The 45,493-nt window shown below is 39.9% G+C and carries 39 protein-coding genes; 27 read left to right on the top strand and 12 right to left on the bottom strand.

Annotated features, from left to right (window positions below; genetic code table 11):
- Positions 1–28: 28 nt before the first annotated feature.
- Both VQ048_RS10255 and VQ048_RS10250 read right to left on the bottom strand, forming a co-directional pair.
- Entirely contained in the window at positions 29–2,866 is a 2,838-nt protein-coding gene (locus VQ048_RS10255; protein WP_327611596.1) for an AAA family ATPase, read from the bottom strand.
- Positions 2,867–2,873: 7 nt separating this feature from the next.
- Positions 2,874–6,485: an AAA domain-containing protein gene (locus tag VQ048_RS10250; RefSeq protein WP_327611595.1), complete on the bottom strand. Its 3,612-nt coding sequence runs from the start codon at positions 6,483–6,485 to the stop codon at positions 2,874–2,876.
- 617 nt (positions 6,486–7,102) lie between these two features.
- Between VQ048_RS10250 and VQ048_RS10245 the strand changes: the two genes are divergently transcribed.
- Positions 7,103–7,489, top strand: a complete 387-nt coding sequence (locus tag VQ048_RS10245) for a hypothetical protein (protein ID WP_154137488.1) — start codon at positions 7,103–7,105, stop codon at positions 7,487–7,489.
- 261 nt (positions 7,490–7,750) lie between these two features.
- Here VQ048_RS10245 and VQ048_RS10240 read toward each other — a convergent pair whose 3' ends face one another.
- Complete coding sequence (locus VQ048_RS10240) at positions 7,751–7,978, bottom strand: helix-turn-helix domain-containing protein (protein ID WP_014938363.1); 228 nt, start codon at positions 7,976–7,978, stop codon at positions 7,751–7,753.
- Positions 7,979–8,111: 133 nt separating this feature from the next.
- Between VQ048_RS10240 and VQ048_RS10235 the strand changes: the two genes are divergently transcribed.
- From VQ048_RS10235 to VQ048_RS10215, 5 genes are all read left to right on the top strand, one after another.
- Positions 8,112–8,801, top strand: a complete 690-nt coding sequence (locus VQ048_RS10235; RefSeq protein WP_327611594.1) for a DUF805 domain-containing protein — start codon at positions 8,112–8,114, stop codon at positions 8,799–8,801.
- 91 nt (positions 8,802–8,892) lie between these two features.
- Positions 8,893–9,345, top strand: a complete 453-nt coding sequence (locus VQ048_RS10230) for a hypothetical protein (protein ID WP_327611593.1) — start codon at positions 8,893–8,895, stop codon at positions 9,343–9,345.
- A gap of 110 nt (positions 9,346–9,455) precedes the next feature.
- Positions 9,456–9,749 (top strand): YecR family lipoprotein, encoded by a 294-nt coding sequence (yecR, locus tag VQ048_RS10225; protein WP_052910422.1) that lies wholly within the window; start codon positions 9,456–9,458, stop codon positions 9,747–9,749.
- A gap of 40 nt (positions 9,750–9,789) precedes the next feature.
- Positions 9,790–10,077 (top strand): DUF6804 family protein, encoded by a 288-nt coding sequence (locus tag VQ048_RS10220; RefSeq protein WP_229578586.1) that lies wholly within the window; start codon positions 9,790–9,792, stop codon positions 10,075–10,077.
- Between the two features lie 69 nt (positions 10,078–10,146).
- Complete coding sequence (locus VQ048_RS10215) at positions 10,147–10,578, top strand: hypothetical protein (RefSeq protein WP_327611592.1); 432 nt, start codon at positions 10,147–10,149, stop codon at positions 10,576–10,578.
- Positions 10,579–11,011: 433 nt separating this feature from the next.
- On the opposite strand, the gene VQ048_RS10210 is transcribed toward VQ048_RS10215, so the two are convergent.
- Entirely contained in the window at positions 11,012–11,380 is a 369-nt protein-coding gene (locus tag VQ048_RS10210) for a hypothetical protein (protein ID WP_327611591.1), read from the bottom strand.
- Positions 11,381–11,527: 147 nt separating this feature from the next.
- On the opposite strand from VQ048_RS10210, the gene VQ048_RS10205 reads away from it, so the two are divergent.
- Positions 11,528–11,857: a DMT family transporter gene (locus VQ048_RS10205; protein ID WP_327611590.1), complete on the top strand. Its 330-nt coding sequence runs from the start codon at positions 11,528–11,530 to the stop codon at positions 11,855–11,857.
- A gap of 372 nt (positions 11,858–12,229) precedes the next feature.
- On the top strand, positions 12,230–14,365 hold the full coding sequence (scpA, locus tag VQ048_RS10200; protein WP_327611589.1) for a methylmalonyl-CoA mutase: 2,136 nt from the start codon (positions 12,230–12,232) through the stop codon (positions 14,363–14,365).
- A gap of 29 nt (positions 14,366–14,394) precedes the next feature.
- Here scpA and VQ048_RS10195 read toward each other — a convergent pair whose 3' ends face one another.
- The gene (locus VQ048_RS10195) at positions 14,395–15,777 is read right to left on the bottom strand and encodes an aspartate kinase (RefSeq protein ID WP_327611588.1); all 1,383 of its coding nucleotides are present in this window, start codon (positions 15,775–15,777) and stop codon (positions 14,395–14,397) included.
- A 121-nt stretch (positions 15,778–15,898) separates the two neighbouring features.
- On the opposite strand from VQ048_RS10195, the gene VQ048_RS10190 reads away from it, so the two are divergent.
- Genes VQ048_RS10190 through VQ048_RS10180 form a run of 3 tightly spaced genes read left to right on the top strand, consistent with a single transcriptional unit; the run spans position 15,899 to position 19,273 of the window.
- A complete protein-coding gene (locus tag VQ048_RS10190) occupies positions 15,899–17,758 on the top strand; it encodes a M1 family metallopeptidase (protein ID WP_327611587.1) in 1,860 nt (619 codons plus the stop codon).
- Between the two features lie 4 nt (positions 17,759–17,762).
- Complete coding sequence (locus tag VQ048_RS10185) at positions 17,763–18,521, top strand: type III pantothenate kinase (RefSeq protein WP_327611586.1); 759 nt, start codon at positions 17,763–17,765, stop codon at positions 18,519–18,521.
- Entirely contained in the window at positions 18,521–19,273 is a 753-nt protein-coding gene (locus tag VQ048_RS10180) for a Rossmann-fold NAD(P)-binding domain-containing protein (RefSeq protein ID WP_327611585.1), read from the top strand. The genes VQ048_RS10185 and VQ048_RS10180 overlap by 1 nt, the downstream gene beginning before the upstream one ends.
- Here the strand turns inward: VQ048_RS10180 and VQ048_RS10175 are convergent.
- Together VQ048_RS10175 and VQ048_RS10170 are read right to left on the bottom strand one after the other, a co-directional pair.
- Positions 19,270–19,701, bottom strand: a complete 432-nt coding sequence (locus tag VQ048_RS10175; RefSeq protein ID WP_327611584.1) for a nucleoside deaminase — start codon at positions 19,699–19,701, stop codon at positions 19,270–19,272. The two genes, VQ048_RS10180 and VQ048_RS10175, sit on opposite strands and share 4 nt — an antisense overlap.
- A gap of 9 nt (positions 19,702–19,710) precedes the next feature.
- Positions 19,711–20,955 (bottom strand): DUF445 domain-containing protein, encoded by a 1,245-nt coding sequence (locus VQ048_RS10170; protein ID WP_327611583.1) that lies wholly within the window; start codon positions 20,953–20,955, stop codon positions 19,711–19,713.
- Positions 20,956–21,128: 173 nt separating this feature from the next.
- Here VQ048_RS10170 and VQ048_RS10165 point away from each other — a divergent pair, with 173 nt between their 5' ends.
- The 3 genes from VQ048_RS10165 (at position 21,129) to VQ048_RS10155 (ending at position 23,870) form a co-directional block, all read left to right on the top strand.
- Positions 21,129–22,442: a serine hydrolase domain-containing protein gene (locus VQ048_RS10165; RefSeq protein ID WP_327611582.1), complete on the top strand. Its 1,314-nt coding sequence runs from the start codon at positions 21,129–21,131 to the stop codon at positions 22,440–22,442.
- 136 nt (positions 22,443–22,578) lie between these two features.
- Complete coding sequence (gene msrB, locus VQ048_RS10160) at positions 22,579–23,025, top strand: peptide-methionine (R)-S-oxide reductase MsrB (protein WP_327611581.1); 447 nt, start codon at positions 22,579–22,581, stop codon at positions 23,023–23,025.
- Between the two features lie 107 nt (positions 23,026–23,132).
- Positions 23,133–23,870 (top strand): murein L,D-transpeptidase catalytic domain family protein, encoded by a 738-nt coding sequence (locus VQ048_RS10155; protein WP_327611580.1) that lies wholly within the window; start codon positions 23,133–23,135, stop codon positions 23,868–23,870.
- A gap of 40 nt (positions 23,871–23,910) precedes the next feature.
- Here VQ048_RS10155 and VQ048_RS10150 read toward each other — a convergent pair whose 3' ends face one another.
- From VQ048_RS10150 to VQ048_RS10130, 5 genes are all read right to left on the bottom strand, one after another.
- Complete coding sequence (locus VQ048_RS10150; RefSeq protein ID WP_327611579.1) at positions 23,911–25,275, bottom strand: tetratricopeptide repeat protein; 1,365 nt, start codon at positions 25,273–25,275, stop codon at positions 23,911–23,913.
- 85 nt (positions 25,276–25,360) lie between these two features.
- Positions 25,361–26,743: a phosphoglucosamine mutase gene (gene glmM / locus VQ048_RS10145; protein WP_327611578.1), complete on the bottom strand. Its 1,383-nt coding sequence runs from the start codon at positions 26,741–26,743 to the stop codon at positions 25,361–25,363.
- A 315-nt stretch (positions 26,744–27,058) separates the two neighbouring features.
- On the bottom strand, positions 27,059–29,098 hold the full coding sequence (gene feoB, locus VQ048_RS10140) for a ferrous iron transport protein B (protein ID WP_327611577.1): 2,040 nt from the start codon (positions 29,096–29,098) through the stop codon (positions 27,059–27,061).
- A 31-nt stretch (positions 29,099–29,129) separates the two neighbouring features.
- Positions 29,130–29,360, bottom strand: coding sequence for a FeoA family protein (locus VQ048_RS10135; protein WP_327611597.1), 231 nt, complete (start codon positions 29,358–29,360; stop codon positions 29,130–29,132).
- Between the two features lie 169 nt (positions 29,361–29,529).
- The gene (locus VQ048_RS10130; protein ID WP_327611576.1) at positions 29,530–30,411 is read right to left on the bottom strand and encodes a GLPGLI family protein; all 882 of its coding nucleotides are present in this window, start codon (positions 30,409–30,411) and stop codon (positions 29,530–29,532) included.
- A gap of 129 nt (positions 30,412–30,540) precedes the next feature.
- On the opposite strand from VQ048_RS10130, the gene VQ048_RS10125 reads away from it, so the two are divergent.
- The 13 genes from VQ048_RS10125 to VQ048_RS10065 all read left to right on the top strand — a co-directional run bounded on the left by VQ048_RS10125 (position 30,541) and on the right by VQ048_RS10065 (position 44,941).
- The gene (locus VQ048_RS10125) at positions 30,541–31,626 is read left to right on the top strand and encodes an arginase family protein (protein WP_327611575.1); all 1,086 of its coding nucleotides are present in this window, start codon (positions 30,541–30,543) and stop codon (positions 31,624–31,626) included.
- Positions 31,627–31,632: 6 nt separating this feature from the next.
- Positions 31,633–32,622 carry a glycosyltransferase family 2 protein gene (locus VQ048_RS10120; RefSeq protein WP_327611574.1) on the top strand — a complete coding sequence of 330 codons (990 nt, stop codon included), beginning with the start codon at positions 31,633–31,635 and terminating at the stop codon, positions 32,620–32,622.
- Positions 32,623–32,724: 102 nt separating this feature from the next.
- Complete coding sequence (locus tag VQ048_RS10115) at positions 32,725–33,837, top strand: glycosyltransferase family 4 protein (protein WP_327611573.1); 1,113 nt, start codon at positions 32,725–32,727, stop codon at positions 33,835–33,837.
- Positions 33,838–33,904: 67 nt separating this feature from the next.
- Complete coding sequence (locus VQ048_RS10110; RefSeq protein WP_327611572.1) at positions 33,905–34,744, top strand: polysaccharide biosynthesis/export family protein; 840 nt, start codon at positions 33,905–33,907, stop codon at positions 34,742–34,744.
- Positions 34,745–34,749: 5 nt separating this feature from the next.
- Positions 34,750–37,236, top strand: a complete 2,487-nt coding sequence (locus tag VQ048_RS10105; RefSeq protein ID WP_327611571.1) for an exopolysaccharide transport family protein — start codon at positions 34,750–34,752, stop codon at positions 37,234–37,236.
- Positions 37,237–37,418: 182 nt separating this feature from the next.
- Positions 37,419–38,312: a DUF6089 family protein gene (locus tag VQ048_RS10100; RefSeq protein WP_327611570.1), complete on the top strand. Its 894-nt coding sequence runs from the start codon at positions 37,419–37,421 to the stop codon at positions 38,310–38,312.
- 4 nt (positions 38,313–38,316) lie between these two features.
- Positions 38,317–39,060, top strand: a complete 744-nt coding sequence (gene uppS, locus VQ048_RS10095) for an undecaprenyl pyrophosphate synthase (protein WP_327611569.1) — start codon at positions 38,317–38,319, stop codon at positions 39,058–39,060.
- 33 nt (positions 39,061–39,093) lie between these two features.
- Positions 39,094–41,640, top strand: coding sequence for a BamA/OMP85 family outer membrane protein (locus tag VQ048_RS10090; RefSeq protein WP_327611568.1), 2,547 nt, complete (start codon positions 39,094–39,096; stop codon positions 41,638–41,640).
- Positions 41,641–41,651: 11 nt separating this feature from the next.
- A complete protein-coding gene (locus VQ048_RS10085) occupies positions 41,652–42,182 on the top strand; it encodes an OmpH/Skp family outer membrane protein (protein ID WP_327611567.1) in 531 nt (176 codons plus the stop codon).
- 69 nt (positions 42,183–42,251) lie between these two features.
- Positions 42,252–42,752, top strand: coding sequence for an OmpH/Skp family outer membrane protein (locus VQ048_RS10080; RefSeq protein WP_327611566.1), 501 nt, complete (start codon positions 42,252–42,254; stop codon positions 42,750–42,752).
- A 64-nt stretch (positions 42,753–42,816) separates the two neighbouring features.
- Positions 42,817–43,296 (top strand): acyl-CoA thioesterase, encoded by a 480-nt coding sequence (locus tag VQ048_RS10075; RefSeq protein WP_327611565.1) that lies wholly within the window; start codon positions 42,817–42,819, stop codon positions 43,294–43,296.
- Positions 43,297–43,328: 32 nt separating this feature from the next.
- A complete protein-coding gene (rfbD, locus tag VQ048_RS10070; protein WP_327611564.1) occupies positions 43,329–44,201 on the top strand; it encodes a dTDP-4-dehydrorhamnose reductase in 873 nt (290 codons plus the stop codon).
- Between the two features lie 62 nt (positions 44,202–44,263).
- Positions 44,264–44,941 carry a hypothetical protein gene (locus VQ048_RS10065; RefSeq protein WP_327611563.1) on the top strand — a complete coding sequence of 226 codons (678 nt, stop codon included), beginning with the start codon at positions 44,264–44,266 and terminating at the stop codon, positions 44,939–44,941.
- Positions 44,942–45,493: the final 552 nt, after the last annotated feature.

Raw genomic sequence — 45,493 nt, 5'->3', positions numbered from 1 at the left:
CAATCCGAAAAAGAAGACAGTTGTATTTTCAACAGAAATTATTAAGTTTATAACCTGAAATACTCCTTAAACATTTATTATAAAATGTCCAATTTAGTTTGAAGACGTACATATTCAATACAACAGATTCAATAAATTTTGTTTGATTATCATCAAGATATTCATAGACATTACTAATTAGTTTTCTCAAGTAAAGTTGAAAATGATCATCATTTCCTGCAAATACATTTTTTGTGCTTAGTATTTCTATTAATTCAATTGCTCTATCTTTATGTACTTTAGGATTATTATTTAGTCCTTTTACTAGTAATTTAAGAATAGATACATTATCAGTATCCTTATAATCATCATAAAACTTAGTAATATACTTAGTGTTACTACCTTCTATAAATTCATATAAATAATGCTTAAGATCTTTTTCTCCATGTGATATGGAAGACCTTGTAGAATCTGATAACCTTGAACTTTTATATAGAGGAGAAGGTATATTTTCATAGTTGAAATAGGGAACTTTGGTTTTTTCTGAAATTTGATAATAGAGATTAAAGAGAAATTCAAAAGTTTCTTTTGGAGAAATTTTATTAAAGTCTTTAATTGTACTATTTAAAGAATGTTCAAATGTATAATCAAGTTTATAGTCTTTATATAAATATAGAATAGGTTGAGCTATTTTTTCATAACCATACTCTTTATTTGCTGGGAAGATTTTTTTTAGAGTTTCATAAAACCAAAGATTGTCCATTTTTTCTTTAGATTCTTTTTTGAAAGGTATATATTTTTCAAAGTACAATAATAGATTGGGATTAGTCCAATTATCAATACATGTGATTAAGCTAGCAATAAAATTGGTCTTATTTTCAAAATCTAATTTATCTAAATACTCAAGAATTAAAAGAGGACACTCATTCATATTATTTCTGAATAACTGCCAATTGTAATTGAATCTTTTTTCTTTTATAAGATTAAAGCTCTCTTCATCTTGATCTATATTCTGAATAAAAAAATATTCTTTAGGAATATCTGTTGAAATAAAAAATTGAACCCATGCTTCTGAAAATATGGAGCTAACAAATACATCTTCATAATCTTCATTCTTCAAAATGGTATTAGCTACTATTTCCTTTTCTACTATACTAGGATTTTTTATTAGACCTAATTCACCTATAATTAAAGATTTTACATGAAATCTATAGTTGTTAGAGTTTATGATATTTTTGATAGTGATATGATAGCTAGTTATATCATATTCTCTTAAATATTCCAAAACCATTTTTATAACAGACCTCACATATAAACTTTGCTCATTTTCTAAAATGTAATTCTCTAGATTTTCTTTATTTTCTACAAACTGTTTAGCAAAGCAATATTCATAAAAGGTTTGATGGAAGAACTGTATTTCTTTATTATACTCAACTAGTAAGTTATGAGAACTTAGATATTGTACTTCTAAGTAATAATCATCTTCATATATATTTCCTACAGAAATTCTCTGTTCATTATACATTCTTTGTGATAATGTATAAATAAGGTTTTTAAGATTTAAATCTCTTTTAGGAGAGATGTATGTCTTCCAAAGTTGGTCATATAATTCCTTTAATGTTGAAATAGTATCAATATCTTTTTTAGTGCCTTTTTCAAATATTCTACAGTAGATATCCAAATGGTTAGGAGTTCTTAATAATTCTAAAACCTTAGTAGAAGCACAGTTTATTTTAAACTCTGAAAGAGTTTTCTTAACATCCTCAATGGATAGTAGATTTACTGTAATTGTTTTATAAATATCAGAATTATAAATGCTTAACTCTGCATCATATTTTAAATCATAAGACCTAGATGATAGAATTATCCTTATGTTCTTGTTGTCTTGTAATGAAGAAATTAACCTGATATAAGTTTCTATAAACTCTCTACTAGATGATAAACTAAGAGACATAGCATCTATTTGGTCTATTAGTACAACTATTTTATCTTCCTTTTCTTGTAGGCTTTTAATTACTTTGTCAAAAGTTATCTGGTTATCAAATAGCTTACTTTCTAGTTCAGAAATAGATTTACAATAGAATTTATCTGCCTTAATACCTAATACTGTATAGTTTTCCTTATCTAATTTTTCATATAGATCTTTTAAAATTGCAGACTTTCCAACTCCTTTTTCTCCTTTTAAAACCAAAACATTTTTTTTATTGACAGGTAAATCAGTTTTTATCCAATTATATACTACTTCTGTTTCAGCTCTTTGTATGTGAGTGTTTGTCTTATTTTCAATATAATTTCTAACCTGTTTTAATAGTGCATAGGAAGAGTTTTTTAATATGGTTTTTATATCTAAATCAGGAACAGAATTTCTTTTAACAATTTCTTGGTGTATTTCATTTATCTTTATACTGTCTTCAAACTCAAAAGCATTATTATATAAGTTATACTGTTTTAGTAAATCTACTAGTTCATTTCCATCTTTTAGTTTTATAAACTGATCAGATAGATTGTATTTAACTTCTACTTTACTTTTCCAAGAACTCCACCACTTATTTTGTTGTAAATCAAGGGTATTTACAATGCATAAAGTCCAACTCTTTGCTTCATATTCTTCAGATTCAATTACAGTTTTGAAAGAATTTCTTATTTGTGACTTTTGTGATTCATCTATTCCATCAACAAAAAACTTGCATTGTATTACATCTATTGGTTCTATACCTATTTCTCCAATAAACACATCAATTCCTCCATCTCCTTGACTCACTTTTACTGTCCTAACTGTTTTATTAGGATATATTCTTTTGAAAAGACTCTCACAAATATTTTCAAACTTTATTCTAGCACTTTCAACATCAAATTTTTTAACTAATATGAGCCAGTCTTTATTCATAAGTCTATTACAAATTAAACATTTCTTTTATTCTATCTACTTTAGAAGGCACATTAGCACCTTGTAGAACCAATGATATCTCCTTTCTTGCAAACTCACTCTCTACATTTCTAGAGGCAGAAAGCCAATTAAAAGAGCCTTCTATAAGTAATTTGTCATCTACACAAATAGTCTTATTGTGGATTCCTTTGTATGTAATCAATTTTGCTCCAGATTCTTCTAATAATTTTCTGCCCTTTAGTGAATGTGGTTTTAGCTTTCCATCTTTCATGTCCAGATTTTCATCTGTGAGTATAGTTACTTTAATATCTTTATTAATAGCCTCTTTAATAAGTTCTGAAACACCATCATCATTAATAGCATTTATAGAAATAAAAGGAGAACTAATAATAATCTCAGATGTTGCAATTTTAAAGCATTTCTTTAAGGCATTTCTATGTTCATCTAATGTAGTTAAATGATGTACTCTATCTTTATCATCAGTGAATAAAGTGTTTTTTGAAAAAATAAAAGTATCATCTAAATCATTATCTGAATAGGTATATAAAAGCTCTGCTAAATTGGATGAAGGAGTATTTTGACCTTGTTTAAAAATAACCATATTACCAAATACTAAAAAAGAATGTTTAGCTCTAGTAACTGCAACATTTAGCATATTACTTTTTCCGCCATAATTCATAAACAAAGACTTTTTAGGATCTGAATTGGTTGGAGAAAACAAGATAATTGGTCTTTCTGCTCCTTGCAAAGCATGCACAGTACCTACAGTCATAGATTCTGAGAGTTCCTGAGAAAAGTTGATTTTGACTAGACTTTTTAAGTAGTCTTTTTGTGCTGAATAGGGTGTAACTATAGCTACAATATCCTGTAAAGGTTTATCATATGCTTTTTCTAAGGTTTCTTTTTGATCTTTTAGCCACTGAATAATGGTATTAGCTTCTGCAATATTTCTACTGCTTGAATGGTATTTTTCACAAAATCCATTAATATGTAAATAGCCTACACTAGGAAGATTATGAGCTTTTGTATGATTTTTTCCTCCTTTGAGAATTAAACTATTTTGATATACATACTTATTAGAATAGTGTATAATTGGGTCTAAACATCTTCTGTGTTCTCTAAGTAATACACCATCTTTAACCTCTCCATTATTAGATTGATATGTGAAATGGGATTTATATAATGATAATTTCATTACACTACCACTAGAAGCTAAATAGCCATAATCTTTGAGAAATTTAAAATATTCTTCTTTATCTATTATATCATATTTTTCAGCATTTTTATAATCTACAGATTCTGAAACACCCCAAATAGGCTCAATTTGGTGAATATCTCCCACAGTAAGTAGCTTTTTTGTAAACACAAAGGAAGGAACTGCTACTTCAGGAGAAACTTGCCCTGCCTCATCTACAATCATAAAATCAAAAAGGTTGCTGTAAAATACATTTCCTTCTGAATGGGAATAGTATGAACAATACTTTGGTAAAGTGTGAAAAGTAGAGATAAAAAGAGGGGTTATTTTGGCTAATCTCTCAAGCCTTATTCTATATTGTTTTGCACTTCTTTCATACTTGCTAGTTTCTTTATCAAACTGTTCTTTTATAAACTCTGCTTCTCTGTAATGGACACAAAGCCAAAATAATTTATGTCTTAAAGAAATATCTAATTTTACAGCTATATCTTCAATTACATTTAGGTTTTGATACTCTTCTTTAGTTTTTTCTATTAAATTATTCCATTTGTATTGATATTCAATATTCCATAATTGTAGTTTATGAGCATATTTTTGATGTCTTATTCTACACTCTTCTATTATTTTTTCTAATTGCGAAAGTTTATCTTTTAGTTGTTTAAGCTGTTTTTGTGTATTTAAAATCAACTCATCTGTAGTAGATTGAATTTCAAAATAATGATGAAATTTTGTTGATGTAGCATATAAATCCAAATGCTCTTGAAGCACTAATTTAAAAGCATTTTCTTTAATCTTTTTGAAACTAGAAAAAGGAAAATATTTTATATAAAATGGGAAGCTCTTATACTTTTCTTCTAGAAGCACTTTATACCTTTCTAGGGAACTAATAAGTTGTTTTGCTCTTCCAATATTCTGCTTTGTGTTTTCAATTGATTGTATTACATCATTTTCATTTTCAAAATGATATGATTTTAGAAAACTTGGAATGGTATATTTCAAAAGTGCTACATCTACATAATTGTCTATATCTTTTTTACAATTATCTATAAGGTACTTTAAATAGGATTTTACTTTATCAATAGTGGTTTCTTGCGAGAAATCATAGTTGAGTTTTTGTTCTTTTACATATTCCAAGAATTTACTAATAATGTAGTTCTCATATTTTACAATATCTAAATTTTTATCAAGCTGATAAACAAAACCATCACTAAAAAATGGACTCGTAGTACATTGATAGTTTTTTAATTCTTCTGCACTTTTTGACGTTCCTGTAAGGTACAATCCAAATGAAGATACATCAGGTAACCATCTTTCCTGTAGTATGTCATTAGTTTTGTTATCTAACTTCATACTATCCAAAATATTAGTAATAGCTTGATTATTGGTGGAACAACCCACAATTAATGGAGGCACTGCATCATTCAGTACCGCATTAACTAGACTATTCGCAATAAAACTTTGTAGTATTGTTGTTTTACCAGTACCTGGAGGACCATTAATTGCAAAAATATCAGAGTGATTTTTGTATTGTGATTTAGCAAATGCTTCTCTTTGTGATTTAGACAATGGAAATTCTTCCCCCATATGCCCATAATGATTAGGAATAAGAATATCTTCAATTTCTTTACTGCCATTTATTTTTTGAGGAACATCAGTATCTAGTAACTTTTCTAGCACATTGTAACTTGCGTTAGAATCCTTATTCTTAAAGATAAGGTCATTATAAAGGGAAAGAATATGTTTTGTGGTATTAATATCTTCATACTTACATATCCTTAATTTTACAATGTGCTGCTGATAGTCAGTGTATTTTTTATCTGTTACTTTTGTAAAATATATCTCACAATCTTTCCAATACTGCTTCCATGTATTCTTGTTAAATTCAAAATTTGATAATTCAGAATCTAGTTTACTCATTTCAGCTATAGTGGGACTATCTTTAGGATTGGGACTTAAATATTCTCTTAGAAATGTTGGTGTCTCATCCTGTTTTGGAGGGAATAGTTTGCCATCTTGTCTTAAATATGCTGGAATCCAATAGGGATAATGAATTTCATTATTACCCTCAAATTCTGTATGCTCTTTTGAATTTTGAATAAAAATGGGGGCTATTTCTATTTTATTAAATTTAACAGAATTTACTTCATTACCTCCTTTGCCTAGATTGATAACTTCAAAACCTTCTTCTTCCTCATCATATAAAGTTTCTAATTGGTCTAGATCAGTTACATATTCTTCAAATTTAAAGGAATACATATTTTTTTCATCCCATATTAATTTAGTTTCTTCTTGAGATAGTTCTTCAATACTGAAATTATCTCTAACAATAGGGTCTCCTAAATATGAATACTTATTACCTCTAGATGCATCTATCAAAGATGCTCTATAATATTTTAACCAATTTTTCAACTCTCTTTTAGTCATATAACTATATTACTCTTATCATTATTTAAATCTTTCTACTAAATATATTTTAGTAGTATTTGCAGTGTCTTATTTGACTATTTTTCAATAGTTCTTTGAATTTAACTATGTCTGTCAAATGTAAAAAAATATATTCTAAAAAAAATCAATAAAAAAAACACACACTTGTAAATGTCCCCACAAAACACCCCCTCCCTTATTTAAGAAATCTAAATACCCCCACCCTTAAAATGTTAATAGAACTTTTATTCTCAGGGGGATAAAATAAGGGAACAAACTAGGTCTAATCATACTTCAATGCTATATCTATAGTAGCTACATAGAATGCATAGGGTATTATAGATGTTTAGCTACTTCTCTAAAAGATTAGTATCTAGCTTTAATTATTAGTTTACAAAACATCAAAACTAATATTCTATTCCTAGAATATCTACCTATCTAATATTTTTTATCTCTCACCTCTCCAAACCCCTCTCACTTATTCTTGCACATCACTCAATGTGTAGAGTAAGTTGTGGTAATGCTTTTTTGTATTTCTCTAGGTGATAGCAGTAGAAATAAATTATTCTTACTTACAACTTATAAAATCAAAAAGTTTAACTCAAAAATCAAAAACAATGGTAAGAATTATCAATTACAAACAAAGAGTAGCAGAAGATGGAAGAGAATTTTTTGCACTAGAAATTTCAGGTGGTATAGAAATGGTACAATCCCAAACTACAGGGCAGTATTATGCCACTGCAAAAAAAGCCTACATCACTTCAACCTTTGATGAAGAAACTTGTAAAGCTTTAATAGGGACTGAAATGGCAGGTTCTGTAGAAAGACAATCTTGTGAGCCTTATGAGTATACTAATAGAGAAACAGGAGAGGTAACAATACTAGAGCATAGATATGTATATGTTCCAGAAAAGTCTCCTAATCCTGCTATAGAAAAGAACTTTGAAACAAATTCAAATTCTTTTTCTAGAAATGGTAAATATGAACTAGAACAAGCATTTTAGATTTTACAATAGTAATGAGTTTTAACTTTACATACTTCTAAGTAAGTACCTATAAGTTAGAACTCATTATTTATTTTCTATTAAACCACCAATCTATTCCCTATTATGGTAGTAATTTTAGAGATTTTAGTAAAAAAATAAAATCTTAATGTGTGTGTATGTGTAGTATGTACTTAAAAAAAGGGGATTTTGAGCTAAAAATAATATTCCTAGATATAATATTATAGCCAAATTGTAGCAGTAACAGTAGTATATCAGATATTAGTTTTCTATATCTACCAAATCACTTATTTTAATTTCTAGGGCTTCTGCAATTCTATATAATGTGTAGATGGTTGGATTGGTTCTTCCTGATTCTATTCTAGAAATATTGGTAGGGTCTATTTCTCCTTGCATTTTACCTACTAGTTCCACTTGAGATAACCCTTTAGATTCTCTCATCTCCTTAACTTTTTTTCCTATTTTTTTAAGAATTTCAGTTTTTTCCAACTTGACTTATTTGACAAGTCAAAACTACTCCTTACATTTGCTTAACTAAATGCCATATATGACAATATTTAATTTCTACTCTACATGAAATGAGGGAAATTAGAACTAAATCAACTAATAAAATTTAATAACTATGTTTAAAAATCCTTTTTCTTTTAGTGGTAGAATTAGAAGAACTGAGTATGGAATTAGTTTTATAATCTACATCATATTGCTTTCAATTATTTCTTCCTATCAAGAATTTCTAATTCAAGATATAGCTGATAGTGAAGAAAATACTTATTTATTAACTCTTACCTTTCTATTATATATACCATTACTCTGGTTTATTATAGCACAAAATACCAAAAGATGTCATGACAGAGGGAATAGTGGTTTTTATCAATTTATTCCATTTTATACCCTATGGCTAATATTTGGTGAAGGGGAACCAAATGCTAATGAATATGGGGAGAATCCAAAAGATAAAATACAATTAACACCTAATAAACCTTTAAATGGAAAAAAAATGAATGGAAATTACTCAAAGTTTATTCAAAAGATAAAACAGATGAAATTTATCAATAAGATTAATTCTCTTAATTTATCATCAGATGAAATCATAGTACTTTCAGCAGTCACTGGAACATTTGTAGCAACACTATTGGGTTGTATTTTGGGAGAGACCATATATTATTATGGGGATGGTGATAGGGCATCTGCTAATAGTTATTCCTATAGTGAATTTCATTTTAACTATGTCTGTGCAATTGCTAGTTTCATTATTGTGGGAGGATTGGTATATCTCTACTTAAATAGAGAAAATAAAAAAAATAATAATTAAACAAGTTCTATCCCTTTTAGAATAGAGATTTTAAAAAGGTTATCCATTAAAATTCTTCTCAAACAAATAATACAGCTAAAAAGATAACATTATGGCAAAAAAAGTATATGTAAATTTTAATGACCCTAGGATGGGTGATCTAATGGAAGAGTATTTAATACGAAATCCTCATCTTCTTGATAAAAAAACTAAAAGAAATGCATATGAGAGCTTACAGAAGAAGTCCAAAACACAACCTTTAACACAAGAAGAGCTACAGTTTATAAAAATTTTTGAAGAGGAAATTGAAGCTGATAGAATAGAAGCAGAAAATAAAAAAGCAGAAGCACAGCATAAACAAAAAATTGAACTTCAAAATCCCAAAAATGAAGTACTACCAAAACCAAATGTGCAACAGAACACAAGTGTTTTTTCTATACAGAGCAAAAGTTATGAAAAAATTGGAGAAGCTGTGAAAAATAGTTTGATAATATCAACTATATTATTGTTACTATTTATGTTATGGAAATTATTAAAATATAAAAAGCAAAATAAAAATAAGTAGTAACCCTGTTACTCTTATACTATAAAACCCATTTATTTAACTCTTAATATTTTTACTACAGAGACTCTTGAAAGTAAAACTAAAAATAATAAATCAAACAATAGACTACTATGAAAAACATCATTAAAACATTAGTTATTCCAACACTTATATTTACCAGCTGTACTGTTAAAAAAGATTTATATATCATAGATGGTAGTAAATCAGATGGTACATTGACTTTGGCTACAGAGTATGATGCTGCTTTTAGAGTAAAGATTGATATGCAAAAGGCAAAACAAAATGCATCAGAAAAATGTAAAGCTTGGGGATATAAAGAAGCTGATTTTTTTGACACGGGAGTTACTCAAGCTATAGGGGCAGGTAGAAGAAGAATTATTTATAAAGTTCAGTGCTTAGATTAAATAAAATTATATTGAACTTAAGGTAATGTATGTTGCACAAATGAATGTACTAAAAATATTCCTTGTTATAATACTTCTTTTATGTCTATTTGATATGCCCTATGGGTATTATCAATTAGTAAGATTTATTGCCCTAATATGTTTTTCTATGTTAGCTTATCAATATAGAAACAACCATACCTTGCTTGTTATTTTTATTAGTTTGGCTTTACTATTTCAACCATTTATAAAAATTGCATTAGGAAGAACTCTATGGAACATCATAGATGTTGTGGTGGCTATTTTTTTATTGATACTCTTAAAAGTGGAGCATAAAGATGAAAAATAAATTCTACAAAGGCAATATAGAAAATAATATAACCACTCAAATTAGAGTGGTTTTTTTATATCAAAATCTATGGAAAATTTTAATTTACCTTTTGTATTAAGACAAGACTATGAAACTTGGGAATTTGAACTAGAAGTTTTAGATATAGAAAGAGTACCTAACTATGATAGCTATCTGTATATAGGAGAAGCAAAGGAGTTTCTCAATCAAAAGCCTAATAGAACTGAATTAATATTCTACTGGGATAGACTAGAGGCTGTCATCTTGACTTTCTTTCATATTGGAATAGATGCTATTGAGGAGATTAAAAATACTCTAAAGTGCAAGTATTCCCTTGCTACCTATAAGGTACATCTCAATTATGATTTATATGAATATTATGCAGGAGAAATACAACTATTTCTAGTTTTAAAGAAACCTAATAGCTTACTTGTAATCTATAGCAACTCATCTTCTTTAGAAGAAATAAAATCTAATGTTCTAGAAGAAATTTCAGACTAAAAGGCATACTTTTAGGCATACCCTAATTCAGAAAAAAATGAAAGACATTAAATATCAAAATGTAAAAATATAAAGTTCGAGCCCAGCAGGAGGAGCAAAAAGACTTACAGAAATGTAGGTCTTTTTTGTTTTATAGCTCTATAGCGGTAAGTTACCTTATCACTTAACATCTTTCATACTCTTAATCTATTGTTTTAACTCGGTTTTTTGAGAGGGGTGAGGGTATTCTTGCAGGAGTGAAAAGCATATTTTGTCGAAGTATTCGTTGATTCTAATGCTCATCGGATAGAATAAACTGCTTGCAAAGCCGCTTAATAATGCCCAATAAAGTTGGATTAAGTCGCTTTTTTTAGCGAAAAAAGAAAGACGGCCATTTAAGCCGCCTCTCTTTCTTGATGATCTAAAATTAGGAGGAGGTTTTATAACTTCTTTTTTACCATTTCATTTCGCCGGTATTTACTTTGGCTCCGAGGATTAATGCGGATTCAAAGGCCAGGTTTGGGTATTGGTTTTTGATGGCTTGAATCAATTCGTTGGAGGTTTTATGTGTTTTTAAGGCTTCTTCGTGGAAGAGAATGTAGTTTTTGATGTGTTCTACCGCCCGGAGGATGAATTCTGACTGAGGGTCGGCGTGCGCGGAAATGACAATTTCGGGATTTAGCTTTGAAATTTCTTCCAATGCGTTTAGCCATTTTTTTCTGGCTTCGTTGGTTTGGGCATCGGCCATCCAAGGGTTGAACGTTGTTCCGAATACATCATTGATGTGGCGTACGACGGTTTTAGGCGTCATAGGCCGTGACACTTGGGAAATAGTTTTTTCAAAAATTTCTCGGCTAATTTTTATGGTGATTTGTGAAAATAGTTTTAAGTTTAAGCCCGTAAGAAGTTTTTTTGCAACTTCAAAAATATTTTGATCCGCTTAAGTTCTTTTTTATTTTGCTCTATTGAAATGTTTGATAAAAATTGGATTATATTGTTTACGGCTATTGTGTTTGAAATAATAGCAACCTCTTTCTTAAAGGTTTCAAATGGGTTTAGGAATTTGTTTTCATCAGTAATAAGTATTGTATGTTACATTATTTCATTCTATTGTTTAGCGTTAGCACTTCGTTCCATACCATTAGGAATTTCGTATGCCATATGGTCGGGGGTGGGTATAGTCATACTTTCTTTGATAGGATACATTATATTTGATCAAAAGTTAAACTTACCTACAGTATTGGGAATTTTATTAATTTTAGTCGGTACCATAATATGCAATATTTACGGAAAGAAATAAAACAGGGGATGATAATCCATTTTTCAGTAGTAAAAAGCCATAGACTTAACCACATTGAAGCTAAACTGTTTTTAAGATGCACGACAGGATGATTATTTGCGGTTTTCTTTTTTGTTACCGTAAAAAACCATAAAGGGTTTTTCTTTTTTTGCACTGGTTTCGGCATCGGCCAATGTGAATTGCGTGTCGATTAATACGGCGTCTTTTTTTCCTGAAATCAGTACGGAAGCTACACCGAAGTTGCTTTCGGAAGTGTTGTAAAATTTTGGGTTTTGTGGTTTGATTGTTTGGAAATTTTGGGCAGGGGAGGGGGAAAAATACTTAGGATACTATAAAATTCGTTAACTTTACTAAAGTTAAAATTAATTTTCGATGCGCCGTAAGATTCAAAACAGTCAACCGGATTTTTTCTTGGATTTCCAGAAAGGGGAGCCTTACTTTTTTGTTAAGGACGGAATGGAGATGAAGTCGGCTTATGACTCATCGGATGCGAATGGGGCGGTGGTTTCGGCGGGTATTGCGGGGCAGGCGCCTTACCTTCGAGGGCCTTATTCTACGATGTATGTTCAGAAGCCTTGGACGATTCGTCAGTACGCGGGATTTTCTACGGCGGAGGAGTCCAATGCGTTTTATAAGCGGAATTTGGAAGCAGGGCAAAAGGGGCTTTCGGTGGCGTTTGATTTGGCCACGCACAGGGGGTACGATTCCGATCATGAGCGGGTTGTGGGCGATGTGGGGAAGGCTGGGGTGGCAATTGATTCGGTGGAGGACATGAAGATTCTTTTTGACGGTATTCCATTGGATGAGATTTCGGTGTCTATGACGATGAATGGGGCGGTGCTTCCTATTTTGGCTTTTTATATTGTGGCGGCGGAAGAGCAAGGGGTTTCTCAGGAGAAGCTTTCGGGGACGATACAGAACGATATCCTTAAAGAGTTTATGGTGCGCAATACGTACATTTATCCTCCGGAACCTTCGATGCGGATTATTGCGGATATTTTTTCATATACATCCCGTTTCATTCCTAAATTCAACTCCATTTCGATTTCGGGGTATCATATGCAGGAGGCTGGGGCAACGCCGGTTTTGGAGATGGCTTATACGTTGGCGGATGGGTTGGAGTATGTTAGGACGGGGATTAAGGCGGGGATGAAAGTGGACGATTTTGCTCCGAGATTGTCTTTTTTTTGGGCTATTGGGATGAATCATTTTATGGAGATAGCCAAGATGAGGGCGGCGCGTTATGTTTGGGCGAAGCTTTTGTCTCGTTTTAATCCGAGCAATCCTAAGGCTTTGGCTTTGCGTACGCATTCGCAGACGTCGGGGTGGTCTTTAACGGAGCAGGAGCCTTTTAATAATATTACTCGTACGGCGATCGAGGCGCTTTCTTCGGCTTTGGGGGGGACGCAGTCGCTGCATACTAACGCTTTGGACGAGGCGATCGCATTACCGACGGATTACTCGGCCAAAATTGCCCGCAATACGCAGATTATTCTTCAGCAAGAATCGGGGATTTGTGGGGTGGTGGATCCTATGGGGGGGAGCTATTTGGTGGAGGCTTTAACGGGGCAGATGATTGAGGAAGCCCTAAGGTATATCGACGAGGTGGAGAAAGAGGGCGGGATGACCAAGGCGATTGAGGCGGGGATTCCGAAGATGAGGATCGAGGAAGCGGCAGCGGTGAAACAGGCTAAGATTGATAGTGGTGAAGAATTCATTATCGGGGTTAATGCTTTTCGTTCTTCGTTACAGCAGGAGGATTTGGCTATTTTGAGTATTGATAATACGCAGGTTCGGAAGAAGCAGATTGAACGGTTGGCGAGGGTGAAGGCGGCTCGGGATGCGGCAGGGGTGGAAGAGATTCTTTCGAGGTTGAGGCATTGTGCGCGTTCTGGAGAGGGTAATTTGTTGGAGTTTTGTGTTGAAGCAGCGCGCAGGCGGGTAACATTGGGGGAAATGAGCGAAGTTTTGGAAGAGGTTTTCGGTCGTTATCGGGCTAACATCAAAACCATATCGGGGGTCTATGCTATGAATTCGGGAAAAAATAAAGATTTTGAGAAAGCGCAAAAGATGGCGCATCAGTTTGAAGAAGAAGAAGGGCGTCGTCCTCGGATGATGGTGGCTAAGATGGGGCAGGATGGGCACGACCGTGGGGCGAAGGTGGTGGCTACGGCGTTTGCGGATATGGGCTTTGATGTGGATGTGGCGCCTTTGTTTCAGACGCCCCAAGAGGTGGCGCGTCAGGCGGTGGAGAATGATGTTCATGTTTTAGGGGTGTCGTCTCTGGCGGCGGGGCATAAGACCTTGGTTCCTCAGGTGGTGGAAGAGTTGACCAAACTGGGGGCGGAGGATATTTTGATTGTGGTGGGCGGGGTTATTCCTCGGCAGGATTATGCTTTTCTTTATGCCAATGGGGCTGATTTTATTTTCGGACCGGGGACGAATCTTCCGGCATCGGCTTGTGAAGTTTTGGAACGTTTGCTTAAAGACCTTGAGGGGCGTTTCTAAAAAAAAGGCCTCCATTCCGGAGGCTTATTTTATTTATGACAAAGAGCGGCGTTTAGGGCTTTTATAGCCTCTTCGTAGTGTTCGCGTTTGATAACGAACTGGAGGTTAACCTGCATGAGCGACTGGGCGTAGCACTCGATGTTGATGTCTTTCTCGTAGAGGGCTTTGGTGGCTCGGTAGAGAAATCCCGTGGAGGCGATGTTGGTTCCCATGGCGCTGACCATGGCAACGGGCATGGCGTTGATTTGGTAAAAATGATTTTGGAGTTCGGCCAGCAGTTTTTTGGCTTTGGCATTGTCCCATACGACCATGGTGATGGAATTGGCGTTGGTGGCTTTCAGGACGTAACTTACCCCGAAATTTTGAAAATGCGTCATGATGCGTTGGTCGTAGCCGACTTCGCCGACCATCATGGGGTCGTGCACCTCGATGGCGAGGAGTTCTTTGGATCCGGAAACGATTTCGATGCGGCTTTCGGGGGAGATGTAATCTTTAGAAATTAGTGTTCCGGGGTGTTCGGGTTCGAAGGTATTTTTTATTCGGATGTTAATGCCTGCCATTTCCAGGGGTTTGGCGGCTTTGGGATGAATGGCTTCCATGCCGATGTCTGCCAGTTGGTCGGCAACGATGTAGTTGGTTTGGCCGACGGGGATGCTGTTTTCTACGCCTACGATTTTGGGATCGGCGCTGGAGAGGTGAAATTCTTTATGGATGATGGCTTCGGTGGCTTGAACTTCCACGGCGATTTTACTGAAGGTCACTTCCGAATAGCCTCGGTCGAAAGCGCGCATGATGCCTTCGGTTCCTTTGGTGTAGCCGGTGGCGATGCATACGACGTTGCTGAAGTCGATGTTTTCCAGTTCTTTGTGGATGCGTTCGTCTATGGTGAGGGGGTCGTTGTCGTTGAAACCGCAGAGGTCGATAAAGCGGGCATTGATGCCGTTGTTGTTGAGGATGTTGGTGGAATTCCAACCCGAGTGGGCTTCGCCGATGGAGGCGAGTATTTCGCGGGCGGCCAGATGAATGTCTTTGGCATTGACGTAGCCTGAGGCCATGACGTTACTTAGGCTGTGGAGCATGGTTTTGGCTTGGTTGATTCGGAATTTCAGAAACTCTGCGGCTTCGTTTAGGTTGAGGCCTATGGCTTCGAATCCTTCGTTGATGAGCAATAATTTTTGGTACAGCTCGTCCAAAGCGGATTTGTAATCTTCGCCTTTCAGAAATTTATTGTAAATGCCGGGTTCTCCGGTTTTTTTATGTTCCAATAGCCAGTTGGTGACGTGGTTGTAGGCTGATACGACAAAAATTCGGTTGTACTTTTCGTCGGCTTGACGTGAGCCGATGATGATGTTTTTTAGAACGTCTTGAAACTGGGACATGGAGGTTCCTCCTATTTTTTCTACCGTGAGCATAGTAAAGGGTTTAAGCAGACAAAATTAAGAAAGTTCTGTCAATTGGAACTCACGGATTGGAGTAGGGACGAGGCTTTTTTAAAAAATGCTTAACTTTCGGGCTTTAAAACTGTTTTTTGTTATGAATAAACTTTTTGGCCTGTTGTTTTTTTGTTTTTATTTTGCTCTTCAGGCGCAGAAGCAGCCTTATTATCAACAATTTGCTAAATATCAGATGGAGATCGATGTGGATGCTTCCAATTTTACGTATAAGGGTAAGCAGACCATTACATACACCAACCATTCGCCGGACGAGCTTGGGGTGGTTTATTTTCATTTGTACTGGAATGCCTTTAAGCCGGGGTCGATGATGGATCAGCGGGTTCAGAGTCAGGGGGTTAATGGCGACAGTCGTTTGCAGCAAGGCGGGGTTTCGCGTTTGTCGGCGATTCCGCCGGATCAGGAAGGGGCGCAAAATATTCATTGGATACGGCAGGACGGTAAAAAATTGAAATTTGAGGTTCAGGAGACCATTATGAAAGTTGAACTTGCGGAGCCACTGAAGCCTAAGGGAATTACGACATTCACGATGGAGTGGGATGCCGTGATTCCGATGCAGATTCGGCGCAGTGGGCGAAACAACCGTGAGGGCATTGATATGACGATGACGCAATGGTATCCCAAACTGGCGGAATACGATTACGAGGGTTGGCATACGTTTGATTATATTGGGCGGGAGTTTCATGCTCCTTTTTCGGATTATGAGGTTAGCATCAAGATCGACGGCGATTATGTGATCGGGGCCGGCGGAGTATTGCAAAATCCTTCGGAAGTGAAAGGGTATACTTCCGGTGCACAGGTGAAGACGGATTCGGAAGGCAAAGCTACGTGGCATTGGACGGCAAAAAATTTACTGGACTTTGCTTGGGCGGCGGATCGGGATTATACGGTAGAGGAATTTACGGTGCTTGATGGTCCCAAGATTTATTACGTTTATCAAAAAAATGAGCAAACCGCTTTTTGGGAAGAAAGCAAGCCTTACGTGGCTCGTTTTTTTCAGATTATGAACGCTACTTTCGGACGTTATGAATACCCTTCCTACGCCTTTATCCAAGGGGGTGACGGCGGTATGGAGTACGGCATGTGTACGATGATTCTCGGTCAGGGAAGAAGTTTTAAAGGTTTGGTGGGGCTAATGGTTCATGAAGGGGCGCATTCTTGGTTTCAGCAGATGTTGGCCAGTAATGAGAGTATGAGGCCTTGGATTGACGAAGGGTTTACGAGTTATGCGGAGTCGCTTGTGATGCATCAGTTGTTTCCTCCGGAGCAGCCGGAGCCTAATCCGTTTGTTTCCAGCATTGCTTCATATGTCAACTTTACAAAAACGGGAAAAGAAACTCCGGCGGTTTGGTTGGCGGACCATCACGATGACGGGCGCGCGTATTCGGTGGCCAGTTACACCAAAGGGGAGTTGTTTTTGGTGCAGTTGGGGTATATTGTTGGGGAGCGCAATATGCAATTGATTATGAAAGAGTTTTTTAATCAGTGGAAAATGAAGCATCCTTCGGATCGGGATTTTCTTCACATTGCCCAAAAGGTTTCGGGGATGGATTTGAAATGGTTTTTTCATTATTGGATTAATACAACCAAGACCATTGACTATGCGATAAAAAATGTGGAATTTGGCGACGGGGCCACTACGGTGACTTTGGTTAATAACGGGACGGTGCCGATGCCGATTGATTTTAGTGTTTTAACCAAGGACGGTCGCATTGTTAATTTTCAAATTCCGCTGAACATGACCAGAGTGTGGAAATCCGATGATATTTATGGGACTTTTACCACGTTACCTTATTGGCCGTGGACGCAGAAGAAGTACGTGTTTAAGATTCCGTTTACCAAGGACGAAATTTCGGCTTTGGGCATTGATTTTTCCCAGCGATTGGCGGATGTGAATCCTTCGGATAATTATATGGAATTTAATGCTTCGGTAAAACCATAGGCGAATGAAGGCTATAGTCATTAATATCGGAAATACCAATGTTCGTTTTGGGTTGTTTAATGGGGAGGAATGCGAGGTTTCTTGGATTACGAATACGAAACCTTATAAGACCAGTGACGAACTTATTTTACAATTCAGCATGCTTTACCAGACGCAGGGGATAGATGCGTCGGAGATTGACCGTATTATTGTGGGGTCGGTGGTTCCTCAGATTACGATGGATGTGGTTCGTGCGGTGAAGAAACTTCACGGGAAGACGCCTGTATTGGTCGATCGGAATACGCCTTCGCGTGTTCAGGCTAAGTCCAAACAGATGGGGACGGATATTTACGCCAATTTGGTGGCGGCGGCTCATTGGTATCCCGAGGGGAAAAAAATCATTTTGGATTTTGGGACGGCACTTACGGCCAGTTGTCTGGCGGAGAATGGCGAAACGATGGGGGTGATTATTGCGCCGGGGATTATCACGTCGCTTAATTCGCTGGTGGGGCAGACGGCTCAGCTTCCCGAAATCGAATTGATTAAGCCGAAATCGGTTTTGGGTTTGGATACGGTGAGTTGCATGCAGAGTGGTATGGTTTATGGCTTTTTGGGCATGGTGGAAGGGTTTATTGATCGGATTAACGAGGAGATTCAGGACGAATGTTTTGTGATTGCCACGGGAGGGGTTTCTCATGTGTATAAACCACTGACGGATAAAATTCATGTGGCGGATCGTTTGCATACGCTTAAAGGGCTTTATTGTTTGGGAAAATCGCTTTAATGAAACTGGGGATTGTCGGATGCGGTTGGCTGGGGGAACGGCTGGCTTGTTTCTTTTCTAAAGACGGCGATGTAGTGGCTACGGTGCGAGGGGAAGATCGGGTGGCGTTTTTGCATTCTTTTTGTTCGTCGGTTTTTAGAATTGATTTTGAAAAAGAACAAGTTGATGAACCTCTGAAGGCGGCTTTTTCGGATTGCGATGCGGTGGTGTACAGCTTGCCGGTTTCCAATCGGGAATTTAGCTTGGAACGGCATCGTAGAGCCTCGGCTTTGGTGGCTTCGGATCGGGTGCGTGTGATTTTGTTTAGTTCGGTTGGGATTTATCCTGATCGGGCTGGGGTTTTTACGGAGGAGTCTCAGGACGAATTGGCCTCTCCTATTTTAATGGCGGAAACTTATTATCGTTCGGTGTTTCCTGATGTGGCGGTATTGCGTTTGGGAGGGCTTATGGGGGATGAGCGTCGGTTTTCCGAAATTTACCGTGATCGACTTATTCCGAACTCGCTTCATCGGGTGAATCATGTCCATTATTTGGACGTTATAGGGGTAGTTAATCATCTGATTAACTGTGGTTTAAGTGGTGGAGTTTGGAATGTGGTAGCACCTTTGCATCCTTCCAAAAAGGAGGTCTTTGAAGTTCAGACCAAGAGGTTTTCTCGGCCTGTTGAGCCGTTGGAATCTAAGGTGGTTTCTTCCGAAAAACTACGGGAATTCGGGTATGAATTCCAAAAACCAAATCCGTCTTTGTTTTAGCGTTTTTCTTTAAAAAAAGCTTTGATGAGTGCCGAACACTCTTCTTCTAATACGCCTTGTACGATTTGGGTTTTGGGGTGGAGGGAGAGGTTTTTATTGAGGAATCCTCTTTGCGGGTCTCTTGCACCAATCACCACTTTTGAGATTTGGGACCAATTCAGAGCACCGGCACACATCACGCAAGGTTCCAGGGTGACATAGAGGGTGCAGTTTTGAAGGTATTTTCCTCCCAAAAAATTGGCGGCGGCAGTAATGGCCTGCATTTCGGCATGGGCGGTAACGTCGTTGAGTGCTTCGGTGAGGTTGTGGGCTCGGGCAATGATTCGGTGGTTGGAGACGATTAGGCATCCTACCGGGACTTCGTCTTTTCCTTTGGCGGCATGGGCTTCTTGCAATGCCATTTTCATGAAATAATCGTCGGTAAACATATTTTGGATTTAGATGAAAAAATGAGTGAGAGTGTAGATGACCAGCCCGACCAGTCCGCCGACGAGTGTTCCGTTGATGCGGATGAATTGGAGGTCTTTGCCGACTTCGAGTTCCAGTTTGTCGGAGAGTTCCCTGCCTTCCCAATTGCCTACGGTGGAACGGATGAGGTTGGCAAAACGGTGGGTGTTTTTTAGCAGGTGTTTGTAGGTGTTCACCCGAACCCAGTGGTCGATTTTATATTGCAGTTTTTCGTCGTTTTGTAATTTTTGAGCCAGTTCGCTTAGGTTTTGTTTCAGATGTTTTTTAAGGGGGGAATCCGACAGAGTCAAAGCGTTTATAAGGTTAGATTTAAGGGAAATCCAGAGGTCGTTTGCGTAACGGTTAAAGACTTCTTCGTTCAAGAAATTTTCTTTTAGGGTTTGCAGTTCTTTTTCCCAGCGTGGCAGGGTTTTTAATTCTTCGGAAAATTCGCGAAGTTTTTGGGTGATCTCTTCCCTTACGGGATGGAAGGACTGGTGTTGTATTTCGTCGAAATAGTCTGCAAGGCCTTGGGTGATTTTATCGGCTAGAGCATGATCGATGAGTTTGGGAATCAGGATGAAACTTTCTTTTTCGACGCGTTTTCGTACGGTTTCTTTATTTTGAGCGAGATGGATTTTTAATTGTTGGGCGAGGTGGGTGATGAGCCTTTGATGGTCGTTGTTCTCCAAAAGGTAATTCAGTCCGCTGGCCAAAATAAGGTTGGGTTTTAGCTCTTCGGTAAATGTTTGGGCTTGTTGGGTGATAAAACGGACGGCCGTGGCGTGGTCTGTTTTGTTCAGAATGTCGGTGGCCAAAGCCGAGGCTTCTGCGATTAGGAGGTTTTGGTTTTTCTCTTTGGCGAGCCATTCGCCGAGGAGGGAAGCGGCTTTTAGTTTTAGGATGTAAGGGCGTAGGTTTTGCGGAGTGAGAAAATTTTCGAGGACGAAGTTACCGAGGTTGTCCCCGATTTTTTCTTTCTTTTTTTGGATGAGGTTGGTGTGTGGGATTTTTAGTCCCATCGGATGGTGGAATAGGGCTGTTACGGCAAACCAGTCGGCTAAGGCCCCTACCATGGCAGCTTCCGAAAACGCTTTTACATAGCCAATCCAATGGGCGGAATGATTTTTTTGCATGAGGGTTGTCACGACGAAAATAGCAGCCATAAGGACGAAAAGTCCCGTGGCGACCCATTTGTATTTTCGGAGCTGGCGTTGTTTGGGAGAAAGATTCATTGAAACAAAAGTATTAAATTTGGCTCAAAAACATCACTTTCGGTCAAAAAAGGCGAGGGTAAAGAGATTTGATGAGTCTTTGTTTCAAAGAGCTACGGTTATTATTTTAATGCTTCAGCTTGTCATAAGACCAATGACCACCATAAAACCAATAATTATAGAAACCGGCGAAAATGAAATTTATCTTGACAGTAATAACTGTATCATTTGGTTTAAATGTTTTTTCACAGAATATTGACATTCAAAAAATTGATAGTTTTGTCAGTCATATCGAAAACAATAACAGGGGAATAGGAAGTGTTTCAATTTTTAAAGACGGAAAAGAAGTTTACAGCAGAAGCTTTGGGCAATCAAATCTCACAGACATTGATTATAATACGGGTACAAAATATCAAATAGGCTCAATAACCAAAATAATTACAGCAACTTTGGTATTTAAGCTTATTGAAAGTAATAAGTTGCAATTAGAGGACAAATTATCGAAGTTTTATCCAAACATTCCAAACGCTGATAAAATCACCATCAAAAATATGCTGGAACATACCAGTGGTTTAGGTGATTATACGAAGAAAAATGATAGCATAACTTGGCTGGCAAAAAAAGTTACGGAAAAAGAAATTTTTGATGAAATCATTAAACAAGGGGTTTCATTTCAACCAAACGAAAAAGTTAGTTATTCTAATTCAGCTTATTTTCTACTTACAAAAATTGTTGAAATCCTTTTCAAAAAAGATTATTCAACAATTGTCGAAACAGAAATTGCACAACCTTTGGGGCTGAAAAATTTACAATCAATAACCTCTAAAACGAAAAACATTTTCCCATCTTATGGTTACAATGAAAAATGGGAAAAAATTACAGATTTTGAGTTTTCAAATATTATAGGAGTTGGTGATATAGCTTCAACTACAAAAGACCTGAACATATTTCTTTATCATTTATTTCACTATAAAATTTTGAAGAAACAAAGTATTAAGCAGATGAAACCTGACTATAGAAAGAAAGAAACTTTTGGAAGGGGGTTAATGCTTATGCCATTTTATGAGCATATTTCCTATGGACACGGAGGCTCTACTTATGGTACCCGGTCAATTGTTTCTTACAATGAAAAAGATAATTTAGGACTCAGTTTTTCTATTAATGGCGAACGTTTTCCTTACAACGACTTTGCAATTGGAATTTTGAGTATCATATACGACAAAGCTTATGAATTTCCTGTCTTTAAAACCTATGACTTGACTTCGGAAAACTTGGATAAATATTTAGGAGTTTATGCCTCTAAACAAATTTCTTTGAAAATTACAATCACAAAAGACAGAAACACTTTAATTGCCCAAGGTACAGGGCAGCCTTCATTTCCGCTTGAAGCAACGGACAAAGATAAATTTAAGTTTGACAAGGCAGGAGCAAAATTTGAGTTTAATCCGACTGAAAAAACAATGATATTATTTCAAGGAGGTAGACGAATTAAATTTACGAAAGAATAACCGTGCCTAATTAAGGTATTCTCCAAAGTGGGGACGAGTTGTATGTCTGAAACTTTTGTTTATCTTTGGAGAGTAGTGTTTTAGTTGAAGTTAGGTACCGAGAAATCCCCGTCTTCGGAAATTCCCATCCCGATATATGAAAGAAAGCCATTTACCGTCCAATCCTTACTATTCTATTTCGGCGACTTCCAAGTTGAATTTGCCCGATGAAGAATGGCGAAAAGTTTTAACGCCGGAACTTTATGCCGTGGCCCGGCAACAGCACACGGAACGTCCGTTTACGGGGAAATATAACTCGTTTGACGAAAAAGGCGAGTATTATTGTGCGGCGTGTGGCAACCATTTATTTACTAGTACTCAAAAATTTGCTTCGACTTGTGGGTGGCCTAGTTTTTTTGAGGCAGACTCCAACGGTGTGGCTTATCGCCGCGATTCTTCTCATGGCATGGAACGGGTGGAGGTGGTTTGTTCTCGATGCGATGCGCATTTGGGGCATGTTTTTGACGATGGGCCGAAGCCTACGGGGTTGCGCTATTGCATGAATTCGGTGAGTCTTAAATTCGAGCCGGAAGAGGCTAAATAAAACGTTAAAAGGGTTTTAAAATAAAGTTAAAATATTGATTGTTAAAGGTTTGTTTTAATTTAGCGTTTATCTTTGCATGTTCAATCTTTTAACTTAACAATACCTGAATGAAGAAAATCATAATGATTTTGGGGATGGTGGTTTTTGCGTCGGCTTTTTCTTCCCTCTCGAAAGAAAGTGCGGTTTTAGATCGGGCTCATGGTGTGGATCGAGATTCGGTGGTGGAAAAAACCGAGCGAGCCATTTCGGAAAGCGATTTTTATGACCAATTGAATTTTGATGGGAAAGAGCGGTTGTCGGAAGAGGTTTTTGCCAAAGCCTTCCAGGGGTTTAAAAATTTGAAAGAAGCGGGAGAAATCGATTCGGAAGCTAAACTCTTGACGGTTTGCGATTTTTCGCTTTCATCCAATCGGAAACGTTTGTGGGTTATCAATACCGTAACGGGAGAGGTGGTTTTTAATTCGTTGGTGGCGCATGGGAAAAATACGGGTGAAGAATACGCTGTTAATTTCTCTAATAAGGAAAATTCTTACCAAAGCAGTATTGGTTTTTATGTGACAGAGCAGCCTTATTTTGGAGAAAACGGTTATTCACTCCGGTTATCGGGAAAAGATGAGGGGTATAACGACCGTGCGATGCAGCGTGCGATTGTTTTGCATGGAGCCGACTATGTGAGCGAAGATTTTGCGGTCAAACATCGGCGCATCGGGCGGAGTTGGGGCTGTCCTGCCGTACCTCGGGCGTTGGCTGAGCCGATGATCGACGCTATTAAGGGAAAAAGTGTTTTGTTTATCTATTATCCCGACCGGCAGTATTTGGAAAATTCAGTTTGGCTGAAAGGATAGAATGGAAAAACTCGGAAAACCATTGGTTTTCCGAGTTTTTTTATGGGGTTTTTCTTTTTCGGATTTCTTTTTTGATGTTGGGGTATTTTAGTTCCATTTCCGAAGCGATGGAATCATCCAATGCAATGGCGCGGTCCAAGGCGGCGGCGGCTTTTTCTTTTTCGTTCAAATGGAAATGGCACGTGCTGAGTTGGTAATACAATTCGGCTCTCTGATGATGTTGCAGGGCTTGGCCGAGGCGTTCCACGGCTTGGCGGTATTCGCCGAGTAGGATAAGAACTTCGGTACAGGCGTACCAGTTGTAAAAACGGGAAGGTTCTTCTTTTACCAAATACGAAAGGCATTCCAGGCTTTCCTCAAAACGTTCGGCATCAATGTAGAGAAAGGCTAAACGTTTTTGATATTCCAAATTTTCTTCGTTAAGGTTGGTTGCTTCCTTTGCGAAATGCAAGGCTTCGGACATTTGTCCCATTTCTTCGTAAAGGTAGCTTTGTTCCATCATCGAGAGGTAAAACTGCGGGTCTTCCACCAAGGATTTTTGGAAGGCGGAAAGGGCTGGGACGGTTAATTTTAGTTCTTTGTAGCAAAGGCCTATTTTGTAGTAGGTGAAGGCCTTTGTGGTTTCCAGAGCCAGCATTTCTTCGTAGACTTCAATGGCTTTTTCCCATTGTTTTAAGGCTTCGTAGCAGGCGGCTTTGTTGGCGTAAACCCCTATGGAGTAAGAATTTATGGCTAGTAGATAATCGAATCCCCGAATGGCCTCCTCGTAATTTTTTCGGTTGAAGAAAAACTGGCCGTATTCGAACCAGGCGACTTCCGAAAAAGGATAGTCGTCCAAATAGCGGTTGAGAAAGGCGATGGCTTCGTCGGCTTTTTTCAGCTCGTTGAAACAAATCATGCAGTTTTCTAACGCGTAGTCGTCAAAAGGATCGCTCTTTAGAGCCATTTGGTAATGCTTCAAAGCATTGAACGGATCTCCAAGATTAACATATTCGTCTGCGATGAAGTTGTGAAGGAAGTTTTCTTCTTCACCCAAAGGCAGGGCCAGTTGGCAATACTCGATAGATTTTCGGGGATTGCCGAGGTTGGAATAGTATTTGGCGCAACAGACCAGGAAGTCGGTATTTTCAAGGGAAGAGTCCTTTAGGCTGTCGATAATGAGGCGGGCCTGTTGGTAGTCTTCGAGTTCCAATAGGACTTCCAGTTTTTTTATTTTAATTTCGGTGGACTCGGGGTGGAGTTTTAGTCCGAAATTAACGGCTATTTCCGCGTAGGAAATGTCACCGAGTTCCAAGTAATAAATGACGATGTCTTCGATCTCCTCGGAGTCGAAGTAGTATTCGTCATTGTTTTCTATCATTTCTTCGAACCTTTGAGCCAGTTCGTTTTCAAAAAAGTCGTCCAATTGTGTTTTGGGGTGTTTCTCCGATGCAGGAAGTAACTTGCAAGCCTCGGAAAAACAAATTAAGTTTTACATTTTTCGATTTTGCTTAAATCAAGCTTTTGATTTTGGCAATTATTTCGTCTCCCAGGCGGTCGGCTTCTTCTTGCGTGCGAGCTTCGGTATAAATTCGGATGATGGGCTCGGTATTGGATTTTCTGAGGTGCACCCAATTGTCCGGAAAATCTATTTTTACACCGTCTATGGTAGAGACTTCGTCGTTTGGATACGCTTTTTCCATTTGGGTTAAAAGGCCGTCGACATTAATTTCCGGTGTCAACTCTATTTTCTTCTTGCCCATGAAATAGGCCGGATAGCTTGCTCGAAGCTCGGAAACGGTTTGTCCTTCTTTGGCCAAATGAGTCAAAAACAAAGCAATACCTACCAGAGAGTCTCTTCCGTAATGGAGGTCGGGGTAGATGATGCCTCCGTTACCTTCACCACCGATTACGGCTTGTTTTTCTTTCATCAAAGTTACTACGTTCACTTCGCCTACCGCACTGGCAAAGTATTCGGCGTTGTGTTTTTGAGCCACATCTCTCAGGGCTCTACTGGACGAAAGATTAGATATCGCTGCTCCTTTTTTATGCTTTAGAAGGTAGTCGGCTACAGCGACTAAGGTGTATTCTTCTCCGAACATTTCGCCCTTTTCGTCGATGAGCGCCAAACGGTCGACATCGGGATCAACAACGATACCGAAATCGGCTTTTTCCTTTTTCACCAGCTCGCAAATATCGGTAAGGTGCTCCTTTAGCGGTTCGGGATTGTGGGGGAAATGGCCGTTAGGTTCGCAATAGAGCTTAACGACCTCACAGCCCAAAGCTTCGAGCATGGGCGGAATGGCCAATCCTCCCGTAGAGTTCACGGCATCGAGAACAACTTTGAATTTCTTTGCTCTGACCGCTTCGGCATCCACCATCGGCAAATCCAAAATCTTTTTGATATGGATGTCAAAAGCATCGTTTCTTTGGGTGTACGAGCCCAAATCGTCAATCATGGCGAACTCAAAATCTTCGGTTTCGGCTATTTTGAGCACTTCAGCCCCATTTTCCGCATTAATGAACTCTCCTTTTTCGTTGAGCAACTTCAGGGCGTTCCATTGTTTGGGGTTGTGGGAAGCGGTCAGGATGAGGCCTCCGTCGGCTTTCAATTCGGGAACCATTACCTCCACGGTTGGCGTTGTGGAAAGGCCTAAATCCACCACGTGAATTCCCAGCCCTTGAAGCGTGGCGGTAACCAGTGCATTGACCATGGCTCCGGAAATACGGGCGTCTCTTCCAATGACCAATGTGAGGTCTTTTCGATTCTTGTTTTTTTGCAACCAAGAGCCGAAGGCGGCAGTGAATTTGACCACATCGACAGGCGTGAGATTATTACCAACTTTGCCGCCAATGGTACCACGTATTCCCGAGATTGATTTTATAAGTGACATAAGTTTTATTTTTTATTGAATAACGTATGCAAATTTAAGCAAAAACAAGATGTGAAGAATAGAAAAATGAAGCCGCCTTAGGGGAAACCTTTCTTTGGGTTTCGGGCATCGTTTAAAAGGAGACAGACGCGGTATTGTACCGCCAAGGTCTTAACGGTAAGCGAAGATTAGGAGCACCCGCAGTTGTTTCCGCAATTTCCGTTTTTAGAGTCTTTTTTTGAGGAAAAACTCCGACGGAACTTAGTGAAAAGGATAAAGCAGGCGAAAATCACAAGACCGAAAACAACGATGGATTGAAAAAGCATAAGGCGATTTTTATTTTAAGAATTGATACACCAAAAAGGCAGCGAGATAAGCCAATGTCGACATTCCAACCAGTTGAATCAGAGTCCATTTTCGGCTTTTGGTTTCCCGATATACTACCGCAATAGTGGCAATGCATTGCATGGCAAAAGCATAGTAAATCAAAACGGAAATGCCTGTAGCTAGCGAAAAAACCGGAGTTCCGTCAGGCCTTTTGTCGTTTTTCATTTTATCGATAATCCGTCCTTCTTCGGAGTCGTCGTCTAGACTGTAAAGTGTGGCCATTGTAGCGACGAAAACCTCTCGGGCTGCAAAACTGGAAATAATAGAAACCCCCATTTTCCAGTCGTATCCCAAAGGTGCAACGACGGGTTCTATGCCCTTACCTAGCTGAGCAAGGTAGGAGTCGTTCAGATGGACGTTCGTGGCAATGATTTCGTCTTCGTTTTGTTTGGGGCCGGTATAGCTTAAAGCCCACAAGATGATGCTCACGGCTAAAATGATTTTTCCTGCTCCGAGGATGAAGTCCGCCACTTTTCCCAACACAAGTCTTAAGTCATAGCCGAAAAGCGGGGTCTTGTAAGGCGGCAAATCCATGATGAGGTAACTTTTGTTTTCTTTTTTGATGGTTCTTTTAAGGATAAGAGCCGAACCAAGTGCGGCCGCAAATCCCAGAAGATACATGCCTAAAAGCGCCAAAGCTCTGTAATCGATCCCGAGAAACTTATTGTCGGGAATAACCAAGGCAATGATAATGGTATAGACGGGGAGTCTTGCGGCACAAGTGATAAAAGGGGTGACCAGGATGGTAATAAGTCTTTCTTTAACGTTTTCGATGGTCCTGGTGGACATGATGGCGGGGATGGCGCAGGCAATGCCAGAAACCAAAGGGACAATGCTTTTTCCGTTGAGTCCGAACGGTTTGAGAAAACGATCCGTCAAGAAAATCACCCGTGCCATGTAGCCGGAGTCTTCCAAAAGGTAAAGGAAATAGAGAAGTAGACCTATCTGAGGAGCGAAGATGACAATACCTCCGAGTCCGGGAATGATGCCTTCGGAAATAAGACTGTTAAGGGGGCCTTCGGGGAGGCGGGTTTGGGCGGTCTCGGCCAGCCAAGCGAAGGCGGAGTCAATCCAATTCATGGGGTATTCGGCCATGAAGAACACCATTTGGAAAATTAACAGCAATACGGCCAAAAAAATAAAGTACCCCCAAACTTTGTGCACCAATAGTTTATCCAATCTTTCGGTAAGTAAAGCCTTGAATTGTGGCTTTCGTTGGATGATTTGAGATGTAAGAGCCTCAAGGTGTTGATAGCGGCGAATGGTTTCTTGCGTTTGCAAGCGTTTAGGAACGATGCATTTACTGCCGTGATCGCCAATGAGGTCTTTAATGCTTTGGATTTTTCCTCCGGCGTAATGATCGGAGGCCAGTAAAGTCCAAATTTTGTAAGGGTTGTTTTCTTTGGTTTGAGAAGCCAAACGCTCGATGGTTTCTTTCTGTTCGGTCGGAATGGCAAAAGAAAGGCTTTCGTTTTTTAGGAAGGCGTCTTCATCGATGGCTTTACGCAATTCTTCGATGCCGATTTTGGCTTTGGCATTGGTTGCAATCACCTTGGCTCCCAGTTGTTCGGAAAGTTTGGCGTAGTCTATGGACAACCCGCGCTCGTGAGCTTCGTCAATCTGGTTGACGATTAATAGAACGGGAAGTCCCAAATCCTGTATTTGTTGAAAAAGAAGCAATCCCCTCTTGAGATTCAGCGCATCCAAAACATAAAGAATGCCTTGATAAGTGTGGCTTTCTCCAATCAGGTATTTGGCGAAAATGGCTTCGTCTTCGGAGGCGGGGTAGATGCTGTACGATCCCGGGAGGTCGATGATTTCCACGGATTTTCCGTTATAGATGTAGTCGCCAGAATGGCTGGCTACGGTAACGCCGGCGTAGTTTCCGGTTTTTTGTTTCCGGTTGCATAGGGCATTAAAAAGGGTTGATTTCCCTACATTGGGGTTTCCAACGAGTAGTATTTTTTTGTCGTAATTGGTCTTTTGCATGGTCCTTTACGCCTTTTTTGTTTGGATTCGTTTACGGAGCCGGCTCAACGAGGATGAAGCGGGCTTCCTCTTGCCTTAGGGCAATACGGGTTTTTTCGGTGCTGTATTCGATGTATAATGGGCCTCCGAAAGGCGCTTGATACAAAATCTTGAAAACGGTATCAGGAAGCAGCCCCATTTCGATGATTTTATTGGGCATTTTCAGGTCTTCGTTGTCATAGTCCAAGATCCTCCCTTTTTGGTTGAGAGGAAAGCAGCACATGGTTTTGGAATAGTTTCGCTTCAAAAGATTGATTTTTTGAGAGGACAAAGATACGTTATTTAAAATTAATCTAAATTAAAAAATCCCGATTTAAAACGAGTTGGAAATAAGCCGCCGGGCGACCTTGGTCGCCCGGCGGCTGTTAACAATTATTTTAGTTGGTATGGATTTATTTTTTGTTTTTATCCGTTTTTCGGATTTCAATGGTATTGTCGTTTTCGTTGAGGTGCTTTTTCATTTGTTCTTCTTGTTCTTTCATCATTTTTGAGATGGAAGTGCCGTCCGGCATTTTGGCCTCAGCGGGAATTTGCGAAATTTGGTGACGGATGCTTCCGAAAGGGTCTTTTTTGTAAGCCTCGTACATTTGTTCAAATTTTTCCTTTGAAACTTTGATTTCGTTACGGCTTTGCCCGAATTGTTTCATCAGTTTTTCGGAGTAGGATTCTTCTTCGTGGTTATCTACTTTTTTATTGCCCTTTAGCGTCCATTGGTAATCTCCCGTTTCGTCTTCCAACTGAACGATTAGTCCGGGAAGGCCGAAAAACTTGTAAGGGCCGTCCTGAAAAGGCAATTCGTTGGAGAACCAAGCCGTATAGTTTCGTCCTGCGAAGGAAGAAGTGGCTTTTTGGGCGTTGTATTCGCCTATTTTTTTCTTTTCGGGAAAGATTTTCCAGTCGAAAAGGAGTTTTTCGTCGTAGGAAACTTTATCCTGAAGGATGTGGTCGGTGTACCTAATTTCCATGGAAGGATAGGTTTTAATCACTTTATAGCTGAAGTTGGGCTTTTTTATGGACTTGGATAAATCTTTAAAAGCGCCTGTTTTCATCATTTTTTCCACCTCGGCTTTCAGCAGGGAGTCTTGGGAAATCATCAGTTCATCCCGATAGATGGATTTTTCGGGAAGAATGTCCAAAATGGTCATAGCTTGACGGATAGAGTCCGATTGTGTCGAAGGTTTGTATTTTAACTCGTAAAAAAAACGGTTGGCGGTGGATTGAGCCTGTCCCAAAGTGAACGCCATCAGGCAGATGAAAGACCAAAATAGTTTCATGATAATAACAATTTTACCGAATAAGTTGTTGTAAAAGGCGATTTGTTACAGATCGTTTTTAAAAAAGATGGTAAATCGTTATTTTTTTCTTGTGGGGTTTTTGGTTAAGTTTGTGCCGAAAAACAAACTATGAATTTCGAAGATTTTATGGTTCCTCCGCAGCGCAAGCGGTATGAGCATTGGCAGTTAGGCCAGATGGTGAGAGGTGGGATTCCGGAAGGCGGTATTGTCTTGATTTGGTTGTCCGATCAACGGGGGGCAGGCGGTACGGCGGAGATTAAACCTATGGCGGCGGTGCGTAGACTTTTTTATGAGCTGTCCAAGGCCGATTTTGAGGTGCCTATGGGGGATCTTGGCGATTTGATTTCCGGGAAAACGCTGGAGGATACGCATTACGTATTGCAGGAGGTTCTTTTGGCTTGCCACCAGAGGGGCGCTATCCCGGTGGTGATTGGGGGCGGAAGCGATTTTGGGTATTCTTTATTTTCGGCGCTTAATCAGGACGTAAAGGATCTGACGTATACAAACCTTGCCGGACGCTTTTTTTTGGAACAGGAAGAAACGTTTCCCCTTAATGAAAAAAACTACCTCTATAGGCTTTTCTGTTCGAAGGATTTTTCCATTAAAAACTTTCATTTGTTGGGCTGTCAGAAGCATCTTAACGATGAAGAAAGCCTGAATTTGGTGAAGCAGGTGGCTTTCGATGTGGTTCGTTTGGCCGACATGATGCATTCAACGGAAAAAACGGAACCTTATTTCCGGCAGGCCGATTTGGTGACGGTGGATTGCAATGCCGTGGAGAGTTTTTCGTCTCCGTTTTCGTTGGAGCCTCAGGTTAACGGTTTGAACCGTAGGGAAATATGCGCTTACATGAAGGAGGTGGGGATGAGCGAAAGGCTGAAATCCGTGGGGATTTTTAATTTTAATTTTGAAACCGAAGAGGTTTTGAATCGCCAGTTGTTGGCTCAGATGCTTTGGTATTTGGTGGAAGGGATTAATATTCGCAGAAGTCATCCGAAAGAAAAAGAATACGAGACGTTTTGGGTTATGATAGGAGAGGATTCTTACGCGTTCAGAAGAGAAATTTTCACTAATCTTTGGTATTTCGGAGAAAGGGAGTGTCCTGACGACTGGCTTGCGTGCTCTTACGAGGATTACCAAAACGCCAAGCGGGGTATTTTGGGGCGGCGTCTTTTAAAGTTTTTAGAAGAGTAGAGTTTTATGAAAAAAGTTTCGGTGATTGTTCCGGTTTACAATGTAGAGCGTTATCTGGCGAAATGTTTGGATAGTTTGGTGGCGCAGACGTTGGACGATGTGGAAATTCTCGTGGTTAATGACGGGAGCACGGATGGTTCTCGGGCGTTGATGCAACATTATGCGAACCGTTATCCCGATAAAATAAGGATTTTTGATAAGGAAAATGGAGGGTTAAGCGATGCCCGGAACTACGGTTTGGATCGTGCCGAGGGCGAATGGATCGGTTTTGTGGATAGCGATGATTACGTGACGGAGACGATGTTTGAAGAAATGTACGCTTTGGCTCAGAAACACCGGGCGGATGTCGTGTGGTGTAACCTTCAAAAAGTGAACGAACGGGGAGAGGTAGCACAAAAATTGACTCAGGTTCCTCACTTGCCTGAGAAAATTCTACTGAAAGAACACCCTTCGGTTTTGGCGGATTTGAGTTATTTTGCCTGCAATAAATTGTTTAAACGTTCGCTTTTTGAAGGCAAAAGATTTAGAAAGGGGATGCATTTCGAGGACATTCAGCTCATTCCTCAACTTTTTCTTCAGAGCGAGGTGGTGGCGCAGACTCAGGCGTACCATTACCAATATTTGGAGCGTTCGGATTCCATTACCAAGACCCATAACAGAAGAGGGTTGGACATTTTGCGGGCGGTGGCTGATGTCGAAAAAACATTCGCTGCTTCGCCCTATGCCGGAGAAAAGGAAGCCTTGAAGGGGTTTCAGATTTTAGAGGGGTATTATTCTTTTTCGGCTTATTTGGCCTTTGTTAAAGAGGAACAAATGTTCAACGAAATGGATGCTGCGCTAAAGGGGTTTTTAAAAGAACGGCGTATTTCGGTGAGCGAAATTCTGCGTTATAAAAGGTTTGATCAAAATTATATCTTATCTTTGCCTATTAGAAAAAAGATTTACTACCTGCTTCATCTTTTCGGGCTGTTGAAATGGGCTCGGAAACTGATTTGATTCCGTGCGAAAAAACTTTCGGAAGGGAACGTTTGGTGTAAAAACGGTAAGAGGACTGTCTTTTTTCAAACATTAAAGCTGTTTTAATTTAATAAGTTCAGAATGAATTTTATAGACGGTATCATCTTGAAGACGGGGATCTCGTTGTTTTATTACAAACTGGTCTTGGGATTTGGCTTGTCGTTTTTTTTGACTTATTACTCGATTCCTCTCATTATCAAAATATCGAAACGCAAAAACCTGATGGACGAACCGGGAATAAGGAGCTCCCATCATCGTAAAATTCCCAATTTGGGAGGGATTGCGATTTTCTTTTCTCTTGGGGTGTGCGCGCCGGTTTATGCCTACGAACTCTTTGATGCGTATAAGTTTTTGTTTGCTTCGCTCATTATTTTGTTTTACGTCGGTGTAATGGATGATATTATGGTGATGCGGGCTTACAAAAAACTTTTAGCCCAGATCTTGGTTTCTCTGCTTATCGTTATTGGGTCGGATGTCAGGATACGGAGTTTGTTTGGTGTGTTGGGGATTTATGAAATGAATTATTACTTCAGTGTTTTGTTTTCGGTGGTCACGTTTGTGATTTTAATTAATGCGTTTAACCTGATTGACGGTATCGACGGGCTTGCGGGGACTTATTCGGTTTTGGCGGGCCTTTTTTTCGGAATCAGTTATTTTCGCCTTGGGAGTTACAACTATCCTTTGGTGATTTTATCGGCGCTGGTCATTGGGAGTGTTTTGGCTTTTCTTTATTATAATCTTTCTCCCATCCGTTCCATGAAGATTTTTATGGGGGATACGGGGTCTATGATTTTGGGGTTCCTGCTTGCGTTTACGGCGGTTTGTTTTATGGATATTTTTATCGATAAAGGGCCGTTGGGGCCTCATTATCATCTTCGTAGTGCACCGGTAGTGGCTGTGGCCATTCTGGTTTTGCCTATTGTGGATACGATGAATGTGATTATCATCCGACTGTTGAAGAAACAATCGCCTTTTGAAGCGGATCAAAATCATATTCATCATAAGGTTTTGCGTTTGGGGCTTTCTCACAGGGGAGCGACGTTTAGCATTGTTGCTTATTATGTGGGCATAGTCGGGATTGCTTACCTTTGCCGTCATCTTAATCCAAATCTTTTGTTGGCTTTGGTGTTGGCTTTGGGGTTTGCGGGGGCGTATCTTCCGGATCTGATTTTAAGGATGAGAAATAATAAATAAAAAACACTATTTTTGCGGAGTTTTGTTAATGATGAAAAAAGCTTATCCATTTTTTTTACTTTTTCTTATGCTTTCTTTGTCGAGTTGCATCTCGACCAGTGAGGTTCGTTACATGCAGCCCAGTGAGAGTTTGGTTATCAATGAGGAAGGGTTGGTTCCGTATGGAAATCAGGATTATAGAGTAACGAAAAACGATATTTTCAGCTTAAATATTGTTACTACCCCCAAGGGGGATGCGGCTCAATTTTATTCCAATCTCAATGCTTCCGGCGAAGGCGGACAAAGTTCGGGTGCGGCGGGTGCTGTAGGTGGCGGCGGTGTTATTGGCGGCGGTGGAGCCGGCAGTATGGCTTATGGTAATGCTCGGTTTTATTTTGATGGTATAAAAGTGGATGCCCATGGGGATATTTATGTCTTTGGTATTGGTTATATCAAGGCGGAAGGCCGTACAATAGAGGATATTCAAAAGGAAATTCAAACCAGCGTCAACGAAAATTTTTTGGAAGGAAAATCGGAAGTTCGGCTTAATTTGGATGGGATAAACTATTATATTTTGGGGGATATTGAAACGACCCAACTTACCGGAGCTAAAAAATCTTATACTCAGACCCTGAATATTATGGAGGCTATTGCCCAAAACGGGGGACTGAACCGAACCGTTGACCGTAAGAACGTTATGCTTCAACGGCGGTATCCTGAGGGCATAAAAACCGTTAGGTTGGATTTGACCAGAGAGGATGTCATGAATTCGCCTTATTATTGGTTGCAGAACGGCGATATTATTTACCTTAATACCCGTCCTAAAAGCTTCCATGGGTTTGGAAGAGATCCTTTGCAAACGGTGACTACGGGGGTGTCTCTTTTGACGACGGCGATGTCTATCTATCTTTTGTTATCCAGATTATAAATTAAATGATACCTAATAAAACGACCAGTGCCGGTGTTCCGGAAAAGCAGAATTCTAAAGAGAAATTGGGGAGTTTTTCTTTGTTTGACGTTGAACATTTTTTACGTCGGCTGCTGAGGAATTGGTACTGGTTCGTTTTCATGGGGACCTTAGGGTATGCTATCGGCTATGTGTATAGCCGGTATTATGCGCAAAGGATTTATTCTTCTTCCATTTCGCTTAGTATTTCCAATAATACGGCCAGTTACTTTACGCCTAACCAGTCCATTAATTTTATTTGGGGGCAACGTTCTAATTACGATGGGATTTTTCTCAAAAAGATGATTCTTTCCCGCTCGCATAACGAGTATTTGGTTAAAGAGTTGGATTTGTTTACCAGCTATACCACTAAAGGGGTAATTAAACAGACGTATCTGGATAAGTTTGATTCTCCGGTCTTTCTTGAAATTGATCGGGCGTATCCCCAACAAGTAAATTATCCGATTACGCTTGTTCCTAAGGGAGGGGATCGTTACGAGGTTGTTCTTCCGGAGGAGGGGCATTCCACTCATGTTTACAGCTACAGGACGGAATCATTCAGTCAGGTGGCTCCTTTTGAGCGCCCCGAAAATAAAATCATTTCCTTGGGGCAATGGTATACGGCTCCTAATTTGCGTTTCCGATTGGTTCCCAATCCGGAAAAACCGGCTTTGAAACTTGAAAACATCATTGTTACGCTAAATACGGTTAATGGAGCGGTCAACAGCATCATCAGGGATGTGAGCGTTAGTTTTGATACCGAATTGCCATCCATTATGGTGATTACCAAGCAAGGGTATAATTTGAATGGCACGGTTAAATTTCTCAATACGACCATCGAAGAACTCATAAAAAAAAGGCTGAAGGATCAGAATGTGGTGGATCGAAATACGGCGGATTATTTGACTCAGAACATAGTGGATATCCGTAAAAAATTAGATTCTGCGGGAGGGAAGCTCAACGAGTTTAAAGTGTCTGAAAATCTTTTTGGTATCGAAGACAAAGATACCGAAACGGTGAAATCCATTCAGGAATTGGAGAAGAAAAAAGCCGAGCTTTTGGTCAGTATCAACAGCCTTAGTGCGGCTAAAAATTCTTTGGCGGCCTCGAATTTCGATCGGGTGATTAATTTGAATGCGGCAGGGATTGAGGATGGCGAGTTTAGGGCTTCGGTTACGGACCTCAAGGCTCTTTACGAAAAAAGGAGGGAAATGGCGACCATTTATACGCCTAACTCTGAGCCTATGAGGGAGATTAATCGGTTGATTAATGAGGCTAGAGGAGCATCCGATGGGTATATCGGAGAGCAATATGCGCGCATGAGAGAACAGCTCGCTCAAATTGATGGGGCCATTAGGAAGTTGGAAGAAGGTTTAATAAATCTTCCCGAGCAACAGCGCCGGTATTTAGACATTGAACGCGGGTATAAGATTATTGAAAGCACTTACGATGTGCTACTTACCAAGCAGGCGGAGGCTCAAATGAGAGTGGCGACGAACCGTTCGGATCTTACGATTATCGACCCGGCTAAAAATGTGGGTCAGGGGCCAATTGCGCCGGATACCAAGAGGGTTCAATCCTTGATTATCGGAGGGCTTTTGTTTGTGCCTTTGTTTTTGATTGCCTTAGGTGAAGTTTTGGATACCAAGATACGGAATATCAAAGAGCTTGTCAGTGCAACTAAAATTCCTCTTTTAGGGGTGGTGGGACAGAATCAGCATGAAAATAACCTTACCGTCTTGGAGCTGCCAAAGTCTTCTGTCGCGGAATCTTTTCGGGGCATTCGAGCCAATTTGCGGTTTTTGTATAAGGAGGATGGGGCAAGCAAGGTGTTGTTGGTTACCTCTTCCGTTGGAGGAGAAGGTAAGACGTATACGTCGATCAATATTGCTTCGGTATTGGGACTCAGTGGCAAGCGGACAATTTTGTTGGGAATGGATTTGCGGAAACCTAAAATTTTTGGTGATTTTAAAATAAACAACAAATACGGAATTTCCAATTATTTGACGGGAGAGGTCGAGATGGAACAGATTGTTAACCGGACGAAGATTCCTTCATTGGATGTGGCCACGTCCGGTCCTATACCGCCAAATCCTTCGGAGCTTCTTATGAGTGAGCGCAATGCAGATTTTATAAAAGAACTGAGAAAGCGGTATGATTATATCGTTATTGATTCTCCTCCGGTAGGTTTAGTGGCAGACTCTTTCGAATTGATGAAAATGGCGGATGCGAGTGTGTACGTGGTGCGTCATGAATATACCGAAAAATATATGCTGAAAATGATTACGGAGAAATACCATAATCATGAGGTGGAGAATTTGGGTATGGTGTATAACGATTATCAATCGAAACAGGGTTATGGTTATGGCTATGGTTATGGCTACGGCTATTTTGACGAGGACAAAAATTACGAAGAACCTCTATTGATTAGGATTCGTAATCGGATGAACCAGTGGTTTGGCCGTCGGTCTTAGTCTGCTTTTTTATTTTCAATAGGCTAAGGGAGATAAGGTTTAGACTAAAAAAACTTAATTGACGCTATTAATAGGGTTTTAAGTTTTTTTAATTTTATTTAACTAATCCTCGAAATACCACTAAGAATAAAATGTTTTATATTTGCACCAATTTCGCTCAGCGAGCCTCATTACTTTTGCCGATGTCGTTAAAATCTGTTTTTCTTTTATCGTTTACCTTTGTTTTTTCTTGGATTGGAGCGCAGCGCCATGAGCTTGGCGCACGATTGGGGATGAGTCATTTGGTTGGGGATGTCGGTCGGACGAATTATGTGCTTCAGAAGCCGTTTGGAACACAGTTCAGCAAATATGGTTTTCCTTTTTATGGAGGACTGACTTACCGTTATAATTTTAATCCTTATCAAAGCATAAGATTCGACTTGGGAACCAGCTATGTTCAGTTTGACGATCAATATGCCCAGGAAGATTACAGACGTAACAGGAGACTTTTTGGGAATAAGTCGGGAGAGGAAGCGAAAGTTCTTTTCGAATATAACTTTTTTCCGATTAATGAGGAACAAAAAGGGATGTTAAGCCCTTATGTTTTTGGAGGTTTTGGCGGACTGCGGTATTATGTGCCTCAGATTACGTTTGTTAATGATTTTCAACGTGATGCCAACGGGGTGATATTGCCTCCTGATGCTCAAGGGGTTTATGCTTTTACTACAACGGCAGAAGAAACGCTTACTAAACGGTTTGTGATGGCGGTTCCTTTTGGGGCAGGGCTTAAGTATAAGATGGCTTACAACTGGGTGGTTTCTTTAGAGATGATGTTTCAGCCTACTTTTTCGGATAATTTGGATTACAGTACCGTTGAGCATAAAGATGTCCGTTTTACCTATAATCGGGAGCTTACACAACCGGGCTCTACGAAGTCTTTGTTACAGCAAGAGCCTTATATGGAGACGGCTAGAAATCGGGCGAATGCCTATTTGGAAACGCGCCGGGTCGGGAATTTAAAGTCCATGGATTGGATTAATAATGTGACGTTGGGGGTTTCGTATTCTTTCGGGCGGCCGCCTTGCTATTGCAACTAAATTTATGAAGACATATAAAGACGAAATAAGTAAAGATAAGTTGCCCCAACATGTGGCCATCATTATGGATGGTAACGGCCGTTGGGCTAAGTCGCGTGGGGAGGAGCGGACTTTTGGTCATCGCAATGCGATTGATGCGGTTAGAAATGCGATTAATGCGTGCAATGAAGTCGGAATTCCTTACCTTACGCTCTATACGTTTTCATCCGAGAATTGGAATCGTCCTGAGCAGGAGGTTAGTAGTTTGATGTCACTTTTGTCTGAAACCTTGCTTTTAGAGGCGGAAGAGATTTTCACCAAAGGTTTAAGGCTTCATGTGATTGGGGAGGTGGAACGGTTGCCTTCGATGGTTCGGGATCAGCTGATGAATGTGGTCGAACTCACTCGTAACAATACCAAGGGGAATCTTGTTTTGGCACTAAGTTATGGTTCTCAGAAGGAGATTTTGCATGCGGTGAAGCAGATTAGTCGAAAAGTGAAATCAGGGGAAATAGGGGAGGACGATATCGACGAGGCTTTGTTTGAAAATCATCTTTATACCAAGGATTTTCCTTTGGTGGACTTGGTGATTAGAACCAGTGGAGAGGTTCGGATTAGTAATTTTTTACTTTGGCAAATTGCTTATGCGGAGTTGCAGTTTTTGGATGTTTTGTGGCCGGATTTCGATAAGGAAACTTTTTTCAAATGCATTGTGGATTATCAGAACAAAGAGCGTCGCTATGGTCAAATCAGCGAGCAACTCAACTAAATTTTTAGAAACGACAGATACTTATAAAAGAATATGAGATTAAGATTCATACCCGTCATTATGTTTGCGGCTTCCAGCTATTTTTATGGTCAGGTTACTCTTCCGCAGACGACTTCTCAGGAGGAATCGGCTTTGGTGCAAAACCAACCGGGGACGTATGTCCTGAAGGATATTGTTATCGATGGGGTTAAGCGGTTTTCGTCGGCGCAGATTTTGCGTTTTACGGGGCTGAGCAAAAACGAAAAAGTTGAGATTCCTGGTCAGAAGATCAGCAGTGCGATTAAGAAACTTTGGGATACGGATAATTTTTCGGCGGTTGAAGTTTATGTGGAAAGTGTTGAGGGGGAGACGGTTGTTCTTCGTTTTCGATTGGAGGACTTGAAAGAGTTGGGAGAGGTTAGTTTCACGGGCAAGGGGATGAATAAATCCAAACAAGAGAAACTGGTTAAGGATCACGGTTTGAAGCCTGGGACGAAGATTACCAATGACATGGTTTCCTCTTTGAAAACTAAAATTCCTCAGGAGTACATCAACAAGGGGTTTGCCGATGCCAAAATAAGCATTCAGGATAAACCCAATGAGAAGGAAGCGAATATGATGGACTGGACGATTCATCTTGACCGGGGGCGGAAAGTGAAAATCGATAAAATTACTTTTGAAGGCAACGAAAGTGTATCTTCCAGTAAGCTTCGGAAAAAAGGATTTAAAGACACCAAACAACGTCGTTTCAGCATTGGAGGGATTCTTAAGCCGTCCAAATTCATCAAAGATAAATACGAGGCGGATAAGGTTAATCTCATTAAATACTATCAGTCTTTGGGGTTTCGGGATGCTTCCATTGTATCGGATTCGGTTTGGCGTAATGAGAGAAACCACTATCAGATTGATGTTAAGCTGAATGAAGGGAAGAAATATTATATTGGGGATATTACTTTTTTGGGTAATACGACTTATAGCACGGAAGTTTTACAGAAACTACTTGGGTATAAGACCGGGGATATTTACGATGCGGTAGGGTTTAACAAGAAAGTTGGTGAAGACGGAGGTTCGGAAGACGATACGGATATCCGTTCGCTTTACCTTAATAACGGATTTTTGTTTTCGCAGGTGACGCCGGTAGAAAAATCGGTTGTAGGGGATTCGATTAACCTTGAAATCCGTATTGTCGAAGGCGAAAAAGCTTCTTGGAACCGCGTGACGTGGGCGGGTAATACGACGACGCATGACCATGTGGTGCTTCGTTCGTTTTACACGAGACCGGGCGACTTGTTCAAGAAAAGCGAAATTAAACGGACTTATTTTACCTTAGCGGGGCTGCCTTATTTTGACCCTCAACAGCTGGGGCAGGAAGTAAAGCCTAATCCTCAGGATAATACGGTGGATATCCACTGGACTTTGGTGGAGAAAGGCTCTTCTCAGGTGCAGTTGCAGGCGGGGTATGGCGGACGCTCTTTTATCGGGACGCTTGGGCTTACGTTCAATAACTTTTCGATTAGGAATTTTCTGAAATTTAAAGACTTTAAACCGGTGCCTCAAGGGGATGGGCAGACGCTTTCCATTCAGGCGCAGGCTGGGCAGTTCTTCCAAAACTATGGGATTAATTTTGTTGAACCTTGGTTGTTTGGTAAGAGTCCGACGGCGCTTTCGGTAGGAACCAATTATTCTAAAGTTAACTATACGGATATTTACGGGGCTTCGCAAAAGTTGGATATTCTTTCGGTTAATGCGGGGCTTAATATGCGACTTTCTTGGCCGGACAACTGGTTTTCCCTTTATACGGGGGTGCAGTTTCAAAGTTATAATTTCCAGAATTACCCTTTTCAATTCGGAAATACGACGGAATATAACGGAAATGCAAAGAACTTTTCATTTAACGTAGGATTAAGCCGTAACTCGGCGGGATTTGATCCTGTTTTTCCGACAACGGGCTCCAATATAGAGGCTTCGGTGAAGTTTACGCCGCCTTACTCGCTTTTCAGCAATAAGGATTATTCTTCGATGACTCCGATGAAAAAATACGAGTGGATGGAGTTTTACAAGGTGAAACTCAAAGCGGACGTGTACAATACGGTGGTCGGAAAACTGGTGCTTAGAAGTACGGCGGAGATGGGCTTTATGAACGGGTATAACAAGAGTTTGGGAGCGCCACCGTTTGAGCGTTTCTATGTTGGTGGGGTAGGGTTGTTCAATGGCCGTTTTGATGGCCGGGAGCTCATTCCACTTCGGGGGTACGAGAATGCTTCGACTACGGGATATACGACGGGAACGCCTTACGACGTGACGCCTTATGGTGGGGCGACGATTTACAATCGTTTTGCGGCGGAGTTGCGTTATCCGATTTCGCTTAACCAGACGGCTAAAATTTTTGCGCTTGGCTTTGTGGAGGGCGGTAATGCATGGAATACATGGGGAAGTTATAATCCGTTCCAGCTGAAGCGTTCGGCCGGGATAGGGATTCGGGTTTCTATGGCGGCTTTTGGGCTTATCGGCTTTGATTTTGCTTATGGTTTTGACCGGACCTTGGGATCGTCGGATCCGTCGGGTTGGAAAACGCACTTCTTGATGAATCAATCGTTGTAATAGCTAAGGTTATGGATGCACTGATGCGAAAAAGAATTTTGGGATTATTTTTGGGACTTTTTTGTACGGCTTTGGTTTCGGCTCAGAAAATCGGAGTGGTTGATACCAATTATATATTGGGAAAGTTGCCTCAGTATAAGGAGGCGGAGAGCCGGCTTGCCTCGCAAGTAAAATCTTGGGAACAGGAGGTGCAGCGGCTTCAGGGGGAATACGAGTCAAAGAAGGCGGCTTTTGAGAACGAGCGGGTTTTATTGGTGGGCGAGCCATTGAAGCAACGGGAGAAAGAAGTAAAAGATTTGGAGAAAAAGGTAAAGGATTTGGTAGAAGCCAAGTTTGGGACAGACGGGGAGATTGTCAAAGCCAGGGCATCGCTTACCCAGCCTTTTCAGGATCAGATATGGAAGGCCATCAAGACGGTGTCGGACAAAAACAGTCTAGGCATAGTTATTGATAAGAGTAATAATGTCAGTGTAATTTTTTTGGATAACCGATACGATTATACGGATAAAGTGTTAGATTTGCTGCTGAAGAATCAGAAGTGATTTTTTCAGACCGGGAATCGGGAATAAAAAACAATAAAAACAACCAATAAATTATTTAACTTTCTTATTATGAAAAAACTGAGTGTATTGTTTGCGGCCGTAATGATGATGATGTCTGTAGGTATCGCAAAAGCGCAAAAAGTAGCGTCTTTGGATGTGGCGTCGGTTCTTAACCTTATGCCGGAGAAGAAAAAAGCGGACGAACAGCTTACGGCTTTGTCTAATGCCAAAAGAGCGGAAATCGAAAAACAGATGCAGTCTGCCCAGGCTTTGTTGAAAAAATATACGGATGAGGCTCCGAAGCAAACCCAGGCGGTTAACGAGCAGCGTAATGCGGAGTTGCAAAAATTGCAGCAGAACATCGACCAAATGTCTCAAGCGGCTCAAAAGGATTTAGCAGAGAAGACCGATGCGGCTTATGCTCCGATTGAGAAAAAATTTAACGAGGCGGTTGAAAAAGCGGCTAAGGCTAACGGATGGGATTTTATCATCGACTCCAATAATCCGGCGTTGATTTACAAGGCTGGTCCGGATGCGACTTCTGCGGTTCGTAAAGAATTGGGAATTTAATAAGTCGTTTCAAATAACTGAAAAAAAACCGTCTCTGTTGGGGCGGTTTTTTTATTTTTGTCGAATGGAAAAAGAAATATGGACAACGACGAAGGTGCGTTTTAGCGATTGCGATCCGATTGGGCATCTTAATAATGTTAAGTATTTGGAGTATATGCTCAATGCGCGGGAGGATCATGTGGAGCAGTTTTACGGGTTTACCTACGAGGAGTATATGCGGAAGACGGGATGCACTTGGATTGCGGTTCAGAATGAGATTGCTTATTTGCGCGAGGTTCGCTATAATTCTACGGTAGCGATTTCAAGTAAAACCATTGAGTTGAATGATCGTACGGCTAAGGTAGAGATACTGATGACCAGCGAAGACCGTCAAACGGTGCATGCGGTATTATGGATTACGGTGGTTTATTTTAATGTAAAAACCAGAAAGGCGGAGCTTCATCCGGAAGACACGATGGCATTGTACCGAAAATTTTTGGTGGATCTTCCTCAGAAGGACTTTCAGAGTCGTTCGATGGTTCTTCGCAAACAGAATAAGGGCTGAAATAATCTAAACCTCAATAAAATTTAACGGATATGAATAAAATATTGGTTGTCGGAGGAAACGGTCAGTTAGGGCATTGCCTTAGAAAGTTGGCGGAAGACTGTCGCTTTGGCGATTATGCGTTTGACTTTACGGATTCCGATACGTTGGATATTACGGATGCTTCTGCGGTGGAGGATTATTTTGCGCAGAGTCGTCCGAATTATTGCATCAATGCTTCGGCTTATACGGCGGTGGATTTGGCCGAGACGGAGGTGGATAAGGCTTATGCGGTCAATGCTGAGGGGGTTGGGTGTTTAGCGGAGGCTTGTCGTCGTTTTGGGGCGGTGCTTGTTCATGTATCGACGGACTATGTTTTTGATGGGGATACGTCGATTTCTTATAGTGAAGACGATCGGACGAATCCGCTTGGGGTTTACGGAGCCTCAAAACTCAAGGGAGAACAATTGGCAATGGAATTGAATCCGAAGACGATTATTCTTAGAACCTCGTGGCTTTATTCGGAGTTTAATAAAAACTTTGTGAAGACGATGTTGTCGCTTTTTGAAACGCGGGAAGAGCTCAATGTTGTGGCGGATCAATACGGGCAACCGACCAATGCGAATGATTTGGCCGAAGTGATTATGAAAGTGATTGCTTCGCCGTCTAAGTCGTATGGTGTTTTTCATTTTTCCAATTATTCGGAGACGACTTGGTATGAGTTTGCCTCGAAGATTGCGGCTTTGTCGGGGTCGTCCATCAAGTTGAATCCTATTACGACGGATCAGTATCCTACGCCGGCGAAGCGTCCTGCGCGAAGTACGATGGCTTTGGACAAAATTGAAAAACTTTATGGGGTGGAACCAAAGCATTGGGAACACAGTTTGGAAGAGTGCATCGAAATTCTTCGGTCTGAAAAGAAATAATATAAAAAAGTGCCTGAATTCTTAGGAGTGGGCACTTTTATTTTTTAATATTAATTGACGTTATGAAAAAAATACTATTTTTAGTAGGACTTTTTTGGGGGGCTTTTTGGTTTTCCCAGTCTGTTACGCTGAGTAGAGCGGTAAAAATCCATGAGAATAACGATCGGCTTTTCCATTATCTTCCTACGGTTGGAGAGGGGGCGGAGTATTTGGGGGATGTTGAGGTACAGGGGGCTTCTACGGATGATGCGGCGATTTTTGGTTTGGTTTATCAAAAGGCTAAAAGCATTGGGGCTAATGCCTTTTCGGTAAAACGCAATGAAGCGATTGACGGAGGCTGGGTTGATTTTAATCCCCAACATTACGTTCTTTCGCTGTATTATGTCGCGGAGATTCCGACGGAAGATAATATGGTGTACCTTTTTGCTTCCTCCAAGAAGCAGAAGGTTAGGATTAACGAGAAGGAGGTTTTGTTGGCTCCGCGCACTTATTTGGGGTTCCGGCTTGATTCGGCTTCCACTACGGCGGTGTCTTCGGGGCGTTTTTTAGGGAGTAAGATTGTTTTGGGGTATAAGGAAGGTCAGCCTTCGCGGTACTTTCAAGTGCAAGGAGGCGGTTTGAGGTCGGATCGTACGGGCGGATCGGGCGGTTTATTAATTAAATCGGGCGATTTAATTCTGCTGGAGCGTTCTTATGGTGGATTCTTACGGGCGATTTATGCCGAAAAGGCGTGGGATTAGCAGGATACTTATATTCTATCTGGCTTTAATTATTTTATAGATATATTATAGAGTATAAAAACTAAGGTTAAAATATGTTGTTTGAAAAAAAATCTTTTTGTAAATCAGTTAGTTGGGTTTTATGGGGTTAAAAAAAAAGGTTTAGGGTATTGTAAGGAAAGAAAAAAGTTGTATTTTTGCAGTCCCAAATGAGGGGAGCAGGAGATACGGATTGATAAAGTTGGAGTTTTAGAAAAAAACAAAAAAATATTTTGTCAATTTAAAAATACTTTTTATTTTTGCAGTCCGTGTTTGAGTGATCGACACGGGAAGCGCAGAAGGGTAGGTTGATAGGATTGATTTTGAGATTAAGCTTACGAAAAAAAAGTTTAAATTTTTTCAAAAAATATTTTGTCAGTTCAAAAATAAGTATTACTTTTGCACTCGCAAATCGGAAATAACGAAAGTTATTAAAGATTAAAGCGAAAAGAGAAGAGATCATTGAAATAAGATATAACAACCAAGTAAGGAAAAGACCAAAGCGAAGTCAAAGACTTTGAGTGAGTTCGGACA

The organism is Bergeyella anatis, assembly GCF_036016955.1.
Lineage (GTDB): Bacteria > Bacteroidota > Bacteroidia > Flavobacteriales > Weeksellaceae > JAYWXI01.
This window is presented reverse-complemented; position numbering and strand designations above follow the sequence as displayed.

Coding starts and splice junctions, on each gene's coding strand:
- VQ048_RS10255 (WP_327611596.1), bottom strand. CDS start 2,866: ATGAATAAAGACTGGCTCATATTAGTTAAAAAATTTGATGTTGAAAGT.
- VQ048_RS10250 (WP_327611595.1), bottom strand. CDS start 6,485: ATGACTAAAAGAGAGTTGAAAAATTGGTTAAAATATTATAGAGCATCT.
- VQ048_RS10245 (WP_154137488.1), top strand. CDS start 7,103: ATGGTAAGAATTATCAATTACAAACAAAGAGTAGCAGAAGATGGAAGA.
- VQ048_RS10235 (WP_327611594.1), top strand. CDS start 8,112: ATGTTTAAAAATCCTTTTTCTTTTAGTGGTAGAATTAGAAGAACTGAG.
- VQ048_RS10230 (WP_327611593.1), top strand. CDS start 8,893: ATGGCAAAAAAAGTATATGTAAATTTTAATGACCCTAGGATGGGTGAT.
- yecR (WP_052910422.1), top strand. CDS start 9,456: ATGAAAAACATCATTAAAACATTAGTTATTCCAACACTTATATTTACC.
- VQ048_RS10220 (WP_229578586.1), top strand. CDS start 9,790: ATGAATGTACTAAAAATATTCCTTGTTATAATACTTCTTTTATGTCTA.
- VQ048_RS10215 (WP_327611592.1), top strand. CDS start 10,147: ATGGAAAATTTTAATTTACCTTTTGTATTAAGACAAGACTATGAAACT.
- VQ048_RS10205 (WP_327611590.1), top strand. CDS start 11,528: ATGTTTGATAAAAATTGGATTATATTGTTTACGGCTATTGTGTTTGAA.
- scpA (WP_327611589.1), top strand. CDS start 12,230: ATGCGCCGTAAGATTCAAAACAGTCAACCGGATTTTTTCTTGGATTTC.
- VQ048_RS10195 (WP_327611588.1), bottom strand. CDS start 15,777: ATGCTCACGGTAGAAAAAATAGGAGGAACCTCCATGTCCCAGTTTCAA.
- VQ048_RS10190 (WP_327611587.1), top strand. CDS start 15,899: ATGAATAAACTTTTTGGCCTGTTGTTTTTTTGTTTTTATTTTGCTCTT.
- VQ048_RS10185 (WP_327611586.1), top strand. CDS start 17,763: ATGAAGGCTATAGTCATTAATATCGGAAATACCAATGTTCGTTTTGGG.
- VQ048_RS10180 (WP_327611585.1), top strand. CDS start 18,521: ATGAAACTGGGGATTGTCGGATGCGGTTGGCTGGGGGAACGGCTGGCT.
- VQ048_RS10175 (WP_327611584.1), bottom strand. CDS start 19,701: ATGTTTACCGACGATTATTTCATGAAAATGGCATTGCAAGAAGCCCAT.
- VQ048_RS10170 (WP_327611583.1), bottom strand. CDS start 20,955: ATGAATCTTTCTCCCAAACAACGCCAGCTCCGAAAATACAAATGGGTC.
- VQ048_RS10165 (WP_327611582.1), top strand. CDS start 21,129: ATGAAATTTATCTTGACAGTAATAACTGTATCATTTGGTTTAAATGTT.
- msrB (WP_327611581.1), top strand. CDS start 22,579: ATGAAAGAAAGCCATTTACCGTCCAATCCTTACTATTCTATTTCGGCG.
- VQ048_RS10155 (WP_327611580.1), top strand. CDS start 23,133: ATGAAGAAAATCATAATGATTTTGGGGATGGTGGTTTTTGCGTCGGCT.
- glmM (WP_327611578.1), bottom strand. CDS start 26,743: ATGTCACTTATAAAATCAATCTCGGGAATACGTGGTACCATTGGCGGC.
- feoB (WP_327611577.1), bottom strand. CDS start 29,098: ATGCAAAAGACCAATTACGACAAAAAAATACTACTCGTTGGAAACCCC.
- VQ048_RS10135 (WP_327611597.1), bottom strand. CDS start 29,360: ATGTGCTGCTTTCCTCTCAACCAAAAAGGGAGGATCTTGGACTATGAC.
- VQ048_RS10130 (WP_327611576.1), bottom strand. CDS start 30,411: ATGAAACTATTTTGGTCTTTCATCTGCCTGATGGCGTTCACTTTGGGA.
- VQ048_RS10125 (WP_327611575.1), top strand. CDS start 30,541: ATGAATTTCGAAGATTTTATGGTTCCTCCGCAGCGCAAGCGGTATGAG.
- VQ048_RS10120 (WP_327611574.1), top strand. CDS start 31,633: ATGAAAAAAGTTTCGGTGATTGTTCCGGTTTACAATGTAGAGCGTTAT.
- VQ048_RS10115 (WP_327611573.1), top strand. CDS start 32,725: ATGAATTTTATAGACGGTATCATCTTGAAGACGGGGATCTCGTTGTTT.
- VQ048_RS10110 (WP_327611572.1), top strand. CDS start 33,905: ATGCTTTCTTTGTCGAGTTGCATCTCGACCAGTGAGGTTCGTTACATG.
- VQ048_RS10105 (WP_327611571.1), top strand. CDS start 34,750: ATGATACCTAATAAAACGACCAGTGCCGGTGTTCCGGAAAAGCAGAAT.
- VQ048_RS10100 (WP_327611570.1), top strand. CDS start 37,419: ATGTCGTTAAAATCTGTTTTTCTTTTATCGTTTACCTTTGTTTTTTCT.
- uppS (WP_327611569.1), top strand. CDS start 38,317: ATGAAGACATATAAAGACGAAATAAGTAAAGATAAGTTGCCCCAACAT.
- VQ048_RS10090 (WP_327611568.1), top strand. CDS start 39,094: ATGAGATTAAGATTCATACCCGTCATTATGTTTGCGGCTTCCAGCTAT.
- VQ048_RS10085 (WP_327611567.1), top strand. CDS start 41,652: ATGGATGCACTGATGCGAAAAAGAATTTTGGGATTATTTTTGGGACTT.
- VQ048_RS10080 (WP_327611566.1), top strand. CDS start 42,252: ATGAAAAAACTGAGTGTATTGTTTGCGGCCGTAATGATGATGATGTCT.
- VQ048_RS10075 (WP_327611565.1), top strand. CDS start 42,817: ATGGAAAAAGAAATATGGACAACGACGAAGGTGCGTTTTAGCGATTGC.
- rfbD (WP_327611564.1), top strand. CDS start 43,329: ATGAATAAAATATTGGTTGTCGGAGGAAACGGTCAGTTAGGGCATTGC.
- VQ048_RS10065 (WP_327611563.1), top strand. CDS start 44,264: ATGAAAAAAATACTATTTTTAGTAGGACTTTTTTGGGGGGCTTTTTGG.